This is a genomic window from Brevundimonas sp. UBA7838, assembly GCF_002500885.1.
Taxonomy (GTDB): Bacteria; Pseudomonadota; Alphaproteobacteria; order Caulobacterales; family Caulobacteraceae; genus Brevundimonas; species Brevundimonas vesicularis_C.
The window spans coordinates 1-46,958 of the sequence record NZ_DLTK01000108.1 but is presented as its reverse complement, the minus strand read 5'-3'; the positions used below and the strand labels follow the sequence as shown (position 1 = coordinate 46,958).

At 67.9% G+C, this 46,958-nt stretch carries 43 protein-coding genes, 2 tRNA genes, 2 pseudogenes and 1 riboswitch; of the genes and pseudogenes, 20 read left to right on the top strand and 27 right to left on the bottom strand.

Annotated features, from left to right (window positions below; genetic code table 11):
• Positions 1-810 (bottom strand): annotated as a pseudogene (locus B3T77_RS09990) (homoserine dehydrogenase); the annotation flags it as partial.
• A 430-nt stretch (positions 811-1,240) separates the two neighbouring features.
• A riboswitch (SAM riboswitch) is annotated at positions 1,241-1,357 on the top strand.
• A 75-nt stretch (positions 1,358-1,432) separates the two neighbouring features.
• On the opposite strand from B3T77_RS09990, the gene metX reads away from it, so the two are divergent.
• The 5 genes and pseudogenes from metX to galE form a co-directional block, all read left to right on the top strand.
• Complete coding sequence (gene metX, locus B3T77_RS09985; RefSeq protein WP_292079251.1) at positions 1,433-2,485, top strand: homoserine O-succinyltransferase MetX; 1,053 nt, start codon at positions 1,433-1,435, stop codon at positions 2,483-2,485.
• On the top strand, positions 2,482-3,663 hold the full coding sequence (gene metB, locus B3T77_RS09980) for a cystathionine gamma-synthase (RefSeq protein WP_292079249.1): 1,182 nt from the start codon (positions 2,482-2,484) through the stop codon (positions 3,661-3,663). Before metX ends, metB begins: the two co-directional genes overlap by 4 nt.
• 52 nt (positions 3,664-3,715) lie before the next feature.
• A tRNA-Glu gene (locus tag B3T77_RS09975) sits at positions 3,716-3,790 on the top strand.
• 217 nt (positions 3,791-4,007) lie between these two features.
• On the top strand, positions 4,008-4,274 hold the full coding sequence (locus B3T77_RS09970) for a hypothetical protein (protein WP_039244738.1): 267 nt from the start codon (positions 4,008-4,010) through the stop codon (positions 4,272-4,274).
• A 78-nt stretch (positions 4,275-4,352) separates the two neighbouring features.
• Positions 4,353-5,342 (top strand): annotated as a pseudogene (galE, locus tag B3T77_RS09965) (UDP-glucose 4-epimerase GalE); the annotation flags it as partial.
• A gap of 10 nt (positions 5,343-5,352) precedes the next feature.
• Here galE and B3T77_RS09960 read toward each other — a convergent pair.
• From B3T77_RS09960 to B3T77_RS09945, 4 genes are all read right to left on the bottom strand, one after another.
• Positions 5,353-6,297: a hypothetical protein gene (locus tag B3T77_RS09960; protein ID WP_292079244.1), complete on the bottom strand. Its 945-nt coding sequence runs from the start codon at positions 6,295-6,297 to the stop codon at positions 5,353-5,355.
• A gap of 4 nt (positions 6,298-6,301) precedes the next feature.
• Positions 6,302-7,462, bottom strand: a complete 1,161-nt coding sequence (gene carA, locus B3T77_RS09955; protein ID WP_066626847.1) for a glutamine-hydrolyzing carbamoyl-phosphate synthase small subunit — start codon at positions 7,460-7,462, stop codon at positions 6,302-6,304.
• 97 nt (positions 7,463-7,559) lie between these two features.
• A complete protein-coding gene (locus B3T77_RS09950; RefSeq protein ID WP_292079240.1) occupies positions 7,560-9,797 on the bottom strand; it encodes a glycoside hydrolase family 3 N-terminal domain-containing protein in 2,238 nt (745 codons plus the stop codon).
• A gap of 230 nt (positions 9,798-10,027) precedes the next feature.
• The gene (locus tag B3T77_RS09945) at positions 10,028-10,807 is read right to left on the bottom strand and encodes a ZIP family metal transporter (RefSeq protein ID WP_292079238.1); all 780 of its coding nucleotides are present in this window, start codon (positions 10,805-10,807) and stop codon (positions 10,028-10,030) included.
• A 67-nt stretch (positions 10,808-10,874) separates the two neighbouring features.
• Between B3T77_RS09945 and proB the strand changes: the two genes are divergently transcribed.
• Positions 10,875-12,032, top strand: a complete 1,158-nt coding sequence (proB, locus tag B3T77_RS09940; protein WP_292079236.1) for a glutamate 5-kinase — start codon at positions 10,875-10,877, stop codon at positions 12,030-12,032.
• Positions 12,029-13,291 carry a glutamate-5-semialdehyde dehydrogenase gene (locus B3T77_RS09935; protein ID WP_292079235.1) on the top strand — a complete coding sequence of 421 codons (1,263 nt, stop codon included), beginning with the start codon at positions 12,029-12,031 and terminating at the stop codon, positions 13,289-13,291. The genes proB and B3T77_RS09935 overlap by 4 nt, the downstream gene beginning before the upstream one ends.
• 88 nt (positions 13,292-13,379) lie before the next feature.
• On the opposite strand, the gene B3T77_RS09930 is transcribed toward B3T77_RS09935, so the two are convergent.
• Positions 13,380-15,791 carry a membrane-bound PQQ-dependent dehydrogenase, glucose/quinate/shikimate family gene (locus tag B3T77_RS09930; RefSeq protein WP_292079233.1) on the bottom strand — a complete coding sequence of 804 codons (2,412 nt, stop codon included), beginning with the start codon at positions 15,789-15,791 and terminating at the stop codon, positions 13,380-13,382.
• A 232-nt stretch (positions 15,792-16,023) separates the two neighbouring features.
• Between B3T77_RS09930 and B3T77_RS09925 the strand changes: the two genes are divergently transcribed.
• The 5 genes from B3T77_RS09925 to B3T77_RS09905 all read left to right on the top strand — a co-directional run bounded on the left by B3T77_RS09925 (position 16,024) and on the right by B3T77_RS09905 (position 24,170).
• Entirely contained in the window at positions 16,024-17,451 is a 1,428-nt protein-coding gene (locus B3T77_RS09925; RefSeq protein WP_292079231.1) for an NAD(P)-dependent oxidoreductase, read from the top strand.
• Entirely contained in the window at positions 17,448-21,959 is a 4,512-nt protein-coding gene (gene gltB, locus B3T77_RS09920; protein ID WP_292079229.1) for a glutamate synthase large subunit, read from the top strand. Before B3T77_RS09925 ends, gltB begins: the two co-directional genes overlap by 4 nt.
• A 28-nt stretch (positions 21,960-21,987) precedes the next feature.
• Complete coding sequence (locus B3T77_RS09915; RefSeq protein ID WP_292079227.1) at positions 21,988-23,316, top strand: ammonium transporter; 1,329 nt, start codon at positions 21,988-21,990, stop codon at positions 23,314-23,316.
• Between the two features lie 115 nt (positions 23,317-23,431).
• On the top strand, positions 23,432-23,854 hold the full coding sequence (locus B3T77_RS09910) for an Hsp20 family protein (RefSeq protein WP_292079226.1): 423 nt from the start codon (positions 23,432-23,434) through the stop codon (positions 23,852-23,854).
• 64 nt (positions 23,855-23,918) lie between these two features.
• Positions 23,919-24,170, top strand: coding sequence for a DUF1150 family protein (locus B3T77_RS09905; protein ID WP_017506777.1), 252 nt, complete (start codon positions 23,919-23,921; stop codon positions 24,168-24,170).
• A 32-nt stretch (positions 24,171-24,202) separates the two neighbouring features.
• On the opposite strand, the gene B3T77_RS09900 is transcribed toward B3T77_RS09905, so the two are convergent.
• The 8 genes from B3T77_RS09900 to B3T77_RS09865 form a co-directional block, all read right to left on the bottom strand.
• Positions 24,203-24,670 (bottom strand): PTS sugar transporter subunit IIA, encoded by a 468-nt coding sequence (locus B3T77_RS09900; protein WP_292079205.1) that lies wholly within the window; start codon positions 24,668-24,670, stop codon positions 24,203-24,205.
• Positions 24,671-24,748: 78 nt separating this feature from the next.
• Entirely contained in the window at positions 24,749-25,393 is a 645-nt protein-coding gene (gene hpf, locus B3T77_RS09895) for a ribosome hibernation-promoting factor, HPF/YfiA family (RefSeq protein ID WP_055754032.1), read from the bottom strand.
• 74 nt (positions 25,394-25,467) lie between these two features.
• The gene (rpoN, locus tag B3T77_RS09890) at positions 25,468-26,967 is read right to left on the bottom strand and encodes an RNA polymerase factor sigma-54 (protein WP_292079202.1); all 1,500 of its coding nucleotides are present in this window, start codon (positions 26,965-26,967) and stop codon (positions 25,468-25,470) included.
• Positions 26,968-27,181: 214 nt separating this feature from the next.
• Positions 27,182-27,973: an LPS export ABC transporter ATP-binding protein gene (gene lptB / locus B3T77_RS09885; RefSeq protein ID WP_292079201.1), complete on the bottom strand. Its 792-nt coding sequence runs from the start codon at positions 27,971-27,973 to the stop codon at positions 27,182-27,184.
• 29 nt (positions 27,974-28,002) lie between these two features.
• Positions 28,003-28,497 (bottom strand): LptA/OstA family protein, encoded by a 495-nt coding sequence (locus B3T77_RS09880; protein WP_055754030.1) that lies wholly within the window; start codon positions 28,495-28,497, stop codon positions 28,003-28,005.
• Positions 28,494-29,153 carry an LPS export ABC transporter periplasmic protein LptC gene (gene lptC, locus B3T77_RS09875; RefSeq protein ID WP_292079198.1) on the bottom strand — a complete coding sequence of 220 codons (660 nt, stop codon included), beginning with the start codon at positions 29,151-29,153 and terminating at the stop codon, positions 28,494-28,496. The genes B3T77_RS09880 and lptC overlap by 4 nt, the downstream gene beginning before the upstream one ends.
• 7 nt (positions 29,154-29,160) lie before the next feature.
• Positions 29,161-29,775 (bottom strand): ribonuclease D, encoded by a 615-nt coding sequence (locus tag B3T77_RS09870; protein WP_153923049.1) that lies wholly within the window; start codon positions 29,773-29,775, stop codon positions 29,161-29,163.
• A 145-nt stretch (positions 29,776-29,920) separates the two neighbouring features.
• Positions 29,921-30,007 (bottom strand) — tRNA-Leu (locus B3T77_RS09865).
• A 224-nt stretch (positions 30,008-30,231) separates the two neighbouring features.
• On the opposite strand from B3T77_RS09865, the gene B3T77_RS09860 reads away from it, so the two are divergent.
• From B3T77_RS09860 to B3T77_RS09850, 3 genes are all read left to right on the top strand, one after another.
• The gene (locus B3T77_RS09860; RefSeq protein WP_292079194.1) at positions 30,232-31,092 is read left to right on the top strand and encodes a WecB/TagA/CpsF family glycosyltransferase; all 861 of its coding nucleotides are present in this window, start codon (positions 30,232-30,234) and stop codon (positions 31,090-31,092) included.
• A gap of 98 nt (positions 31,093-31,190) precedes the next feature.
• A complete protein-coding gene (locus tag B3T77_RS09855; protein ID WP_292079191.1) occupies positions 31,191-32,522 on the top strand; it encodes an FAD/NAD(P)-binding protein in 1,332 nt (443 codons plus the stop codon).
• Positions 32,523-32,572: 50 nt separating this feature from the next.
• Positions 32,573-33,115, top strand: a complete 543-nt coding sequence (locus tag B3T77_RS09850) for a polysaccharide biosynthesis/export family protein (RefSeq protein ID WP_292079189.1) — start codon at positions 32,573-32,575, stop codon at positions 33,113-33,115.
• A 7-nt stretch (positions 33,116-33,122) separates the two neighbouring features.
• Here the strand turns inward: B3T77_RS09850 and B3T77_RS09845 are convergent, their stop codons facing one another.
• Genes B3T77_RS09845 through flgB form a run of 3 tightly spaced genes read right to left on the bottom strand, consistent with a single transcriptional unit; the run spans position 33,123 to position 34,286 of the window.
• Entirely contained in the window at positions 33,123-33,425 is a 303-nt protein-coding gene (locus B3T77_RS09845) for a flagellar hook-basal body complex protein FliE (protein ID WP_045809720.1), read from the bottom strand.
• A 10-nt stretch (positions 33,426-33,435) separates the two neighbouring features.
• The gene (flgC, locus tag B3T77_RS09840; RefSeq protein WP_409514546.1) at positions 33,436-33,855 is read right to left on the bottom strand and encodes a flagellar basal body rod protein FlgC; all 420 of its coding nucleotides are present in this window, start codon (positions 33,853-33,855) and stop codon (positions 33,436-33,438) included.
• 26 nt (positions 33,856-33,881) lie between these two features.
• Positions 33,882-34,286, bottom strand: coding sequence for a flagellar basal body rod protein FlgB (gene flgB / locus B3T77_RS09835; protein ID WP_017506835.1), 405 nt, complete (start codon positions 34,284-34,286; stop codon positions 33,882-33,884).
• Between the two features lie 145 nt (positions 34,287-34,431).
• Here flgB and B3T77_RS09830 point away from each other — a divergent pair, with 145 nt between their 5' ends.
• The 3 genes from B3T77_RS09830 (at position 34,432) to B3T77_RS09820 (ending at position 35,924) form a co-directional block, all read left to right on the top strand.
• Positions 34,432-34,722 (top strand): FliO/MopB family protein, encoded by a 291-nt coding sequence (locus tag B3T77_RS09830; protein ID WP_292079183.1) that lies wholly within the window; start codon positions 34,432-34,434, stop codon positions 34,720-34,722.
• Positions 34,719-35,531: a flagellar type III secretion system pore protein FliP gene (gene fliP / locus B3T77_RS09825; protein WP_039244769.1), complete on the top strand. Its 813-nt coding sequence runs from the start codon at positions 34,719-34,721 to the stop codon at positions 35,529-35,531. The genes B3T77_RS09830 and fliP overlap by 4 nt, the downstream gene beginning before the upstream one ends.
• Before the next feature lie 114 nt (positions 35,532-35,645).
• Complete coding sequence (locus B3T77_RS09820; RefSeq protein ID WP_017506838.1) at positions 35,646-35,924, top strand: HU family DNA-binding protein; 279 nt, start codon at positions 35,646-35,648, stop codon at positions 35,922-35,924.
• Positions 35,925-36,002: 78 nt separating this feature from the next.
• Here the strand turns inward: B3T77_RS09820 and B3T77_RS09815 are convergent, their stop codons facing one another.
• On the bottom strand, positions 36,003-38,852 hold the full coding sequence (locus tag B3T77_RS09815) for a tetratricopeptide repeat protein (RefSeq protein WP_292079179.1): 2,850 nt from the start codon (positions 38,850-38,852) through the stop codon (positions 36,003-36,005).
• 123 nt (positions 38,853-38,975) lie between these two features.
• On the opposite strand from B3T77_RS09815, the gene B3T77_RS09810 reads away from it, so the two are divergent.
• Positions 38,976-39,365 (top strand): DUF983 domain-containing protein, encoded by a 390-nt coding sequence (locus B3T77_RS09810; protein ID WP_017506769.1) that lies wholly within the window; start codon positions 38,976-38,978, stop codon positions 39,363-39,365.
• Here the strand turns inward: B3T77_RS09810 and B3T77_RS09805 are convergent.
• The 5 genes from B3T77_RS09805 to folP all read right to left on the bottom strand — a co-directional run bounded on the left by B3T77_RS09805 (position 39,362) and on the right by folP (position 42,375).
• Positions 39,362-39,937: a nucleotidyltransferase family protein gene (locus B3T77_RS09805; RefSeq protein ID WP_292079178.1), complete on the bottom strand. Its 576-nt coding sequence runs from the start codon at positions 39,935-39,937 to the stop codon at positions 39,362-39,364. The genes B3T77_RS09810 and B3T77_RS09805 overlap by 4 nt on opposite strands.
• The gene (gene thiD, locus B3T77_RS09800) at positions 39,934-40,734 is read right to left on the bottom strand and encodes a bifunctional hydroxymethylpyrimidine kinase/phosphomethylpyrimidine kinase (RefSeq protein ID WP_292079177.1); all 801 of its coding nucleotides are present in this window, start codon (positions 40,732-40,734) and stop codon (positions 39,934-39,936) included. Before thiD ends, B3T77_RS09805 begins: the two co-directional genes overlap by 4 nt.
• Positions 40,731-41,075 carry a DMT family transporter gene (locus tag B3T77_RS09795; protein WP_017506766.1) on the bottom strand — a complete coding sequence of 115 codons (345 nt, stop codon included), beginning with the start codon at positions 41,073-41,075 and terminating at the stop codon, positions 40,731-40,733. Before B3T77_RS09795 ends, thiD begins: the two co-directional genes overlap by 4 nt.
• Before the next feature lie 42 nt (positions 41,076-41,117).
• On the bottom strand, positions 41,118-41,474 hold the full coding sequence (locus B3T77_RS09790) for a DMT family protein (protein WP_017506765.1): 357 nt from the start codon (positions 41,472-41,474) through the stop codon (positions 41,118-41,120).
• A gap of 64 nt (positions 41,475-41,538) precedes the next feature.
• A complete protein-coding gene (folP, locus tag B3T77_RS09785) occupies positions 41,539-42,375 on the bottom strand; it encodes a dihydropteroate synthase (protein ID WP_292079175.1) in 837 nt (278 codons plus the stop codon).
• A gap of 201 nt (positions 42,376-42,576) precedes the next feature.
• Here folP and B3T77_RS09780 point away from each other — a divergent pair, with 201 nt between their 5' ends.
• Positions 42,577-42,990, top strand: coding sequence for a GreA/GreB family elongation factor (locus B3T77_RS09780; protein ID WP_292079173.1), 414 nt, complete (start codon positions 42,577-42,579; stop codon positions 42,988-42,990).
• Here B3T77_RS09780 and B3T77_RS09775 read toward each other — a convergent pair.
• From B3T77_RS09775 to ftsH, 4 genes are all read right to left on the bottom strand, one after another.
• Positions 42,987-43,283: a winged helix-turn-helix domain-containing protein gene (locus tag B3T77_RS09775; RefSeq protein WP_292079171.1), complete on the bottom strand. Its 297-nt coding sequence runs from the start codon at positions 43,281-43,283 to the stop codon at positions 42,987-42,989. The genes B3T77_RS09780 and B3T77_RS09775 overlap by 4 nt on opposite strands.
• Before the next feature lie 3 nt (positions 43,284-43,286).
• A complete protein-coding gene (locus B3T77_RS09770; RefSeq protein WP_292079170.1) occupies positions 43,287-43,940 on the bottom strand; it encodes a hypothetical protein in 654 nt (217 codons plus the stop codon).
• A 64-nt stretch (positions 43,941-44,004) separates the two neighbouring features.
• The gene (locus tag B3T77_RS09765) at positions 44,005-45,222 is read right to left on the bottom strand and encodes an acyltransferase family protein (protein WP_292079168.1); all 1,218 of its coding nucleotides are present in this window, start codon (positions 45,220-45,222) and stop codon (positions 44,005-44,007) included.
• A gap of 166 nt (positions 45,223-45,388) precedes the next feature.
• On the bottom strand, positions 45,389-46,958 hold a 1,570-nt coding region (gene ftsH / locus B3T77_RS09760; RefSeq protein WP_292079165.1), incomplete at its 5' end, for an ATP-dependent zinc metalloprotease FtsH.

Below are 46,958 nucleotides of genomic sequence, written 5' to 3'. Positions count from 1 at the left end.
CCGATCTGCGGGGCCGGGCGGCGCCGACTTGTCGCCGATAACCGTGCCGTCGGCGCGGTCCAGGGCCGCCACCTCAATCTCGACTCCGCGGCTTTCGCCCAGGTCGATGGCGTCGTGCTGGACCAGCGCGCCGCCCAGCTTGCGCGCCACGTCCCACGACGCGCGGCGATAGCGCAGGGCCGGGGCCGTCTTGTCGTTGGGGTCGTGGTCGTAGAGGCCGTCCACATCCTTGACCAGCCGCACCTTCTTCAGCCCCAGCTCAGCGGCCAGGAAAACCGCCGTCAGGTCCGATCCGCCCCGTCCCAGCAGGGCCACCTTGCCGTCCGGCCGCACCGCGCCGAACCCGGGCACAACCACCACCTCGTGCCGGTCCAGCGCCTGTTTCAGATGGTCGGGTCGCAGACCGCAGGGGCGCGAATGCTCCGGCTCACCCTCCGCCACGATGCCCAGTTCGCGGACCGACAGGGCGCAGGCGTCCAGGCCGATCCGGTCGCAGGCGATGGCCACCAGGGCCGCCGACTTTTCCTCGCCCAGGGCCACATAGCCCGGCAGCAGGTCGTTGGAATGGGCCAGGCCCAGCGCCCGCGCCTCGCCCAGCAACCGGTCCGTCGCCCCGCCGAAGGCCGAGACCACCGCCACCACCTTTCGGCCAGCCCGCACATGGCCATAGACGGCCGAGGCGACCAGCGGCGCCTCCGCCGGGCTGCGCAGGATGGACGAGCCGAACTTCAGCACCACGACCTCTGGTGCAGGCTGACTGCTGGGGTCGAGGCTTTCGGATTTTTCTACGACGGCGAGTTGGGCGGACATCGGGTTCTCGGGAAAGGTCGGGATGGGGTGGGGTGAAAAGAAAAACCCCGCCTGGCGGACCGGGCGGGGTTCGGGTTCTGCGGTTGCCGGGGTTCGGCGCGCTAAACTCGTCCCGCCCGTTCGGGCATGGTGGTGGTGCCGGTGGTACCGCCGATAATCGTGCCGCCGAGGATCATGCCGAAACGCGTCGCGGCGAGGCCGGAGACGGTCGAAACTTCGGCGATGAGCGAGCGCTGTGGCACAGGGCAAGGTCCGGTTGAAATCTGAGCCTAGGGTGATCGAGCGACCCCCGCCCTGTCAAGTTGGATTGGATGATTTTTTCACGGCACGTCGGTTATCGTGTGTTTTCACCCCCATCGAGTCGGCCCAAGCCGTCAATGAGGTTGAATTTTTCGCTTGACCGGCGCCGCCTCGATCATCAACGTAAAGTCACTCATCAAGACCAGCCGAGGGATTAGGCCCTTTGACGCTGGGGCAACCATCGGGTCTCACAGCTCGAAACGGTGCCAACTCCTGCGGGGTCCTTCGGGGTCGCGAGAGATGAGTGGAGCATCGACGAGACGACGCTCCACGCTCTGTCACCGCATCGAGACTTGCTGAGCGAGAACGATGCGGAACGACGATGACACTGGCCGAAACCACCCTGCTCGAAGACCCCGACTGTCGCCGCGCGACAGCCCTTACCCCTGTCCGCGAACCGACGCGTGAGCGCGGCGGCGCCCGCGACGTCATCGTTCCCATTCCCGCCGACTTCCGCCTCGCCTCGGGCGAAAAGCTGAACCAGCCCAATATCGTCGGACGTCTGCATGGCCGGATCGGCGCCCCCGTCGTGGTGGTCGCCGGCGGCATCTCGGCCGGACGCTTCGTCCACCGAACAGAAACCAACGGCCTGGGCTGGTGGTCGGGCGCCGTGTCGGTGCGCGGGCCCATCGATCTGAGCCGGCTTCAGGTCTTGGCCGTCGATTTCGCCCCCGGCGCCGAGTTCCTGGACAAGCCCGTCACCATCACCACCCAGGATCAGGCCCGCCTGCTGGCCCTGGTGCTGAACCATCTGAAGATCGAGCGCGCCGCCGCCTTCGTCGGCTGCTCCTACGGCGGCATGGTCGGCCTGGCCTTCGCTGAACTTTTCCCCGACTGGGCCGAGCAGCTGATCATCGTTTCTGCCGCCCACCGCGCCCATCCCCAGGCGACCGCCTGGCGCGGCATCCAGCGCCGCATCCTGCAGTTCGCCGTCGCCGCCGGCCGTCCGGAAGAAGGCGTCGCCCTGGCCCGCGAACTGGCCATGACCACCTATCGCACGGCCGAGGAGTTCGACGACCGGTTCGACACCACGGCGCCCAGCGCGGTCGGCGGCGCCTATCCCGTCTGCGACTATCTAACGGCGCGGGGTCAGGCCTACCGGACCCACACCACCCCGGCGCGCTGGCTGTCGATGTCCGATTCCCTGGACCGCCACAGCGTGACGCCCGAGGCCATCACGACCCCCGTCACCCTGATCGGCTTCACCTCCGACCGGCTGGTGCCGATCGACGACATCCGCGAACTGGCCGCGCGGTTGCCGACCCTGTGGCGCTTCGTCGAGGCGCCTTCGCTCTATGGCCACGACGCCTTTCTGAAGGAGGACGCCTTCGTCGGCGACATCCTCCGCGCCGCCCTGAAGGATATCAAAGCATGACTTCCCGCCCCGCCAATCCGCACACCATCGCCGCCCGCACGGGCGTGGATACGGACACGGCCCACGGCGCGGTCATGCCGCCGCTCTTTCTGTCGTCCAACTATTCCTTCGCCGGCTTCGATCAGAAGCGGAAGTACGACTACAGCCGTTCGGGCAATCCGACCCGCGACGTGTTGGCCGAGACCCTGACCGAGCTGGAAGGCGGCGCAGGCTGCGTCGTCACCGCCACCGGCATGGCGGCGGTCGACCTGCCCCTGACCCTGCTGGAGCCGGGCGACCTGCTGATCGCGCCGCACGACTGCTACGGCGGCACCTGTCGCCTGCTGAACGCTCGCGCCCGAAAGGGGCATTTCGAACTGCTGCTGGTCGATCAGGGCGATCCCGTCGCTTTCGAGGCCGCCCTGGCGCTGAAACCCAAGCTGGTGCTGGTCGAAACTCCGTCCAACCCGCTGCTGCGTCTGGTCGATGTCGCCGACATCTGCACCCGCGCCCATGCGGCGGGCGCCAAGGTCGTCTGCGACAACACCTTCCTGTCGCCCGCGCTGCAGAACCCGATCAAGCTGGGCGCCGACTTCGTGGTCCACTCCACCACCAAGTTCATCAACGGCCATTCCGACGTGGTCGGCGGCGCCGTCATCTCGGCCGATGCCGAGGATCACCAGACCCTGGCCTGGTGGGCCAACTGCACCGGCGTGACCGGCTCGCCCTTCGACGCCTATCTGACCCTTCGCGGCGTGCGCACCCTGTTCGCGCGCATCGAGCGGCAGCAGGCCACGGCGGGCAATATCGCCGAAAAACTGGCCGCCCACCCGGCGGTTAAGGCCGTCCACTATCCGGGCCTGACGTCGCACCCCAACCACGCCCTGGTCGCGGCCCAGCAGGCCGGCCCCGGCGCCATGCTCAGCTTCGAACTGCAAGGCGGCACGGACGCCGTGCGCGATCTGGTCGAGACGCTGGAGATCTTCACCCTGGCGGAGTCGCTGGGTGGCGTCGAAAGCCTGATCGCCCACCCCGCCACCATGACCCACGCCGCCATGACGCCGGAACAGCGCGCCACGGCCGGCATCGGCGATGGTTTGGTGCGCCTGTCGGTGGGTCTGGAGCATGTCGAGGACCTGATCGCCGACCTGTTCCCGGCGCTGGACGCCCTCGTGCCCGCAACCGCCGCGGCCGCGTAACTTTTTGCTTGCAGGAGGGGCCGAACCGGGGCACATGCGCCGCCCCGGCCGCGGTCCCTTCGTCTATCGGTTAGGACGTCAGGTTTTCAACCTGAAAAGAGGGGTTCGACTCCCCTAGGGACTGCCACCGGCGGCGCTTTTTAAAGCGCCTTTTCCCGGCATCGTTGAGCGAACGCTCCGGCCCCGGATTAAGATTTTGGTAACCATTTTGTCCGGAAACAGGCAGTAAGTCTTTCGATTCACGGACTTTTTTCGGACGCAGTCAGGAACTATCCACAGGGACTGTGGTTAACCCCTCGTTAGCTCGGCGCAGAAGCGCCTCTCCCTCCTGCACCGAGATCCTCATGTTTATCGCCATCGCCCGCCCGGCGGTGGAGCCCAAAGGCCCCGACGCCGTCGCCGTCCCCGGCTCTCCCGCCATCGCCGAACTGTCGCCTCGCGCCCTGCATGCGCGCCTTCTCCAGAACGCCGCCCTGCGCCGCCTGCGCGGACTGGAGCGCCGCAGAGAGCAGCGTCTCGAAGACGCCGACTACTGGCTGCACGCCGCACCGATCGCCGTCCGGAAAGCCAGCGCCCTGCGCGAAGAACGCAGTTTCTCGCCGATCCCCTGACAGTCGCCGCACACCCCTGAATACATACGAGGGTGATTTGGGGTTGATTTATCGACCTTTGGTATCCGACAAGGGCGGATGGGCGAAGTTGGATCGGCGCTGACATCTGCGAAGGCGATCCTGGTCACGGGCGGCGCGGGCTATATCGGCGCCCATGTGTGCGAGGCCCTGGCGACCGCCGGCTATCGACCCGTCACCTACGACAACCTGTCGACCGGCCGGCGCAGGTTCGTGCGCTGGGGGCCGCTGGTCGAGGGCGATGTCTGGGACGCGGACAAGGTGCGCCACACCCTGATCGCCCATGACATCAGCGCCGTCATGCATTTCGCCGGCTCGTCCGTGGTCCCTGAATCGGTGCGCGCGCCGCTGGACTACTACCGCAACAATGTCGGTGGTCTGTTGGGGCTGCTGGGCGGGATGCGGGAAGCGGGCGTGAACCGGCTGGTCTTTTCCAGCACCTGCGCCGTCTATGGCGATCCCGGCGAAAATCCGATCACCGAGGCGACGCCGCTGGCCCCCGTCACCCCCTATGGCCGTTCCAAACTGGGCTGCGAACAGATCCTGTCGGACGCCAGCGCCGCGCATGGGCTGAACATCATCGCGCTGCGTTATTTCAACGCCAGCGGCGCCTCGACGTCAGGCCTGATCGGCGAAGATCGGCCGGTCGAGACCCATCTGATCCCGCGCGCCATGATGGCCCTACGCGGCCAGATCGACGATTTCGCCGTTCATGGGACCGACTATCCGACGCCCGACGGCACGGCGGTGCGCGACTATGTCCACGTGTGCGACCTGGCTCAGGGCCACCTTGCCGCCCTGACCCAGTTGCTCGGCGACAGACGCGGCTTCTTCGCCTGTAATCTGGGCGCCGGCCACGGCCATTCGGTGCGGCAGGTTCTTGAGGCAATCATGGCACACAGCGGCCTTCGACTGCCCGACGCAGCCGAAGCGCGCCGCGCGGGCGACCCGTCGCATCTTGTGTCGGACATCACCTTGGCCCGTCTGGCCCTGGCCTTTGCGCCAAGCCAGTCGGACCTGGCCTCCATCGTCGCCAGCGCCTGGGCCTGGCACAGCCGGCTCAGCGCAGTTCGGGCATTCGGCGGCGCAGCGAGGCTTTCAGCTTTTCGAACTTCTGCCCCGCCGACTTGGGCCTTACCCGCCGACGCAGCTCCAACCCTCCACCCCACAGCGCATGGACCGGCGCTTCAAGATGCGGATGGCGATCATGCTGATGGACGATGGGGCTGACGCTGGCGTCGGGATTGACGACCTTGCCCCCTTCGAACCTCAGCGTTTCGCCGGGCGTCAGGCCCAAGGTCGCCACGCGTTCATAGTTGGGGCGCACGCTCATCGCCGTCAGACCCTGATGGATCGCCATGTTGAAGGCCGCCTGATCGGCGCCGAACGCCCCGCCGATCTCGGATCGCGGCGTCGCCGCCAGCGATAGAATCAGTCGCGACAGGCGCGAGACCTCGGCGCGCGGCCCGACGATGGTGCCGACGCACAGACAGGCCTTGTCGGCCAGCTGCCGCGCCTGGGCGTCGCCGAACAGGGCGCGCAGATACTTCATATTGAAGGCATGATCGGCCAGCGGCGTCTCCGCCTCGACATAGGCCTCAAGCCCCTCGGGCGCCGGATCGAAGGGCGGCGCCTGGAAGATCACGTCGCGCACGTCGCAGGCCAGAGCGACGCCTGACCGATCACCCAGCAGACCGGCGAAGGCCACGAACCGCTGCATCACCGGATGCGGCGCCCATCCGCGCCAGACCGGCGCATCGACGGCGGTCACCCGATGTTGGGCCAGAAAGGCGCGCAAATCCGGTTCGGCGTCGACCACTAGGGCTGCCGGACCGTCAAACACAGCCCGCAACGACAGGACGAAAGGCGCGATGTCGGCCGCATCGTATCCGGTGGCGTAGCCGACGACGACATTGCCGTCCGGCAGGGGCGTAAACCGGCCAGCGACCTCAAACGCCTCGGCCAGCCAGTCCAGATAGTCCGACCGAACCGCCCCCTGTTTCATGGCGTCAGCGATCGCCCATCAGATCGGCGAACCGGTCGAACAGATACAGGCTGTCGGTCGGCCCGGGCGAGGCCTCGGGGTGATGCTGGACGCTGAAGATCGGCTTGTCCTTGACCGCGATGCCACAGTTGGTGCCGTCGAACAGGCTGACGTGGGTCTCGGTCACGGCGTCGGGCAGACTGTCGCGATCGACGGTGAAGCCGTGGTTCATCGACACGATCTCGACCTTGCCGGTGGTCAGATCCTTGACCGGATGGTTGGCGCCGTGGTGGCCCTGATCCATCTTCACCGTCTTGGCGCCGAGCGCTAGGGCCAGCATCTGGTGGCCCAGGCAGATGCCCATCAACGGTTTGCCGCTGGCCACCAGCTTCTGGATTTCAGGCACGGCGTATTCGCCCGTCGCGGCCGGATCGCCCGGACCGTTGGACAGGACCACGCCGTCGGGATTGCGGGCCAGAACCTCTTCCGCCGTCGTCGTGGCCGGGACCACGGTGATGCGCGCGCCGGTTGAGGCCAGAGCGCGCAGGATGTTGCGCTTCACGCCGTAGTCGATGACGACCACGTCCTTGCGGCCTTCGGTCTTGGGGTGACCTTCCGGCCAGTCCCACAGACCCTCGTTCCATTCGAACGCCTGCAGAGTCGAGGCGGGCTTGGCCAGGTCCAGACCGACCAGCCCGGTCCAGCCCTTGGCCTGAGCCACCAGGGCCTCCAGGTCGAAGTTTCCGTCCGGGTCGTGCGCGATGACGGCGTGAGGCGCGCCCTTGTCGCGGATGATCTTGGTCAGGGCGCGGGTGTCGACCCCGGCCAGACCCACGACGCCGCGCCGCTTCATCCAGTCGTCGAAACTGGCGTCCGAGCGATAGTTGGCCGGATCGGTCGGCACGTCGCGGAAGATGGCGCCCCGCGCCGAGGTGTCGGACCCGCCGCCCATCTGCTCGATGTCTTCGACATTGGTCCCCACATTGCCGACGTGCGGGAAGGTGAAGGCCAGGATCTGGCTCATGTAGGACGGGTCGGTCAGGATTTCCTGATAGCCAGTCATGGCGGTGTTGAAGACCACCTCGCCCAGGGCCGAGCCGACGGCGCCCACGCCGATGCCCTGCAGGATGGTGCCGTCTGCGAGCGCGAGAACGCCGGTGGCGCCCGGAAGAATCTTCGTCGTCATGGGCGCGCTCCTAAAATCGAATCCGGCCGATACGAAGGCCGAAGGCAAACGGCGGCGTCGTTAAGCCCTGCCGCCTGCCCCGTCAACGTGGCGCGCGTCACCGACCGTCGGTGATCGACGCCGGACCGATCAGCTGGAACGTCGCCTTCGCCCCGCCCTGGGCGTGCGGCGCCAGCCAGACGTCGAACAGGCCGGGCTCGATGCGCCAGGTCTCGTCCGCGCCGATGAAGCCCAGTTGGCGGGCGTTCAGGGTGAAGCTCACCTTCGTGCTCTGGCCCGGCTTCAGCGACACGCGCTTGAAGTCCTTCAGCAATCGGCCAGGCTGGGTCAGGCTGGCGACCCGGTCGTGGATATAGAGCTGTACCAGTTCCTCGGCCGGATGCGATCCGGTGTTGGTCACGGTCACGCCCAGATCCAGCGTGCCGGACCAGGCCAGCTTGTCGCTCTCCATCTCGACCGGCCCATAGCTGATCGCGCCATATGTCAGGCCGTAGCCGAAGGGATAAAGCGCCGTATTGGTCGTCTCGCGATAGCGGGCCTTGTATTCCTCGCTCGCCAGATCGGGATCGGCCGGGCGGCCGGTGGTCTTGCGGTCGTAGGAATAGGGCTGCTGGCCCGACTTGTGCGGGAAGCTGACCGGCAGGCGCGCCGACGGGCCGTGATCGCCGAACAGGACGTCGGCGACGGCATGGCCCATCTGTTCGCCCAGGAACCAGGTCACGACGATGGCCTGGGCGTTCTTCACATTGCCTTCCAGCGCAAGCGCCCGGCCGTTCCTCAGCAGGATGACCATGGGCTTGCCCAGCGCCGCCATGGCGTCGACCAGGGCGACCTGCGGCGCGGGCACCACGATCTCGGTGCGCGACTGGGCCTCGCCCGACATGTTGGTCGCCTCGCCGATGGCCAGGACGATGACCTCGGCGTCGCGGGCGGCGGCGACGGCCTGCTCGATCCCGCCGTCCAGCGGCGTCTCGACGCCCGAGCCGCGTGCGAGGGTCAGGTTCTGCGGATCGCTAATGGCCGCGCGGAAGCCCGCCTCCAGCGAAACGCGTCGCTCGGGCGCGCCCCAGATGGTCCACGGCCCCCAGACATTGTCCACGTCGTCGGCGAACGGGCCGACCAGGGCGATCTTCTGGCTCTTCTTCAGCGGCAGCAGGCCGTTGTCATTCTTCAGCAGCACGACCGACTTGCGGCCCGCCTCGCGCGACAGCTGGACGTGCTCGCGCGACCCGACCACCGCCTTTTCACGCACCGGATCGGTGCCGCGGTAGGGGTCGTCGAGCAGGCCCAGCGCCGCCTTGGTGTTCAGGACGCGGCGCACCGCCTCGTCCAGACGCGCCATTGACACCTCGCCCGACGCGACCAGGCTGGGCAGATGTTCCAGATACAGGCCCGACACCATCGACACATCGACCCCGGCGTTGAAGGCCAGGCGGGCGGCGTCGCGGCCGTCCTCGGCGAAGCCGTGGGCCACCAGCTCCTGCTCGGAGGTGTAGTCGGAAACGACGAAGCCCTCGAAGCCCCATTCGCCGCGCAGGATGTCGGTCAGCAGCTTGCGGCTGCCCGACGCCGGCACGCCATTGACGTCGTTGAAGGCGCTCATGATCGACAGGGCGCCGGCGTCCACCGACGCCTTGAACGGCGGCAGGAAGACCCCGCGCAGCGTCTGCTCGCTCATGTCGGTGGTGTTGTATTCGACCCCGCCGACGGCGGCGGAATAGGCGGCCATGTGCTTGGCGGTGGCCAGGACCGCGTCACGGTCGTCCAAACCCTTTTCGCCCTGGAAGCCGCGCACGCGGGCGGCGGCCAGCAGGTTGTTCAGCAGAACATCCTCGCCCGCGCCCTCGACGTTGCGGCCCCAACGCTGGTCGCGCGCCACGTCCACCATGGGGGCGTAGGTCTGGTGAACCGCCGACGCCGCCGTCTCGACCGCCGCGGCCCGCGCCGTGCGCCGGGCCAGTTCGGTGTCGAAGGCCGCCGCCTCGGCCAGGGGCACCGGGAAGATGGTCGATAGGCCGTGGATCACGTCCGCCGCGAACAGCAGCGGGATCTTCAGCCGGCTCTCTTCCATCGCCACGCGCTGGATGCGACGGCCCGCCTCGGCGCCGATGCCGTTGAACAGGCTGCCGACCTTGCCTTCGCGGATCAGGGCCGTGACGCGCGCCGGATCGCCCGTGCCGTCCAGCGGGTTCACCGCTGTCGGCATCCAGCGGAACGGATCGGCCAGCAGGTTCAGCTGGCCCGCCTTCTCCTCGACCGTCATGGCCGCGATCAGATCCTCGATCTTCTGGCGGTGACGGGCGACGGTGCGGGACGCTTGGGCGGAAACAGGCATGGGGAACACTCCGGCGCCCATCAGGGCCAAAAGCCCCAGGCCAGACAAGAAATTTCTACGGGAAGCCGCAGGCTTGAGAGGTCGCGTCATTTAGGCTGGCGCTCCTTTCGGGGGACAATCGAGCAGCGAAGCGAGAGGCCTAGCCTCTCGGCCCCGACGGCTTCAACCCCCGCCTGCCATGTAAATCGATGTAACGCCCCGCTGCGCGGTCACGCCGCGTTTCGCCGCCATCATCCCAGGGCGATGTCCAGGAACATCATACCGACCAGGCCGATCATCAGGCCGATCATGGACCCCTCGCCCTTGGACTTCTCGCGGGTCTCGGGAATGATCTCGGCGGTGACGACATAGATCATCGCCCCCGCCGCCAGCCCCAGCCCCCACGGCAGGGCGCCGGGTAGCAGATCGACCACGCTGGCGCCGATCAGCCCGCCGACCGGCTCGACCAGGCCCGAAGCCAGCGCCGCCGCGAAGGCCGGCCAGCGGCCGTATCCCAGGGTCGCCATCGCCGCCGACACCGCCAGCCCCTCGGGCATGTTCTGGATGCCGATGCCGAGCGCCGTGGACAGCCCTTGATGCATGTCGCCGCCGCCGAAGCTGACGCCCACCGCCGCCCCCTCGGGGAAATTGTGCAGGGTGATGGCGATGATGAACAGCCAGATGCGCCGCGACAGGTCGCGCGATCCCGCCGGTCCGATGGCCAGCATGTCCACCGGCGCGAACCGGTTCATCAGGCCGATCACCGTCGCCCCGATCAACACCGCCGCCCCCAGGACGCCGGCCGCCGCCGCCTGGCTGGCCCCGCCCGCCTGCAGCACGTCCACGCCCGGAATGATCAGCGAGAAGAAGGAGGCCGCCAGCATGACCCCGGCGGCGAAACCCAGCAGGGCGCTCTGGGTCTGCACCCCCGCCTTGCGGAAGAACAGCAGAGGCACGGCGCCCACCGCCGTCATCATGCCCGCCGCCAGACTGCCCAGACCGCCTGCGGCGATGGGGGAAATGGATTCCATCATCCGTCTGCATTGCGGCGAGACACGGCAAGAGACAAGCCCGAACCGTGGCGTTAGAGAAAGCTTCATGTCCCAGCGCGCCGCCCTCCCCGTCGGCCCGAACGCTGCGTCGGCGCTGGGCGCCGCCCGGCGGGTCGTGGTCAAGATCGGATCCTCCCTGCTGATCGACGCGGCCACGCGCCAGCCGACGCGCGACTGGCTGGCGGCCGTCGCCTCGGATCTCGCGGCGCTGAAGGCAGAAGGGCGCGAGGTCATCGTCGTCTCGTCCGGCTCGATCGCCCTGGGCCGGGGCCGGTTGCCCGCGCTTGGCGCACGGCTGGAGGACAAGCAGGCGGCGGCCTCGGTCGGACAGTCCCTGCTGATGGCCGCCTGGTCCGGTGCGTTGGACCCGCACGGCCTGATCGCGGGCCAGGTTCTGCTGACACGCGACGACACAGAACGCCGTCGGCGGTGGCTGAACGCCCGCGCGACCGTCGAGGCCCTGTTGACCCACGGCGTCATCCCCATCGTCAACGAGAACGACACGGTGGCGACGGAGGAAATCCGTTACGGCGACAACGACCGGCTGGCGGCGCGCACAGCCCAGCTGGCGCGAGCGGACCTGCTGATCCTGCTGTCGGACGTGGACGGCCTCTATACCGCCGATCCGCGCCGTGATCCCAACGCCGCCCATTTGCCCCTGATCGAGACTCTGAGCCCCGACATCCTGGCCATGGGCAAGGGCGCCAACGCCGATGCGGGCGTCGGAACCGGCGGCATGGCGACCAAGCTGGCGGCGGCCCAGATCGCCCGCTCGGCCGGATGCGCCACGATCATCGCCTCGGGCCAGACCCTGTCGCCGTTTAGCGCCATTCGCGACGGCGCGCGCGCCACCCTGATCGCCGCCTCCGACGGGCCGATGGCCGCCTATAAACAGTGGATCGCCGGCAGCCTGTCGCCAATGGGGGTCCTGACGCTGGACGCCGGGGCGGTCGCGGCGCTGAAGGCGGGCAAGAGCTTGCTGCCGGCCGGGGTGACGGGCGTGTCCGGCGGCTTCGAGAAGGGCGACTGCGTGCGTCTTATCGACCCGAACGGTCGCGCCGTCGGCGTGGGTCTGGCCGCCTACGCCGCCGACGAAGCCGCGCGTCTTCGCGGCCGCCGCTCGGACGAGATCGAGACCCTACTAGGCTATCGCGGGGCCTCGGTCCTGATCCACCGCGACGACATGGTGCTGGACGACCGATGACCGACCTCTCGACCCGAATGCTCGATCTGGGTCAGCGCGCCCGCACCGCAGCCGCAGCTCTGCGCGAAGCCCCCGCCGCCGCCCGCACCCGCGCCTTGGAAATCCTGTCCGCAAGGCTGACGGCCGCCGAACCCGCGCTCCTCGCCGCCAACGCCCGCGATGTGAAGGTCGCGCGCGCCCACGGCATGACCGAGGCCCTGATCGACCGGCTGTCGCTGAGCCCCGCCCGCATCGCCGGCATGGCCGAGGCGGTGGCGACCATCGCCGCCGTGCCCGATCCTCTGGGCGTCGAGACCGAACGCTGGACCCCCGCCAACGGCCTGGACATCGCCCGCGTCCGCACCCCGATCGGCGTGCTGGGCGTGATTTACGAGAGCCGCCCCAACGTCACCGCCGACGCCGCCGCCCTGTGCATCCGCTCGGGCAATGCGGCCATCCTGCGCTGCGGCTCGGACTGCCTCCAGTCCTCCCTGGCCATCGCCGCCCTGATCGCGGAAGCCCTCGCCGAGGCTGGCCTGCCCGCCGATGCGGTGCAGTTGGTCGACACCCCCGACCGTGAGGCCGTCGGCCTGATGCTGACCGGGCTGAACGGCGCCATCGACGTCATCGTCCCGCGCGGCGGCAAGAGCCTGGTCGCCCGCGTCCAGGCCGAGGCGCGAACGGCCGTGCTCAGCCACCTGGAAGGCCTGAACCACACCTATCTGCACGAGGCCGCCGATCTTGAGACCGCCCGCGCCATCGTCCTGAACGCCAAGATGCGCCGCGTCTCGGTCTGCGGCGCCACCGAGACCCTGCTGGTGGACCGGGCGGCGGCCCAGCGCCTGCTCCCCCCCGTCGCCGCCGACCTGATCGCCGCCGGCTGCGAACTGCGCGGCGACGCCGACGCCCGCGCCTTAGTTCCCGCCATGACGCCCGCGACCGAGGCCGACTGGACCACCGAATATCTGGCCCCGATCCTAGCGGTCCACATCGTCGAGGGTCTGAACGCCGCGACCGACCACATCGCACGCTACGGTTCGGGCCACACCGAGGCCATCGTCACCACCGACGCCGAGGCCGCCGAAAGGTTCGCGTCGAAGGTCGACAGCGCGATCGTCCTGATCAACGCCTCGACCCAGTTCGCCGACGGCGGTGAGTTCGGCTTCGGCGGCGAAATCGGCATCTCTACCAACCGCCTCCACGCACGGGGCCCGGTCGGGGCCGAGCAACTGACCACCTACAAATATGTGGTGCGCGGCCAGGGCCAGATCAGGCCCTGACGATGAGCGAAAGGCGGCTCGTTTCCGAGCCGCCTCCACACGCTTGTCGGCACGCCTCTCCCGCAAAGAGGAAGATTAGTGCGTTACCTCAACCGCGCTGCGGCAGCGCATAAGCGATTACGTAATCGCCCTCCGGCGTTTCCATGAAGTGATGGCCGGCGGCGACGATCACCAGATACTGGCGGCCGTTCTGTTCGTAGATCATCGGGTTCGCCTGGCCGCCCGCAGGTAGAACATCAGACCAGACGGTCTTGCCCGTCTCGATATCGATGGCGCGGATCAGGTCGTCGGTCGCTGCGGCGATGAAGATCAGACCTCCCGCCGTGACCACCGAACCGCCGTTATTCGGCGTGCCAATTTCCAGCGGCAGCATCGAGGGGATGCCGAACGGGCCGTTCTTGCGCGCCGTGCCGAACGGGCGGTCCCACAGGGTCTTGCCGCTCTGCACGTCGATGGCGCGGATCCCGCCATAGGGCGGCTCCTTGCACAGCAGGCCGGTGAAGGGCATCCGCCAGCCGGCGTTGACGTCGATCGCATAGGGCACGCCCATCTGCGGATCGCCCGCGCCCTCGGCCTTGGCGCCCTCGCCGTTCGTCTCGGCCTGATAGCGAGGGTCGTCACGGGGGAACCAGCCCAGCTTGTTCGCCTCGGCTCGCGGCACCAGACGATTGTAGTTGGGCATGTCGTTATAGTTGGCGATGATCACGCCGCGACGCGGATCCAGCGCCACGCTGCCCCAGTCGGAACCGCCGTTGTAGCCCGGATATTCGATGAAGCGACGGTCGGCGGTCGGGGGTGTGAACTGGCCCTGATACGACGCCTTCTTGAACTGGATGCGGCAGATCATCTGATCGATCGGCGACATGCCCCACATGTCGACTTCGCGCAGGTCAGGCTTGGCCAGGGTGTTGAACAGCGAATAGGGCTGGGTCGCCGCGCGCTGGGCCGGTTCGACGCCGCCGCGCGGGGCCGGACGATCCTGAACGCCGTGCAGGGGCTGGCCCGTGCGGCGATCCAGCACGAAGATTTCGCCGCGCTTGGATGGCAGGATCACCGCAGGCGTCACGCCCCCTGCGGTCGGCATGTCGACCAGCGTAACCTGCGAACCCAGGTCATAGTCCCAAACGTCGCGGCGGACGGTCTGATAGCTCCAGCGCGGCTTGCCCGTCGTAACGTCCAGCGCGACCAGGGCGCTGGAATACTGGTTTTCCTGGGGCCGGCGCAGCGACGAATAGTAGTCGGCGGCCGAGTTGCCCATCGGCAGATAGACCAGGCCCAGGGCTTCGTCGCCCGTCGCCGTCGTCCACATGTTCGGCGTGCCCGGCGTATAGGTCTGACCGGCCGGCGGAGCGGTGGTGATGTCGGGACGCATCATGTCCCAGGCGAAGCGAAGCTGACCCGTGACGACGTCATAGCCCTGGATCACGCCCGATGCGTTCCAGCGTTTCTGGCCGTCCAGAACCTGATGGCCCGTGACGATGACGCCGCGGACGACGACGGGCGGCGAGGTGATCGAAACCATGCCGGGATAGGGATTGCCCATCCCTTCCTTGATGCTGACGGCGCCGTTGGTTCCGAAGGCGGGGCAAGGCACGCCGGTGCGCGCATCGACTGCGATGATCCGGCCGTCCAGCGTGCCTTCGATGATGCGCGTCGCGCAGGGCTGGGCCTGGTCGACGTTCGGCGCGGCGTAGTAGGTCACGCCCCGGCAGGCGGCGGTGTAGGGGATTTGTTCGTCCGCCACCTTGGGATCATAGGCCCATTTCTGCCGACCGGTGTTGGCGTCCAGGGCGAACATCTTGTTGCGACCTGAGCAGAGATAAACGGTGTCTGCGATCTTCAGCGGCGTGGTCTCGGCGCCGAACCGCTCGCCGGGCAGATCGCCGGTGCGGAAGGTCCAGGCGCGCTCCAACTGGCCGACGTTGGTCTTGTTGATCTGGTTCAGCGGCGAATAGCGCTGGGCCGCGTCCGATCCGCCATAGGCGGGCCAGTCCAGGCCGGCCTTGATCAGGGCGGGATCGCCGAACGGTCCCCGCGCGCCGGGCACCGGGCTGTCGATGCCGGGCGCGTTGATCTGACCGACCACGAGGCCGAACACGACCGTCAGGACCGCCAGACCAAGCGCGCCGAAGCCCGCCGTCTTGCCGCCGCCGCGCGAGCGCAGCACAGGCAGCGTCGCCAGCACCAGGAACATCAGCACTAAGGGCCCGACCAGGCGCGGGATCATGGCCCAGCCGTTCAGGCCCTTCTCCCACAGCGCCCAGATCACCGTGGCGACGAAAACCGCGCCATAGAGCCAAGCCCCGCGCACGTCGCGATAGACAAGCAGAAGGCCCGATACGATCAGCGCCAGGCCCGCAATCAGATAATACCAGGAGCCGCCCAGCATCGCGAGCTGAACGCCACCGACCGACAGAACCAGACCGATCACGGCCAGCAGGACCCCAAGCAGCAGCGTCAGCCATCCCCCAAGGCCGGTCGGGGTTGTCCATCGGGGCATGGGCGCACTCTCTGTGGTCTGCTGAAATCAGTCCTTCGAACGCCTCGAAGCTGCGCCGGTTCCTATTGTCGCACCCCTGGAACAAAATCCTGTTGCGGCGCAAACGGCCACCATCAGCAATTTTTGACGACGAAACGCGTCCGATTGGATGATTTATTCTTTTTGTTTCGCTGAGAACGCCTCGCGGCAATAATATTTGCCTCTAACGCGTCGTTTGCGGCATATGCGAGATATGCATAAGACCCTGAAGCAAGGCGGGACATTCGTCGTCGAACCCCGCCGTCTGTCCAAGGCCTCGGCCGAACTGCGCGCACGCGGTTTCGGCGAGATCACGATTCCGCCCTCCACCGAGACGGCCGAGAAACAGGCGTCGCGCTGCACCGACTGCGGCGTGCCCTTCTGCCAGAACGCCTGCCCGCTTCAGAACAACATCCCCGACTGGCTGCGCCTGTCGGCCGAGAACGAGCCGCGCGAGGCTTGGCGCGTCGCTTCCCTGACCTCGACCATGCCCGAAATCTGCGGCCGCATCTGCCCGCAGGACCGACTGTGCGAGGGGTCGTGCACATTGAACCAGTCCGGCTGGGACGCCGTGACCATCGGCTCGGTCGAGGCCTGGCTGGGCGACCAGGCCTTCGCCAACGGCTGGGTCGAGCCGATCCGCCCGGCGGCCGAACGCGGCGAAACCGTCGGCATCGTCGGCGCCGGCCCGGCCGGTCTGGCCGCCGCCGACCGACTGCGCTGCGAGGGCTATCAGGTGACGGTCTATGACCGCCACGACCGCGCCGGCGGCCTGCTGATCTACGGCATCCCCGGCTTCAAGCTGGAGAAGCATGTCGTCCAGCGTCGCGTGGACCGGCTGATCGACGGCGGCGTCCAGTTCGTGCTGGGCTGCGAGGTCGGCAAGGACGTGACCCTGACGGAGCTGCGCGACCGCCACGACGTTGTCCTTCTGGCCATGGGCGTCTATCAGCCGCGCATCCTTTCGGCGCCCGGTCGCGGGCCAGATTCGACCGTCGCCGCCCTGTCCTATCTGACCCATCAGAACCGCCGCGATCTGGGCGACGCCGAACAGGACGGCTGGCACGAGGCGCGCGGCAAGCGAGTCGTCGTCATCGGCGGCGGCGACACGGCCATGGATTGCGTCCGGACCGCCGTCCGTCAGGGCGCAGCCAGCGTCACCTGCCTGTATCGTCGTGATCGCGAGAACATGCCGGGCTCGGCCCGCGAAGTCGTCAACGCCGAGGAAGAAGGCGTCGTCTTCGAATGGCTGGCCGCACCCAAGGCCCTGCTGTCGCAAGGCGACCAGGTCACGGGCGTGCGCGCCGCCCGCATGCAGCTGACCGAGGCCGCTCCGGGCCAGCGTCGCGACATCGTGCCGGTTCCCGGCGCCGACTTCGACGTGCCGGCCGACATCGTCATAGAGGCCCTGGGCTTCTCGCCCGAGCCGTTCGCGGCGCATGAGGCCAATTTGCGCCTACGCGACGACGGCACCATCAAGGTGGGTTCGGTCAGCTTCGCCACCAGCCTGCCCGGCGTCTTCGCCGCCGGCGACGCCGTGCGCGGCGCCTCGCTCGTCGTCTGGGCCGTCCGCGAAGGCCAGGACGCCGCCGCCGAGATCGACCGCTACTTCAAGACCCGCACCGAGGAGGTCGCGGCATGACCTGGCTGAACAAATACGAACAAACCCGTGACCGGCTGGAAGCCGGCAACGCCTATGACCGCGCCTCGGAGCGCGACGCCTGCGGCGTCGGCCTGGTCTGCTCCATCGACGGCACGCCGCGCCGCGACGTGGTCGAATATGCGATCCGCAGCCTGAAGGCCGTGGCCCACCGCGGCGCGGTCGATCCTGACGGCCTATCGGGCGACGGGGCCGGCATCATGGCCGAACTGCCCCAGGGCTTCTTCGCCGAACAGGTAGCCTCGATCGGTCAGTCCCTGCGTCCTGGGCCCATCTGCGTCGGTCAGGTCTTCCTGCCGCGCACCGACCTGGGCGCCCAGGACCGCGCCCGCGCCATCGTCGAGACCGAGGCCCTGCGCGCCGGCTTCTGGATCTATGGCTGGCGCCAGACGCCGATCGACCTGTCGGTCGTCGGAACCAAGGCCGGCGCGACCCGGCCCGAGATCGAGCAGATCATGCTGGCCCCGCCGCTGGACGACGCGGGCCAACCGCTGGACGGCGAGGCGCTGGAGCGCGAACTGTATCTGTGCCGCCGCCGCATCGAAAAGACGGTCAAGACCGAGAACCTGGCCGGCGTCTATATCTGCACCCTGTCCGCGCGCTCCATCGCCTACAAGGGGATGGTGCGGGCCGAGTTGCTGGGCGACCTGTATCCCGACCTGGAAGACCCGCGCTTCGTCTCGGCCTACGCGGTCTTCCACCAGCGTTATTCGACCAATACCTTCCCCGAATGGAAGCTGGCCCAGCCCTTCCGCATGATGGCCCACAACGGCGAGATCAACACGCTGAAGGGCAACCTCAACTGGATGAAGTCGCACGAAATCCGCATGGCCGCACAGGCCTTCGGCGACCGCGACCGCGAGGTGAAGCCGGTGGTTCAGCCGGGCGGGTCGGACTCGGCGGCCCTGGACAATGTCATGGAGGTGCTGGTCCACGCCGGTCGCCCTGCGCCGATGGCCAAGGCCCTGCTGATCCCCGAGGCCTGGGCCAAGGACGACGTGGTCATGCCCGCCGAACACCGGGCCTTCTACGCCTATTGCAACGCGGTGATGGAGCCGTGGGACGGCCCGGCCGCCATCTGCGCCGCCGACGGCCGATGGATCGTGGCGGGCAAGGACCGCAACGGCCTGCGTCCCCTGCGCGCCGTCGAGACGGTCGATGGTCTGCTAATGGCGGGCTCCGAAGCGGGCCTGGTGCCCATCCCCGAAAGCCGGGTGAAGCGCCGCCTGCACATCGGCCCCGGCAAGCTGATCGCCGTCGATATGAAGCACGGCCGCGTCTATGACGAGCATGAGGCCATCGACGCCCTGTCCGCCGCCCACCCCTATACCGAGTGGCTGGACAATATGGTGGATCTGGAGCCGATCATCGGCCCCGGACCCGAGCCGCGCTCGGCCTCGGGCGAGGCCCTGACCCGTCGTCAGATCGCCGCCGGATACAGCCGCGAGGACCTGGACCTGCTGCTGGACGCCCTGGTGCGTGACGGCAAGGAGGCTGTCGGCTCCATGGGCGACGACGCCCCGCCTGCCGTGCTGTCGGCCCTGCCCCGCCCGCTGTCGCATTACTTCCGCCAGAACTTCAGCCAGGTCACCAATCCGCCCATCGACCCCCTGCGTGAAGCGGGCGCCATGAGCCTGAAGACCCGGTTCAAGAACCTGGGCAACATCCTGGCCGAGGAAGAGGCCCAGACCGATGTCTTCGTGCTGGACAGTCCCGTCCTGACCAACGGCATGTACGAGCGGATGATCGACACGGTCGGCGCCGGCTCCACCGTGGTCATCGACTGCAGCTATGACGTTCCCTCGGACGAGGCCCGTCCGGGCGCCGGCCTGCGCGCCGCGCTGGACCGCATCATGGACGAGGCCGAGGCCGCCGCCCGCGACGGCGCCGCCTTGATCGTGCTGACCGACCAGGCCGGCTCGGCGGATCGTCTGGCCGCGCCGATGATCCTGGCCACGGCCGGGGTCCACGGCCGCCTGACCAAGGCCGGCCTGCGCTCCTACTGCTCGATCGTGGTCCGCACCGCCGAGACGCTGGACCCGCACGGTTTCGCCGTCCTGGTCGGGGTCGGCGCCACCACCGTCAACGCCTGGCTGGCCCAGGACCTGTTCCAGGAGCGTCTGGACCGGGGCCTGTATCCCGGCCTGACGCTGCGCGACGCCTGCCTGAACTACAAGGCCGGCATCGAGGCGGGCCTGCTGAAGACCCTGGCCCGCAAGGGGATCAGCGTCATCTCCGCCTATCGCGGCGGCTGCGAGTTCGAGGTGCTGGGCCTGTCGCGCGCCCTGACCGCCGAGTTCTTCCCCGGCGCCCCGTCGCGCATCTCCGGCATCGGCCTGGCCGGTCTGGAGCAGGCGGCGATGAAGCGGCACCGCATCGCCTGGGGCGAGGCCGTGCCCTCGCCCGCCATCGGCGGCTTCTTCAAGATCCGTTCGGGCGGCGAGGCCCACGCCCACGAGGCCAGGACCATCCACTTGCTGCAGGACGCCTGCAACCGGGGCGACTATCGCCGCTTCAAGCAGTTCTCCGAGGTCGTCCGCGCCCAGGCCGACCTGTCCCTGCGCGACCTGCTGGACTTCCGCGAAGGCGCGCCCATTCCGCTGGACCAGGTCGAGAGCGTGTCGGACATCCGCCGGCGCTTCCTGACCCAGGCCATGTCGCTGGGCGCACTTGGCCCCGAGGCGCATGAGACGCTGAACATCGCCATGAACCGCATCGGCGCCCGCTCGGTCTCGGGCGAGGGCGGTGAGGATCCCGAACGCTATCACCCGCGTCCTAATGGCGACGACGCCAACTCGGCGGTGAAACAGGTGGCCTCTGGCCGGTTCGGCGTCACGGCCGAATATCTGAACCAGTGCCGCGAGATCGAGATCAAAGTCGCCCAGGGCGCCAAGCCCGGCGAGGGCGGGCAACTGCCCGGCTTCAAGGTCACCGAGTTCATCGCCCGGATGCGCCACGCCGTGCCCGGAACGACCCTGATCAGTCCGCCCCCGCACCACGACATCTATTCGATCGAGGACCTGGCCCAGCTCATCTATGACCTGAAGGCCATCAACCCCGATGCGCGGGTGACGGTGAAACTGGTGTCCGCCTCGGGCATCGGCGCCATCGCCTCGGGCGTGGCCAAGGCCAACGCCGACGCCATCCTGATCGCCGGCCACAACGGCGGCACCGGCGCCTCGCCCCAGACCTCGATCAAACACGCCGGCCTGCCGTGGGAGATCGGCCTGGCCGAGGCTCATCAGGTGCTGACGCTGAACAATCTGCGCGGCTCGGTCACGCTGAGGACCGACGGGGGCGTCCGCACCGGCCGCGACGTGGTCATCGCCGCCATGCTGGGTGCCGAGGAATACGGTGTCGGCACCGCCGCCCTGATCGCCATGGGCTGTCTGATGGTGCGGCAATGCCATTCCAACACCTGTCCCGTCGGCGTCTGCTCTCAGGACGAGCGGCTGCGCGAGAAGTTCACCGGCACGCCCGACAAGGTCGTGAACCTGTTCACCTTCATCGCCGAGGAGACGCGCGAGATCCTGGCCTCCATCGGCGCGCGCACGATGGACGAGATCATCGGCCGCACCGACCTGCTGCGTCAGGTCCGTCGCGGCGGCTCGCACTTGGACGACCTGGACCTGAACCCCCTGCTGGTTCAGGTGGACGAGGGCGCGGCCGGCAAATGGGCCGACAAGACGACGCGCAAGCCCATCGCCGACAGCCTGGACGCCGCCGTGCTGAAGGACGCCGTCCGCTTCCTGGATCGTGGCCAGACGCTGGAGCTGTCCTATCCGCTGAACAACACCCAGCGCACGGTCGGCGCGGCCCTGTCCTCGGCCATCGTGCGCCGCTTCGGCGCGCAAGGCCCGGCGGGCCGGCTGAAGCTGCGGCTGGAAGGCATCGCAGGTCAGAGCTTCGGCGCCTTTGCGGCCAAGGGTCTGGAACTGCACCTGACGGGCGAGGCCAACGACTATGTCGGCAAGGGGCTGTCGGGGGCCGAAATCTCGATCCGCACGCCGGAATGGCGCGAGGATCAGCTGATCTGCGGCAACACCACCCTGTATGGGGCGACCTCGGGCCGTCTGTTCATCGCCGGCGCGGCGGGCGAGCGGTTCGCGGTCAGGAACTCCGGCGCCGAGGCCGTGGTCGAGGGGCTGGGCGCGCACGGCTGCGAATATATGACCGGCGGGCGCGTGGTCGTCCTGGGTTCGGTCGGCTGGAACCTGGCGGCGGGCATGAGCGGCGGCGAGCTGTTCGTGCTGGACCAGCCGGGCCATGCCGAGCGCGCCCTGAACGGCGACCTGGCCGGCGTGACCGACATTGACGCACAGGCGGCCGATCGACTGAAGGGCCTGATCGAGGCCCATCTGGCCGCGACGGCCTCGCCCCTGGCGCGGCGTCTGCTGGCGGATTGGGACAACAGTCTGAACCGCTTCGTCCGCATCGTGCCCCTGACCGACATCGTCGCCCGCACGGAACGCCTGAAGACGTCCGCCTGATCTCCGCCGCCTGTCTTAGAAAGCCGCCATGACCCGATCCGCCGCCCTCGCCGTCACGCTCGTCGCCGGGGCGGCGGCCTTCACCTCACCGGCCCTGGCGGCCCCAACCCTGGCGGACCCGGCCCTGCTGGCGCATCAGGCGCCGCTGGCCATCGACATGGCGGCGACGGCCTGGATCCTGACTTCGACGGCGTTGGTCCTGCTGATGACCCTGCCGGGTCTGGCCCTGTTCTACGGCGGCATGGTCAGGAAGAAGAACATCATCAGCGTCGTCGCCCAGTCGGCGACCGCCTTCGCCATCGTCTCGGTCCTGTGGTTTCTGGTCGGCTACAGCCTGTCGTTCGGCAAGGGACCGGAGGCGATCAACGGCTTCATCGGCGGGGTGCAGGCCGCCTTCCTGAACGGCGTCACCGCCCGGACGGCCCATAGTCTGCTGCCCGGCCTGCCCGAACTGCTGTTCGTCAGCTTCCAGATGACCTTCGCCATCATCACCCCGGCCCTGATCGCCGGCGCCTTCGCCGAGCGGATGAAGTTCTCGGCCAGCCTGCTGTTCTTCGGCTTGTGGCACCTGATCGTCTATGCGCCGATCTGTCACCAGGTGTGGGGCGGCGGCTGGCTGGGCGGACTGGGCGTGCTCGACTTCGCCGGCGGTGCGGTCGTCCACGTCAACGCCGGGATCGCCGGCCTGGTCTGCGCCCTGGTGCTGGGGCCGCGTCACGGCTTCGGGCGCGACAACATGGCCCCCGCCAACCTGGTCTATAGCGCCATCGGCACCGGCCTGCTGCTGGTCGGCTGGCTGGGCTTCAACGCCGGATCGGCGGGCGCGGCGGATGCGCTGGCCGCCACCGCCGCCTTCAACACCATTCTGTCCGCCGGGAGCGCCGCCCTGGGCTGGATGACCCTCGAATGGTTCGACCGCAAACGCCCGACCTTGCTGGGCCTGCTGTCGGGCGTCGTCGGCGGTCTGGTCGCCATCACCCCCGCCGCCGGCTTCGTCGATCCCAAGGGGGCCTTCTTCATCGGCCTGATCGGCGGCCCGGCCTGCTATGCGGGCGCGGTCTGGCTGAAGCACGCGCTGAAATACGATGACAGCCTGGACGCCTTCGGGGTTCATGGCGTGGGCGGCATCGTCGGCGCCCTGCTGACCGGCGTCTTCGGCACCACGACCGTCAACGCCCTGTCGGAGGGGGCGACCGTGTGGAAACAGGCCGTCGGCCTGGTCGGCGTCATCGCATGGAGCGCGGCGGGCACCTTCGTCGTCCTGATGATCTGCAAGTTCACCACGGGCCTGCGCGTCACCAAGGACGAAGAGGTCGAGGGGCTGGACTATACCCAGCACGGCGAGGCCATCCACTGACCCCACAGGCGCTGCCGGTTGATCCCGCCCTCGCCAGCCCCCATCTTCATCTGTGACGGACGGTCTTGCCGATTGCGGGAGACCGGCTGCTCGGTCGCTGACGCAAGGACCCCAGATGACGACGACGCGCACCCTCTTGTTCGACAGCCCCTTTCTGCTGGGCTTCGACCACACCCGCGCCCTGATCGACCGCGCCGCCAAGGCCGCGGCCGAAAGCTATCCGCCCTACAATGTCGAACAGATCGGCGATGCGGGCGTCCGCATTAGCCTGGCCGTCGCCGGGTTTGCGCCGGACGAACTGGCCATAACCCTGGAAGCCCGGCAGCTGACCATCGCCGGCAAGCGCGACGATGCGGGCAAAAGCGAACAGGCCTTTCTGCACCGCGGCATCGCGGCGCGTGGCTTCGTTCGCAACTTCGTCCTGGCCGACGGGCTGGAGGTCGAGGGCGCCCGACTGGAGCACGGCCTGCTGCACGTCGACCTGATCCGGCCCGAGGCCGAACGCCAGGTGCGGCGGATTCCCATCACGGCCGGCTGAAAACCACAGCCATTCGAACCGCCCGGCGATCCGGGCGTTGTCAAATATGAAGGAGGCGGTCCTAATGACGCCGATGACGATGACCAAGGAAGACTTTGCCGGACTGGGCGCCCCCGACCTCGTCTATGTGCGCGAGATCAAGGCCTCGGACCTGCTTGAAGAGGCGGTCGAGATCAAGGACGTGGATCTGAACCCCGGCCAAATGCTCTATGCCGTACACAGCGCCGACGGCGAGCGTTTGGCGGTCATGATCGACCGCGACACCGCCTTCGCCGCCGCCGTGGCGCATGAGCTGGAGCCGGTTTCCGTTCATTGATCTGATAGATGGCGGCGCGCAGGCGCCGCCGTTCAGGCCGCCGTCGCGGCCGTGCCGTCCTTGACGAACAGGGCGCGGATCGCATCGGTCGTGCGCGCCTGTCTGAGCTGCTCTCGCAGTTCGGGCGACCGCAGCGCGCGCGATACCGCCGCCAATGCGCGCAGATGCTCGGCGCCGGCCTTGGGCGGCGCGAAAAGGCCGACGATCAGATCCACCGGCCGGTCGTCCACCGCATCATAGGCCACAGGCGTATCCAGTCGCACGAACACCGCCGTCACCTTCTCGACCTCGGTGAGGCGCGCGTGCGGCACCGCGACCCCAGATCCCAGCCCGGTCGATCCCAGCGTCTCGCGTTCCATCAAGGCGTCGAAGATGCGGGCTTCGTCGAGGCCCAGCGCATACGACGCCGCCTCGGCCAGGGCATGAAGCGCCTGTCGCTTGGACGACGCGCCGCTGCGCAGCACCACGCCCTTGCGCGCGAGCAGATCACCGATGTCCATTACACAACCTCGATACACGCAGCAGACAACGGCGCGGCCGCCCGTTTAGAGACAACCGCGCCGAAGTCAAACTGAGGCTTAGTTCACCGAACCGTTGGACTTGGCCGTCCGTTCGGGATCGATCCATCCCACATTGCCGTCCGGACGACGATAGACGACCGCTAGACCACCGTGGGCCGCATTGCGGAACAGCACGACCGGATAGCCCGTCATGTCCAGCTCCAGCACAGCCCGTCCGACTGTGATGGTGCGGATTTCGTGCTCGGTCTCGGCGATGACCATGCCCACCGGCGGCGGGCCGTCGTTCTCGCCGGTGTCGCCGAAGACGTCGTCCTCCACGCTGTCGGGATCACGCAGCACGATGCTGCGTGCGACTTCGCGGGCGGCGTTTTCGGTCTTCTCGGGCGACAGACCCTTGGGTCCGATGTGGTGGTCCTTGAGCCGGCGCTTGTAGCGGCGAACCCGCTTTTCCAGCCGATCCAGCGCCTCGGTGAAGGCCGAGTGGGCGTCACCGCCCATTCCGGTCGTCACCAGGGTCTGGCCCGACGCGAGGCGGACCCAACAGTCCACCTTGAAGTTGTGGCCGTCCTTGGACACCACGACCTCGGCGTCTTCACCGCCTCGGGCGAAGTATTTTCCGACCCCGTCTTCGAGTTCCTGGGAGATGCGCGAGCCTAACGCTTCGCCGACATCCACTTGCTTGCCGCTGACTTGGACTTGCATGCCGATAGAACGCGCCCGACCCGATTTGGTGTCAATCCAGATCACCGATTTGTGGTCACGCTTGGCTATGGATGTCAGCGGGTCTTCATCATCCGGCGGCGCTCGACCGAGGACGGAATCCTCAAGGCTTCCCGATATTTGGCCACGGTGCGGCGGGCGATGTCGATGCCCGTTTCCTTCAGGATTTCGACGATCCGGTCGTCGGACAAAACGTCACCCTCAACCCCTTCGCTGTCGATCATGGATTTGATCTTGTGACGGACGGCTTCGGCCGAATGGGTCGATGCCCCGTCCACCGACTGGATGGCGGCGGTGAAGAAGAATTTCAGCTCGAACACGCCCCGCGGCGTGGCGATGTATTTGTTCGAGGTGACGCGGCTGACGGTCGATTCGTGCATGCCGATGGCGTCGGCGACGGTCTTCAGATTGAGCGGCCTCAGGAACTCGACGCCGAAGGCCAGGAAGGCGTCCTGCTGGCGCACGATCTCGGATGAGACCTTCAGAATGGTCTTGGCCCGCTGATCCAGCGACTTGACCAGCCAGTTGGCCTGGGCGGCGCAGTCGGCGACGAAGGTCTTTTCGGTATCCGATCGCGCGCCGGCCTGAACCAGGCCGTGATAGCGTTTGTCGACCAACAGGCGCGGCAGGGTGTCGGCGTTCAGCTCGACCCGCCAGCCGCCGGCGGGATCGGGCCGCACATGCACGTCGGGCACGACCGTCTGGGCCGGCTCGCCGCCGAAGCCTGCCCCCGGACGCGGCGTCAGCGCCCGCAGTTCGGCGATCATGTCGGTCAAATCCTCGCCATCGACCTCGCAGGCGCGGCGCAGGCCCGCCAGATCGCGCTTGGCCAGCAGGTCCAGGTTGTCCAGCAGCGCCGCCATCGCCGGATCGAACCGGTTGCGCTCGATCAGTTGCAGCTTCAGGCATTCCGGCACCGACCGCGCCATGATCCCGGTCGGCTCGAAGCCGTGACAAACGCTCAGCACCGCCTCGATCCGCTCCAGCGGCACGCCCAGCCGGTCGGCGAATTCGGTCAGTTCCCCCCGCAGATAGCCGCCCTCGTCGGTCGCATCGATCAGGGTCAGGGCGATGCCGTGGTCGGCCGGCGACAGGCCCGCGCTCGACGCCTGGGCCTGAAGATGTTCCCACAGGGTCAGCTCGTGCGCGTCGGGCCGCTCGCCCTCGCCTTCGAACATCTGGCCGCCCTTGCCGGCGCTGGACCAGTCCGACAGGCCCGGCTGGGCTTCGTCAGTCATCCGGTCGCTGGTGCGCTCGCCCGGCGCGGCGTCGCCATAGACATCGTCCGAACCCGCATCCATGCCGGACACAGCCTCATGGCCGACCCCGTCGCCGAACGACATTTCACCGTCCGCCGTCGCCTCGACGCGCTCGACCGGCTCGGGCGCGTCGCCCTCCGGCTCCTCGCGTTGTAGCAGCGGATTGCGTTCCAGCTCGGCCTCGACGAAATCCTCCAGCTCGAGGTTCGACAGTTGCAGCAGCTTGATCGCCTGCTGCAGCTGGGGCGTGATGACCAGCCCCTGCCCCTGCCTGACCTCTAACCGTTGCCCGATCACGTTCGAAATCTTCCCGCCCGGCCGCCGAGTGGCCCGGAACTTGCTGGGACAGGATGTCGCCGAACCGGTTAACGCGAGACGAACGCGCTTTTTGTCTCCTCCTGTTCGCGCAACGATGGGGAGGTGACGCGGCGCTTTTCGCGCCGTGACGGAGCGGCTCTTCACCGTCTTGAAAGCGCCGGTGGGACTCACTGAGCCCCTCCACCGCTAATCGTCAGATGTAGTTTTCGCCCAGATACACCCGGCGCACTTCGGCGTCGTGGATCGCCTCGTCGGACGTGCCTTCGAACAGCACCGCGCCGTTCGAGATGATCGATACCCGGTCGGTGATGTCCAGGGTCTCGCGCACATTGTGGTCGGTGATCAGCACGCCAATGCCCTGGCTGGCCAGATAGCGGATCACGGTGCGGATGTCGGCGATGGCGAGGGGGTCGATGCCGGCGAAGGGTTCGTCCAGCAGCATGAAGGACGGACGGCCGGCCAGCGCCCGCGCGATCTCCACTCGCCGACGCTCGCCGCCCGAGAGCGCCGTGGCTCGCGCATGGCGTAGATGGTCGATGTGCAGTTCGTTCAGCAGCCGGTCGGTCTCGGTGCGGATCTGGTCGCGCGGATAGTTCAGCTCGACCACCGCCTTGACGTTCTGCTCGACCGTCATGCCGCGAAAGATCGAGGCTTCCTGCGCCAGATAGCCCAGGCCCATGCGGCTGCGCTGATACATCGGCTGGCCGGTGATGTTCTCGCCGTCCAGCCAGATCGCGCCCGAATCCGGCGGGATCAGGCCGGTGATCATGTAAAAGCAGGTCGTCTTGCCGGCCCCGTTGGGACCCAGCAGGCCCGCGACCTCGCCGCGCTGCACCGTCAGGGACACGTCGCGCACCACCTGACGCTGGCCGAACGACCGGGCCAGGTTCATCACCCGCAGGCCCTTTTCCGCAGGCGCGGGCGCCACGGCGACCGGTTGCGGCCGCTCATCCAGGTTCAGGGCTGACAGTTCCTTGCGCGCCAAATGCTCAGGTCCGTGACGGCCAGACGGCCTCAGTTCGAGTTGGGATAGAAGACGCCCTGCACGCGGCTTCCGGCGGCGCCGCGCGGCGCGCCGTCCATGCGGGCAGTTTCGGTGTTGATGTTGTAGACCAGGCGCGAGCCGGTCAGGACGTTCTTGCCCTGGGTCAGGATGACGTTGCCCGTTACCACGATCTCGCCGTTGCCCAGATTATAGACGGCGCGGTCGCCGCGCATCGACTGGTCGGGCGTCACGAAATAGACGGTGCCGCTGGCCTCGGCGCGTTGCAGATCGCCGCCCTCTCCGCTGACCAGGGTCAGGGTGTCGGCGCGGAAACGGTTGCCGCCCTGCGTCGCCTCGGCCCGGCCGCGCAGGATGATGCGATTGGGGGCGTATTCGACCGAGTCTGCGCCATAGGCGACGGGCTGATTGGTCGCCTGGGCCTGCGCGTCAACCAAGGCCGGCATGCCCACGACGGCGGCCGCCGCGACGACAGCCAGCGCCTTCGAAATCTTCGTCACGATCATCCGCCTGACCCCTTGGGCGTCAGAACGCCCTTCACCTTGTTGTCGCCTGCGCCGTCGAACACGACGCGCTGTCCCTGATCGTAGATCGCATAGGACGATGCGTTGATGGTTCCAATAGGGCCGGAACCCTGAACGCCCTTTGAACCGGTGACGTTTCCGGTCGAGGTGTCGACCACCGCCTCGGGCGTGGTCAGGACGAAGCCCGTGCCGCCGTCCGAAATGCGCACGTTCGGGCCGATCGTCACCGTCTTGGCCTGCTCGTCATAGATGCCGCCGTCGGCGGTCAGTTCGGTGACCTTGCGCCCGCCCAGGTTCAACTTCAGCGCCGGGCCGATCAGTTTGAACTTGCCGGTATTGGGGTCGCGCACGGCGCCCTGGGCGCCGACGGTGAAAGCGCGGCCTTGCGCGTCCTGACCGTGGAACAGGGGGGCGTCCAGGCGAACTTCCTGGCTCTGGCTGGCCTTGCGCTCCACCCCCGATATGACGGTGCGGAACACAGTCCAGGTCAGGGCGCCGCCCGCCAGCACCAGGATGATGATCGGCAGAACGCGGCGATACAACTTCACCCGCCGCGAGCGCGCACGCCAGCGCGCGCCGGCCAGGGCGACCCTGGCCTCGTCGGCCTCGATGCGGGACTGTTCGCCGTGTTCGGTCAAGCGCGCCTCAGCTGTGGGCGAAGATGTCGGTCTCGTCCCAGCCGGCCAGGTCGAGCGCCGACCGCGTCGGCAGGAAGTCGAAACATTCAGCGGCCAGTTCGGTTCGCCCTTCGCGCGCCAGCATCATATCCAGCTTGGCCTTGGCCGCGTGCAGATAAAGGACATCCGACGCCGCATAGTCCAGCTGCGCCTGGCTCAACGTCTCGGCGCCCCAGTCCGAGGACTGCTGCGCCTTGGACAGGTCCACGCCCACCGTCTCGCGCACCACGTCCTTCAGCCCGTGCCGGTCAGTGTAGGTGCGCGCCAGCTTGGAGGCGATCTTGGTGCAATAGACCGGCCGCGTCTCGACGCCGAGGTGCAGCAGGAACATGCCGATGTCGAACCGGCCGAAATGGAAGATCTTGGTCACCGCCGGATCGGTCAGCACCCGCTTCAGGTTCGGACAGTCATAGGCGGGCCGGTTCAGCCGCACGACATGGGCGTTTCCGTCGCCCGACGACAGCTGCACCACGCACAGCGGATCGCGGCGGAAGCGCAGGCCCATCGTCTCGGAATCGATGGCGACCTCGGACCCCAGGTCCAGATCGTCGGGCAGGTCGCCCTCATGCAGGTAAACGGTCATGCTCAGGCTCTTACACGGCGAACGCGGCGCGCGAAACGGGCAAGCTCAACCACGAACGGGCCTCAAGCAGCGGGGCGGCGCGCGCGAGGCGATAGGCCAAAACAAAGAAAGCGCCGCACCGTTCGGTGCGACGCTTTCTGAAAGATGGTGCCCAGAAGAGGACTCGAACCTCCACGGCCGTTAAGCCACTGGCACCTGAAGCCAGCGCGTCTACCAATTCCGCCATCTGGGCCCCGTCGGCAGCGCCTTGCGGCGTTTCCATCGGGAAGGCGCGGACCTCTAAGGGAGGCTCCGGGCGGGGTCAACAAGGATTTTTCGCCTTTGCGAGATTTCTTGCGCGCGCGGCGCGGCAAGCCTGGCCGCGCATCATTTTCGATCCGCGTTCGGCGGTGACTTAATGAGCGCTAAGCCTGTTTTCTAACCCCGTCTTGAGTCCAGGTCGCCTAGAAGCGCCTGATGGCGAACCCGTTTCTCAGCCCCTCTGCGCCAGAGCGCTTCGTCCCGGAGCGCCGCGCCCGGCCGCGCGCGCCGTTCCGCCAGAACCGCCGCGCCCACGAGCGGGTGACGATCCTTGGTCAATCGATGGATCTGGTGAAGCCGGAAGAGGTGCTGCACCACATTCAGCAGGCGGTGCGGCAGGGGGCAAAGAGCCTGATCGCCAATCACAATCTGCACAGCCTGTATCTGATGCAGAAGCGACCTGAACTCGGCGCCTTTTACGACAAGGCCGATCTGATCGAGGTCGATTCGACGCCGCTTTTGGCATTCTCGCGCGCCCTGGGTCTGCACAGCCGGGGCTTTCATCGCTGCACCTATCTGGACTGGCGCGACCATTTCTGGAGCGTGGCGAACCGTCAGGGCTGGCGGGTCCTGTCCGTCGGCGGCGCGCCCGGCGTCGGCGACGAGGCGGCGCGCCGGCTGAAGCTCCGCTATCCGGACGCCGACATCGCCATCCACCACGGCTTCTTCGACGCCCGGCCCGGTTCGTCCGAGAACGCCGCCGTCCTGGATCGGATCACGGCCTTCCAGCCCCATATCCTGTTCGTCGGCATGGGCATGCCGCGCCAGGAACTGTGGATCGACGACAACTTCGAGCGCCTGCCCGATTGCGTCATCCTGTCGGTCGGCGCCGCCTTCGACTATGAGGCGGGAGTTCAAAGCGCGGCCCCGCGCTGGATGGGACGCGCCGGCATCGAATGGGCCTATCGCCTGCTGCACGACCCGAAACGGCTGTTCGTCCGCTACTGCGTCGAGCCCTGGACGCTGCTCCCTCTGGCCCTGCGCGACATCGGCCAGGCCAGGGGTCGCAGCCGCTGATCACGTTATTCCTACTGGCCAGATAGATATTTATCGCCATGATCCCTCGGACCGCCGCGTGTTATCGACAGCGACGGAAACGGAAAACGGGGGTGCGCGTGCCGCAGCAGAATGGACCGCATGTCGCCATCGTCGGCGCGGGTTTCAGCGGCCTGCTGACCGCCGTCAATCTGCTGAAGGCCTCGCGCGATGTGCGCGTCACCCTGATCGAACGGCGCGGCGTTTTCGGTCCCGGCACCGCCTATGACACCGGAAATCCCGGCCATCTGCTGAACGTCCGCCTGGACAATATGAGCGCCTTTCCCGACCAGCCCAGTCACCTCGCCGACTGGCTGGCCGAACAGCCGTCGTGGCGCGCCCAGGACGGCTTCATCACCCGCGGCGTCTATGGCGACTATCTTCAAGCCCTGCTGGACGAGGCGCTGGACGACGCCCCCGACCGACTGAACCTGATCGGCGCCGAGGCTCAGTCCATCGATCGCCAGGACGACGGCTGGCGTATCCTGACCAGCGACGGACAGATCGCGGCCGATCAGGTCGTGCTGGCGCTGGGCAATCTGGAGCCCGCCTCGCCCCCCGGCGTCGAGGACGCGTTGCGCGCCTCCCCTGCCTATGTCGAAAACCCCTGGCGGTTCGATCCTCAGACGGCGCGAGACGCCCGCAACGTCCTGCTGATCGGTTCGGGCCTGACGATGGTGGATGCGGCCATCACCCTGCGCCGGCCCGGACGCCGCCTGACCGCCCTGTCGCGTCACGGCCTCCTGCCCCGCTCCCACGCGACCGTTCCGCCCACGCCCTATGTCGGCGCGTTTTCGGGCAGCCCGGCCGAAATCCTGCGCCAGATCCGCGCCGCGACAGCCGAGGCCAATTGGCGCGCCGTGTTCGACCGCCTGCGCCATTCCGCGCGCGACATTTGGCGCGGCTGGTCGCGGGTGGAGCGCAGCCGCTTCCTGGGCCATCTGCGCCCCCTGTGGGATGTGCATCGCCACCGCCTGTCGCCCGGTCCGGCCCGCGACATTCATTCCATGCTGGCCGGCGGCGAACTGACGATCCTGGCCGGCAAGCTGACCGAGTTGAAGGCGACCGACGTCATCGAGGTCTCGTGGCGTCCACGCGGAAAAAAGCGCGCCATCAAGGAGCGGTTCGACCTGGTCGTGAACTGCACCGGGCCCCTGGGCGTGATCTCAAAGAGCACCGAACCGATGATCCGCGACATCCTCGACAAGGGTTATGGTCGCCCCGACCCCTTGGGCCTGGGCCTGCAAGTCGATGACGAGGGCGGTCTGCTGGACGGGGCGGGCGCCTCCGCGCGGGGCCTTCACGCCATCGGCCCCCTGACGCGCGGCGCCTTCTGGGAGATGACGGCCGTGCCCGACCTGCGCGGCCAGGCCCGCGATCTCGCCGCCCGTATCCTGTCGGACCGCCCCTAGACCGGAACAACCGACGCGTTTAGCCTTCACACCCGAAACGATCAGGGGCGATGACATTGGAGGCAAGAAGAGGCATCGGCCTACTGGTGGCGGTCCTGTCGCTGGGCCTGACGGCCTTTACGCCTCAGAGCGTGTCGGACTATCGGCTTGTCTCTGCCGACAAGGTGCGCATCGACGTCTTCGGCGAGGCAGCGCTGGGCGGCGAGTTCGTGATCGACGCCAACGGCCGGATCGCCCTGCCCCTGATCGGCGAGGTCCAGGCTGCTGGTCTGACAGGCGCCCAGCTTCAGGACGCCGTCGCTCACGCCTTGAGCCAGGGCTATCTGAACCAGCCGCGCGTCACCGCCCAGGTCCTGACCTATCGGCCGATCTACATCCTGGGCGAGGTCAATCGGCCAGGTGAATACCCCTATCTGCCGGACCTGACGGTGTTGAACGCCGTGGCGACGGCACAAGGCTTCACCTATCGCGCCAATACGCGCCGTGTCTTCGTGCGTCGCGCCGGATCACAGGTCGAAGAAGCCCAGCCGCTGACCGCCGATGCGCGTGTTTCGCCCGGCGACACCCTGCGAATCGGCGAACGCTACTTCTGACCTGCCGTCAGATCGGCATCGCCATGATTTCCTTATAGGCGGAAATCACCTGATCGCGGACCGAGATCACGGTCTCCAGGGACGCCTCGGCCGAGCTCAGCGCCGTGACCACGTCGATCAAATTGCCCTGGCCCTGAACCGAGCGGGTCATCTGGGTTTCGGCCGCGCGCGACTGCTGGGTCATGTCGGTCATGGCGTTCTTGACCAGGTCGGCGAAGCCGCCGTCCCCAACGCCGGGCGCCTGGGCTGCTGTCGGCATGGCGCCGCCCTGAACGGCGGCATAGGCCTTGGCGGCCATCATCGGATTCATGGCCTAGTCCTCAGCGTTTGATGATGTCGAGGGTGCGGCTGTCCATCGACCGCGCCGCCTCGATGACGTTCAGATTGGCCTCATAGGCGCGCTGCGCCTCGCGCATGTCCATCGCCTCGACCAGGGTGTCGACATTGGGCCGCATCACATAGCCCTGCGCGTTCGCGGCCGGGTGCGACGGGTCATAGTCCATCTTGAAGTCGCCCTGGTCAGGCCGCACCTCGGCCAGGGTGACGCCGGTCGCCCCATCGACCTCGCGCGCCTGGAAGACCGGGATCTGGCGGCGATAGGGCTCGCCGCCCGGCGTGCGCGCCGTCGACTGGGCGTTGGCGATGTTTTCGGCGATCACGCGCATGCGCGACTGCTGCGCCTTCAGGGCCGAGGCCGCCACCGCCATGGCGCTGTTCGAAGGGGGGATGGGATCAGGCATGGGTCAGTCCTTCTCGGCCATCGGCCTCAGGCGCCCGGCCGCTTGGCGGCCATGCGGATCATGGACATGGATTTCTGGTAGAAGCCGATGGCGGCGTCATAGGCCATGCGGCTCTCGGCCATCTTCAGCATCTGCTCTTCGACCACCACCGAATTGCCGTCCAGCGTGGTCTCCGAATCGGGCGCCTTGGTCGGGGCGAACCGCACCGGCGAACCGGCCGGCGCGATATGGGCCGCATTGGTGCGCACCATCTGCAGCCCCCCGCCCGAGCGCATGGCGGCGGCGAAGTCGGTCGGCTGTTTCAGGTCGCGCCCGACGAAGCCCGGCGTATCGGCGTTGGCGACGTTCTCGGCGATGACCCGCTGGCGGGCGTCCAGCCAGCCCAGTCGGCCCTTGATCTGCCCCAGCAGCGGTATGTCGGCGACGCCCATGGCGGTCTCCCGTGCGACGCAAATGCGCGCGATGGGCAGAAAATGCCGCCTGGATGGTTAATAGGGGGTTATCTCAACGGGTCGTTAACCGTGCTAGTTAACATTCAGGGTCTAAGCGCGGACTGCGCGGGGCCTTTGCAGCGTCATGAATTTCCTCGATCTCGCCCGGGCGGTCTTCGGCCTGGCCTTCACCCTCGGCCTGATCGGGATCGCGGCCTGGGCTGCGCGCCGCTATGCGCCGCAAATCCTGGCGCGGCTGAATGCGGAGCGCGGCGAGCGCCGGCTTCAGGTCGTCGAGACCCTGGTGCTGGACCCCGCCCGTCGCCTCGTTCTGGTCCGCGTCGACGAAGAGGAACGGCTGATCCTGCTGGGCGAAGGCCGCGAACTGATCGAACCGCGTCAGCCCCCTATCGGTAAAATGGGAGGCGGCCAGTGAAGCCCGCCGTCTTCGTCAAGCCGACCGGCGCCGAGCTGAAACGCGCGGCCCTGCTGTCGCTGTTCACCACTCTGGTCTGCCTGGCCTGGCCCGTCGCGGCCCTGGCTCAGCAGGCGGCGCAAAGCGGCTCGGCCCTCAACATCGATCTGGGCACCGGCGCCGGCCTGACCCAAAGGGTGGTCCAGCTGGTCGGTCTGATGACCGTCCTGTCCTTGGCGCCGTCGATCGTCATCATGACCACCAGCTTCGTGCGGATCATCGTGGTCCTGTCGCTGCTGCGCACGGCGCTGGGCCTGCAACAGTCGCCGCCGAACGCCGTCCTGGTGTCTCTTTCACTGTTCCTCAGCGCCATCGTCATGGCCCCGACCTGGCAGGACGCCTATGATTCGGGCATCCGTCCGCTGATGGATCAGCAGATCGAACTGCCTCAGGCCTTCGATCAGGCGTCCGAACCCGTAAAAACCTTCATGCTGGCCCAGGTGGACCGCGGGGACCTCGCCCTGTTCACCCGTCTCTCGAAGATCGACCCGCCCCAGAACGTCCAGGACCTGCCCCTGCGCGTGGTCACCCCGGCCTTCATGATCAGCGAGCTGAAGAAGGCGTTCGAAATCGGATTTCTCCTTTTCGTTCCGTTCCTTGTGATCGATCTGGTGGTGGCCAGCGTGCTGATGTCCATGGGCATGATGATGCTCCCTCCGGTGGTGGTTTCCCTCCCCTTCAAGTTGATCTTTTTTGTGCTGGTGGACGGCTGGCGATTGGTCGCCGGAAGCCTGGTCGAGAGCTTCCAGCGGGCGTCCGGTACCGGATAATCCCCCGCCCCATATGGCTTTAAGCGTCATCGGCGCTTGCAAAGCGTATGGAAATCCGTGTTGATCCCCCGGTCCTCGCTCGGAATCGGGCGACTAACACTGGAAACGCTTCTTATGACCACTCAAGCCGAACTGATCGCCGCCGTCGCCAAGGACGCTGGTGTTTCGCAGGCCGACGCCGGCAAGGTGCTGACCGCGATCGTCGAAAACATCCACTCGACCCTGAAGTCGGGCGGCGACATCCGCATCTCGAACCTGGGCGTCTTCGACACCGCCGACCGCGCTGAGCGCGAAGGCCGCAACCCGGCTACCGGCGCAACCATCAAGATCGCCGCCTCCAAGGCCGTGCGCTTCCGCGTCTCCAAGCCGCTGAAGGACGCCGTCAACGGCTAAGCCTTTTCGGTCCTGCGATGCAGGACCGGCACTGCTCGACGGGCGGGGGTCGCGATGCGATCTCCGCCCGCTTCAATTTCAGGCGGCGCTCTTCGCGTCAGCGTCTTTTCTGAACGCCTGTTTGGCGCTGTTGACCCAGCCGACGAAGGTGTCGGCCTGGCTGGACAGATTGGCGAAGTCGCCCGTCCCCGCCACGCCCGACAGATTGTCGTCCAGCGCGACCCGCAGCGCCGCCGCCGACCGCGCGCCGGGAACCATCGGCCCAAAGCGCCCGCTCAGCCGCTGCAGCGCGGCCCGATCGCCCGCCAGCGAATAGCCGACGCCCGCCCGGATCAGCCAGCTTTCCTCGGCCGGCGTCAGCGGCGTGGTCCCGGTCTTGTAGCGATCGCCCAGCCGCGCCTCATAGATCGGCGCCGCTTCGCCCCACTTCTGCTGCTTCCAGAAGATGTCGGCCCGCACCTCGCGCGCTGAGTTCGACTGATCCCGGTCCAGCACCTCCAGCGCATGGTCGAACCGGCCCAAATCCATCAGGGCGCGCGCCTCCAGCGCCCGGCGCTCGCTGTTCATCGCATTGGGCAGCAGGGTGGTGCGCGAGCCCCAGATGGCCTGCAACGCCTTCTCCGGCTGGCGGTCCATCAGATAGACGGTGGCCAGATTGGTCGCGACCTGGGCCTTGGCCACCCCGTCCAGACGCTCGTCCACTTGGTGCTTCAGCAGTTCGGCGGCCTGATCCAGCAGGTCCACGTCGATCAGCCGGCGCGACAGACGCCGCACCATCTCGTCGCCGTCCGCCCCGATCGGGGTCAGTTCGCGGAAGTCATAGAACAGCGCCAGCGCCTGCACCGGCTGCAAACCGTCCGCCGCCCCGTCCAGGAACAGGGCGCGGAAGGCGTTTGCCTGATCCGCCTGCACCTCGGCTGCACCCGGCACGCCCGCCATCCGCTTGCCCGCGCCGCGCAGGGCGTCCAGCGCCTCGCGGTATCGCCCCTGCTGCAGATAGATGCCCGACAGTTTGCGCACGACCGCCATCTCGGTCGCATCCCCGCGCCAGCGCCATTTCAGCTGTTCCAGCTGGGCCGTCGCCTGATCCGGCGTGATCGCGCCCTTGTCCAGCTCCAGACTGATGGCGCCCAGTTTCGCCGGCGTCGCGATCCCGTCCAGCGGCGCGCGCGCCACGGCCTTGTAGACCGCCAGCGCCCGGCTCTTGTCGCCGTTCAGCTCGAACATCCGCGCCTGCACCAGACGTGCGGTCAGTTGATCGACCGCCGGCGCGTCCTGGCTGAACACATATGCCAACAGTTGCTGGGCGGCGGCGAGATCGTTCAACTGGATCGCGGCCATGGCGTGGGCCGCGCCGAATCGCGCGCGCCATTCCTTGGGGAAGCTGTCGATGGCCGGGGCGCCGGCGGCGAAGTTGCGACGCGCCCCCTCCCAGTCGCCCATTTCCGAGGCGATATAGCCCAGCCAGACCTTGGTCGCCGGATCGTTGGCCAGAGCCGCGCCCGCGAAATCGACCTGGGCCTCCTCCAGCCGCCCGACGCCGACGCGCGCCACGCCGCGCAAGCCGCGCACTTCGGGCTCGCCTTGCAGATTGGGCGCCTTGGCGATCAGGACGTTCAGCACCCCGATGGCCTCATAGTTCAGGCCCGACCCGACCAGGAACCGCGCCAGCGCCATCCGCGCCTCGATCGGCGCGCGCGGATTGTCCGCCGCCGCGATCGTCTCCAGCCCCGCTGCGTCTTGCAGCCGGCGATAGCGGTCCGAGAATCCCGCCTCGCCCGTCGCGGCCCAGGCCTCGTCGATCAGCGCCGGATAGGCCGCCCGCTTGGGCGCATCCGCATTGTGGTCGCCCGTCTCCAGCCCGGCCGCCGGCGACGACAGCGCCAGCCCCTTGGGCCGGCTCAGCGTCACCAGATCGCCCGCCGCCTCGATCTTCAGGTCGTCGGCCGCCGTCTCCACAGCCAGACCCTGCGCCGTCGGGATCAGGCTCAGATCGACCGTGCGCCGTCCGCCGGCGTAACCCTTGCCGGGCGCCAGGGCCGTCACCGCCGCGAACCGGTCCCCGACCAGCGGGTCGGTCAGCCAGACCGCCTTGGTCGCCTCGGCCATCTGCGCCACCAGCACCGGCGCGCCGTCGTCGGACCGGCCGACCTCGACCCCGCCCGCCGCACCGTCTGGGCCGCCCAGGGTCACGGTCCAGGTCCCGCCCTGCCCCTGCGCCGAGACGCCCAGCCCTTCGGGTTCGGCGATCCTCAGGGCCGTATAGCCCTGCCCGGCCGCCCACTGGGCGTTCTTGGCCGATCCCAGCGCCTTGGCGCCGCTCATATCCATGCGGGCGGCGGTGTCGAACACGACCCATACCGCATCGCCACGGCGGAAGACGGCCGCCCCCACCGGCGCGCCCCAGTCGAAGGTCAGGACAGTCTTGCCGCCGGCCGTCTCGGCCCGCACCGGCACCACGGCCTTGGTCGTCTGCGGCGCGGCGGCGTCCCCGCCCTCCGGCGCCTTGCCGGGCGCATAGAGGTTCAGCCACACCGCCCCGTCCGCCACGCCCGAGCGCGCATCCGCGCCCTGTTCCAGCGTCAGGATCAGGTCCGTGCCGCCCGCGCCCCGGCTCGGCCGCGTCTCGACCGACTTCACCCCGGCCGGCGGATCGACCTTCAATCGCGAGACGTCGGGCGCAGCGGTGGTCCCCAGCCGGACGACGACCTTGTCGCCCTCGCGGCTGATGCGCGAGCGCACCCCGATCACGCCGCCGAACTCGACCCGCGTGAACTCGGCGTTTGCGCCGATATTAATGGACAGCGGATCGCGCGACCGCCCGACTTCCTGGGCCAGCGGCGCCATCGGCGCGAACACGACGGCGCCGGCCGTGGCGGCGGCCACGGTCGTCTTCAGGATGCGCTTTGTCGGCGAGGCCCCGGACATATCTCCCGACCCATGCCGCACAAGGCCTTTAATCGCGGTTAACCGCCGTTCACCGTGATGATGGATGGCGTTAGGACAACCGGTCCACGCGACAGCGCCGTATTAAGCGCCCATAGTCGTCCCATGACCGATTATCCTCGCCTCAGCACCCTGAAGACCGGCCTGGCCTGTCGCTGCCCCCGCTGCGGCAAGGGTGCGCTATTCAAAGGCTACCTGACGCTACAGACGGAATGTCCGGAGTGCGGGCTCAGCTACGCCTTCGCCGATCCGGCGGACGGCCCGGCCTTCTTCGTCATGACGGCCGTCGGGGTGGTGGGGATGATCCTGCTGATGGTGTTCGACTTCACCGTCCACCCGCCGATCTGGGTGCATCTGGTCGTGACCCTGCCGATCCTGGTCGCCCTGTGCCTGGGCTGCCTGCGCCCCTTCAAGGCCTGGCTGGTCGCCGAGCAATATGTCCATAAGGCCGCGCCGCCCGAGTTCTCCTCGAACGGCAAGCACGGACCCTTCTAGGGTTCGATCACCGTCAGCTCGGCCCAGCGCGCCCGCGCGCTGTCGACGGCCTTGGCCCAGCCCCTGGCCACCGGCCGGTTCGGGTTGGGCCGGATCGTCAGGGCGAACACATCCTCCAGCCCGAACGGCGCGGCGACGCTGAGGCTGTCGTCCGCCTCCAGCCGCACCCCGACCGCAAAGGTCGGCGCCACGAACCGCCCCAGCGCCTCGTCGGTCGAAGGCAACGGCGCATAAGGTTCGCCGAACCGGTTCTGGAACCACAGGTGCACCCGCGCCTGGTTGCGGACCTCGACCTGGCTGCGGAACGGTTCGTCGAAGGCGGCGGCGACGCGTTTGATGACGACGTCCTCGGCCTCGTAGGACAGGTCCGAACCGTCGAAATAGGCCAGGTCGTAGTCCTTGACCCCATAGCCCGCCGGCCGCCCCGTCCTGGCGTTCCACACGGCCTGATAGACCGCTCCCGACACCAGCCGCCAGTCGGGCAGGTCCAGCGCCCGGACGGTCGTCAGGACGTGCATCAAACCAGCATCGGCGCGCACGATGGCGGTCAGTTCCGCCTCCAGCTCGCTCATCCCCGCACCGGCCAGCCGTGGTCCAGCGGCCCGTGTCCGCCGCCCAGGCCCGGCGCCCGGCGGATCGCCTCGCCGACATAGGCCCAGGCCTCGGCCACCGCGACCTCCAGCGGCCGCCCCATCGCCAGCCCGGCTGCACAGGCGCTGGCCAGGGTGCAGCCGGTGCCGTGGGTGTGGCGGGTGTCGACCCGTTCAGCCTCCAGCACCGTCTCGCCGTCTGCGGTCATCAGCAGGTCGATCACCGTCGGCCCCGACACATGCCCGCCCTTCATCAGCACCGCCCGCGCCCCCATGGCCAGCAGGGCCTCGCCCGCCCGCCTCTGGCCGTCCAGGTCGTGGACCGCAAAGCCTGTCAGGGCCTCGGCCTCGGGCGCATTGGGCGTCAGCAGGGCCGCGCGCGGGATCATCAACCGCTTCACCGCCTCGACCGCCGCATCCGGCAACAGCGGGTGCCCGCCCTTGGCCACCATGACCGGATCGACCACCGCAGCGGCGTCCGCCTCGTCCAGCAGGGCCGCGACCGTCTCGACCACCTCGACCGAGCCCAGCATGCCGGTCTTGACCGCATCGGTCCCGATGTCGTCCAGCACCGCCCGCGCCTGGGCCGCGATCAGATCCAGCGGCAGCGGATGAACGCCGTGGACGCCCAGGGTGTTCTGCACCGTGATGGCCGTGATGGCGGTGGCGGCGAACCCGCCCATCATCGTCACGGCCTTGATGTCGGCCTGGATGCCCGCACCGCCGCCGCTGTCGGACCCCGCCAGGATCAAGACGCGTCCTTGATGAAGCGCGCTCATGCCGCCGCCCCCGAAAACAGTTTCAGCCCGACGATGCCCGCCACGATCAGCAGGATGCACACGGCCCTGACCGCCGTCGCCGGCTCGCCATAGACCAGGATGCCGACCACCGCCGCGCCCACCGCCCCGATGCCGGTCCACACTGCATAGGCCGTGCCGATCGGCAGCTTCTGCGTGGCGACCCACAACAGGATCATGCTGCCCGCCAGCGCGATCAGAACCCCCAGCGAGGTCCACGGCCGGCTGACGCCCACATTCTTGAGGCCCGAGGCCCACAGGACCTCCAGCAGACCGGCGACAACCAGCGTCGCCCACGGATTGATCGACATCACCCAGGACATGGCGACCAGATGGAACAGGCCGCGGTCCGGAGCAAGCCGCGATCAGCCGCCCAGCGGCCCCTTGAAGATGAAGAAGGCCCCAAGCGCGATGAAGGCGAAGCCGACCAGGTGGTTCACCGTCAGCTTCTCGCCCAGATACAGGACCGAGAAGCCGGCGAAGACCAGCAGGGTGATCACCTCCTGCATCGTCTTCAGCTCGGCCGGCGAATAGACCTGAATGCCGATCCGATTGGCCGGCACCGCCAGCCAGTATTCGAAGAAGGCGATGCCCCAGCTGGCGATGACCAGGATCCACAGCGGCTTGTGGTCGAACTTCAGATGACCGTACCAGGCGAAGGTCATGAAGACGTTCGACAGGCACAGCATGACGATGGGGGCGATGTAGGCGGTCAGGGGCATGTGGCGCATCAGGGCTGTTGCAGACCTGCCCTCTACACCGGCTGCGACCGTCCGTCGCGGGGCTTCAATCCGCCGCTGTCACCGCCACCTGGACCTTCAGCGCTTGCACCGTTTCGCGCACATCGTGGACCCGCACCATCCGCGCCCCGCGCCGCGCACCTTCCAGCGCCAGCGCCAGCGACCCGCCCAGCCGGTCGGTCGCCAAGCTCGCCGTTGGATCGATGGCCTGGATCGTGCGCTTGCGACTGGCGGCGTACAGCACCGGAAAGCCCAGATCGACCAGCGCGTCCAACCGCGCCGTCAGCGCCATGTTATGCGCCAGCGTCTTGCCGAACCCGATGCCGGGATCCAGCCAGATCCGCTCGCGCGCCACGCCCGCCGCCATCGCCGCCTCGGCCCGCCCGCGCAAATAATCCCGCACTTCGCCCACCACGTCGTCATAGCGCGGGTCCGCTTGCATCGTGCGGGGTTCGCCCTTCATGTGCATCAGCACGACGTCGCACCCCAGTTCGGCTGCGACCGCCTCACTGTCGAGCGCATGGCTCAGCGCCGTCACGTCGTTCCACATCGTCGCCCCGGCCGCGACGGCGGCGCGGGCGACGGCGGGCTTCATCGTATCGACGCTGATCGCCCCGCCCCAGCGCGCGCGGACGCCGGCGATGACCGGCGTGACCCGCTCGATCTCCTCGGCCTCGCCCACCGGCTCGGCCCCCGGCCGGGTGCTCTCCCCGCCGATATCGAGCACATCGGCCCCGTCCGCGACCAGCCGCATGGCCTGATCAATCGCGCCTTCGGTCGAGGCCCACCGCCCCCCGTCCGAGAAGCTGTCGGGCGTCACATTGACGATGCCCATCACCTGCGACAAGGCGGCCGTCCGAGCGGTTTGACTTTCATGGGCCATGGGACCAGCCTGTAACCGTGATCGCGCATTTCGTCAGCCAGGCTCGACGCCTTTCCCACGCGGGACGCCTCGTCGCAGGCGACTGACCCGGAACGGCCGCGCGCCCTTCGCCCCGTTCCGGGCATCGATCTGAACCCAATCCTTCTCGTCGCCGCATGACGCCACGCGCATGCGGCGTCCCATGCCGTCTGCGAGCCCGCCATGACCAAATCCACTCTGCCCGTCCGCCCCGACATCTTTCTCAGCGCCCAAGACCACGACACCTTGTCGCGCCTGGTCGGCGACATGCCCGGCGGAGGCGTGGCGGGGATGCTTCAGGAGGAACTGGAGCGCGCCGTCATCTGCGAACCGGGCGACCTTCCCAAGGGCGCCGTCCCCCTGAACCGTTGGCTGCACTATATCGACGGCCGCGCGTCCGATCCGCGCCGCATCCAGATCGTCCTGCCCGCAGACGCCGACATCGATGCGGGCAAGGTTTCGGTCCTGTCCCACGTCGGAGCGGGCCTGATCGGTTTGGTCGAGGGCCACACCATCGCCTGGACCGACCCCTCCGGCGCCGCGCGCAGCCTGACACCGGTCATGGTCGAGGATCCGGAAATCCTTGGCGGCGACTAGCGCCCGATCAGACCGCCCAGCGCCTCCAGATAGACGGCGAAAGCCTTGCGGCCGGCGGGGGTGATGGACACGCGGGTCAGGGGCTTGTTGTTCACGAAGCTCTTGGCCACGGCGACGTATCCCGCTTCCTCCAGCTTCTTGATATGGACCGACAGATTGCCCTGCGTAGCCTCCAGCACCGTCTTCAGCTCGGTGAAGTCGGCGGCCTCGGCGTCAGCCAGATAGACCATGATCCCCAGCCGCATCCGGCCGTGGATGACCTCGTCGATCTTGCCGAGCGCGTCCAGCCTCATGGATCAGCCGAGGTCCGCGTCGACGGCGCGGGCCTTCAGCGCCGCACGCGTCATGACCCAGCCCGGTCCTGCGAACAGCAAGAACAGGGCGAGGGTGCAGACGTAGAGATAGATCACCGCGTCGCGCACCAGCACGCCGAGCGCGACCGCCGTGATCCAGCCGCCCAACGATGTCGCCAGCATCCATGGCTTCTTCTTCAGACTGTAGGCCACGAACCAGGCCGCCGACTGAAGCGCGAAGATCATCGCCGGATAATAGAGCCAGACAGCGAAGTCCTGATCGCGGCGCGCGCCCACGCCGAACACGATGATGATCGCCAGATTGGCCATACCTGCGCCGCTGAAGGCCGCGTTCAGGGTGCGGGTGACGATGGGGCCGGCCGTTCCCGTCTTGCGGTCCTCACGCACGGCCCAGGTCAGAACGACAAGGAAGGCGACCGTGATGGCGACCACGAAGCCAAGATTTCCCAGCGGCGGCCAGCGCACGATCCCCCAAACCTGACCAATATGGAACAGGCATTGCAGACCATAGAGCAGACCGCCCGCCAGATAGGCGACGCCCAGCGTCAGGGTCGCTCTGGGATTATTGCCGCCCTGAACAATGGCCTTCATGAAGGCCAGGTCGGCCTCGGGGCCGGTGCGGGACTTGTCGGACATCGCTGTGTGATTCCTGTGCGACGGGCGCGTCCCTCGGATGGACGCCGCCGGAAGGGTTTGCAAATTATTCGGCGGGGACCAGGGCAGGCGCAGGCCGGTTGCGCCACGGCACGCGCCGGCCATTCAGCCACCGTCCCATAAAGCTATGACGGATCAGCAGTTCGTAGGACGCCAGGCACACGGCGAAGACGCCCGCCGACACGCCGATCAGCTTCACCCACCACGGCCCGGCCCAATCCTGCACCGAGACCTGGGCCAGCATGACCAGCGGCAGGTGCACGATATAGATCCAGTAGGAGGCGTCGGACAGGTAGCGTCGGACCGGACTGTGGCCCGAGGCAAACCGCAGGCATAGCCCCGTGGCCGCCAATGCCGAGGCAAAGACGGCGACCGCCGTGACGGCGGCGGCCAGGGCCTTGCCGGCCGTCGGCTTGCCCATCGGCGCGATGCTGGGTCCGCCCGCCAGCACATAGGCCGCGACGCCCGAAACCAGCGCCATGCTGAGGAACAGCGGCGCCCCCTTTGCGATGCGGCCCAGCAGATCACGCCGCCGATCCAGCGCAAAGCCCAGGCCGAAGGCGAGGCCGAACCCGACCAGGGCGGAGGTGTTCGGGATCACGCCCGCGTCCGGCGTCGGCACGGCAAAGAAGGCGATCCACTTCGGATCCAGCCACAAGGCCACAGCCAGCGGGGCGGCCAGCGCGGCAGGCGTCCAGGGGCCGATCAGCGCGCCGGTGATCCCGTCCATGACCGGACCCGCTCGCCCCGCGCGATCCAAGACGCCGAACACGGCCCGCACGATCAGGACGACGGCGTAGAAGAGCGTCAGAACCCACAGAAACCACAGGTGGGTCAGCGGAAAGTTGGTCCAGTCATACGTCGGTGGCGGTGGCGGCGGCGCGCCGGGCGTCACCAGACCATTGGCATGAGCGTTCCAGACCAGGGCCGTAACGATCCCCGCCATGACCGGAAACCAGAAGGCCGCCAGCGGCCCGGCGATCCGCACCACCCGATCCTTGGCGAAGGCGACCCAGCCCCGCCGCGTCAGCATCCTATGGGCGAACAAGCCCGCGATGAGGAAGAAGGCCGTCATGCGAAACAGATGGATGGCGAAGAACAGCCAGGCGGCGCCGATCGACCGGCTGTCGTCCGCCACGATCCAGATCTGCTGCGGAAAGAAGGACAGGCTGGTGTGAAGCAACACCCCCAGCAGCAGCGCCCCGGCGCGCAACGCATCCAGTCCGTGCAGCCGCTCCACCTGCTCTGCTTGCGATATCACCATGACGTCCCTCCAAAAATCGAGACAGCCATATCTCACAGACAGGTTTGCAATGCAAACTTGTTCGTCACAATGCTTTGTGTGGGCAGTGGGTCAGCCAGACGCCCAAAGAAAAAACCCGCCGGGAGATCGCTCTCCCGGCGGGTTCGTCTTCAGATCAGGCCTGGGTTTAGTGGACCGTCGGCACGCTGGTCGCGGCAGGGGCGGCGACCGGGACCTCGATGTCCGTGCCGTCCGACACCGGCGTCACCGGCACCGAGACCGAAGGCCCGGCGTTGGGGAAGTTGTTCTCGTCACGGTTCGGCGCGACGCCCTTCTCCAGCAGATCCTTGATCTCCTCGCCCGAAAGGGTCTCATATTCCAGCAAGGCCTGAGACAGTTTCTCGTGGTCCTCGGCCTTGGTGGTCAGGATCGTGCGCGCTTCATCCCAGCCCGAGGTCACCAGGCGACGGACTTCCTCGTCGATGGTGCGCGCCGTCTCTTCGGAGATGTTCTGGCTGCGGGCGACCGAGTGGCCCAGGAAGACCTCTTCCTGGTTCTCGCCATAGGCCACCGTGCCCAGCTTATCCGAGAAGCCCCAGCGGGTGACCATGGCGCGCGCCAGCTTCGTCGCCTGTTCGATGTCCGAGCTGGCGCCCGAGGTGATGTTTTCCGGCCCGAAGATCAGCTCCTCGGCGACGCGGCCGCCCGCCATAATGGCGATCCGGTCGATCATCTGCTGATATTTCATCGAATAGCGGTCGCCTTCCGGCAACTGCATCACCATGCCCAGCGCCCGGCCGCGCGGGACGATGGTCGCCTTGTGCACCGGGTCGGCCATCTTGACATTCATGGCGACGATGGCGTGACCGGCCTCGTGATAGGCGGTCAGGCGCTTTTCTTCCTCGTTCATCGCCATGGAGCGACGTTCCGAGCCCATCAGCACCTTGTCCTTGGCGTCTTCGAAGTCGCGGTGGGTGACCATGCGACGGTCCTTGCGCGCCGCCGTCAGGGCCGCCTCATTGACCAAGTTGGCCAGATCGGCGCCCGAGAAGCCGGGCGTGCCGCGCGCGATCGTCTTGACGTTGACGTCGGCGGCCAAGGGCACATCCTTCATGTGGACGCGCAGGATGCGTTCGCGGCCGGAGACGTCGGGGTTCGGCACCACCACCTGGCGGTCGAAACGGCCGGGACGCAGCAGGGCCGGGTCCAGCACGTCGGGACGGTTGGTCGCGGCGATCAGGATGATGTTTTCGGACGCCTCGAAGCCGTCCATCTCGACCAGCAGCTGGTTCAGCGTCTGTTCGCGCTCGTCATTGCCGCCGCCGAGACCCGCGCCGCGGTGGCGACCGACAGCGTCGATTTCGTCGATGAAGATGATGCAGGGCGCATTCTTCTTGGCCTGTTCGAACATGTCGCGCACGCGGCTGGCGCCGACGCCGACGAACATCTCGACAAAGTCCGAACCCGAGATCGAGAAGAAGGGCACGCCCGCCTCGCCCGCGACCGCGCGCGCCAGCAGCGTCTTGCCGGTGCCGGGAGGGCCGACCAGCAGGGCCCCCTTGGGAATCTTGCCGCCCAGACGCTGGAACTTGCCCGGATCCTTCAGGAAGTCGACGACCTCCTGCAGCTCGTCCTTGGCCTCGTCCACGCCGGCGACGTCGTCGAAGGTCTTGCGTCCCTTGTGCTCGGTCAGCAGCTTGGCCTTGGACTTGCCGAAGCCCATGGCGCCCTTCGCCCCGCCCTGCATCTGGCGCATG

Bases quoted from the DNA above. Each gene is read 5' to 3' on its own strand.
- B3T77_RS09850 (WP_292079189.1), top strand. From the start codon at position 32,573: ATGACATTGGAGGCAAGAAGAGGCATCGGCCTACTGGTGGCGGTCCTG.
- flgB (WP_017506835.1), bottom strand. From the start codon at position 34,286: ATGGGCGTCGCCGACATACCGCTGCTGGGGCAGATCAAGGGCCGACTG.
- carA (WP_066626847.1), bottom strand. From the start codon at position 7,462: ATGACGACGAAGATTCTTCCGGGCGCCACCGGCGTTCTCGCGCTCGCA.
- B3T77_RS09845 (WP_045809720.1), bottom strand. From the start codon at position 33,425: ATGAATCCGATGATGGCCGCCAAGGCCTATGCCGCCGTTCAGGGCGGC.
- B3T77_RS09770 (WP_292079170.1), bottom strand. From the start codon at position 43,940: ATGTCCGACAAGTCCCGCACCGGCCCCGAGGCCGACCTGGCCTTCATG.
- thiD (WP_292079177.1), bottom strand. From the start codon at position 40,734: ATGAGCGCGCTTCATCAAGGACGCGTCTTGATCCTGGCGGGGTCCGAC.
- B3T77_RS09765 (WP_292079168.1), bottom strand. From the start codon at position 45,222: ATGGTGATATCGCAAGCAGAGCAGGTGGAGCGGCTGCACGGACTGGAT.
- B3T77_RS09870 (WP_153923049.1), bottom strand. From the start codon at position 29,775: ATGACCGTTTACCTGCATGAGGGCGACCTGCCCGACGATCTGGACCTG.
- B3T77_RS09775 (WP_292079171.1), bottom strand. From the start codon at position 43,283: ATGAGGCTGGACGCGCTCGGCAAGATCGACGAGGTCATCCACGGCCGG.
- hpf (WP_055754032.1), bottom strand. From the start codon at position 25,393: ATGCAAGTCCAAGTCAGCGGCAAGCAAGTGGATGTCGGCGAAGCGTTA.
- B3T77_RS09795 (WP_017506766.1), bottom strand. From the start codon at position 41,075: ATGTCCTGGGTGATGTCGATCAATCCGTGGGCGACGCTGGTTGTCGCC.
- B3T77_RS09910 (WP_292079226.1), top strand. From the start codon at position 23,432: ATGACGACGACGCGCACCCTCTTGTTCGACAGCCCCTTTCTGCTGGGC.
- B3T77_RS09805 (WP_292079178.1), bottom strand. From the start codon at position 39,937: ATGAGCGAGCTGGAGGCGGAACTGACCGCCATCGTGCGCGCCGATGCT.
- B3T77_RS09950 (WP_292079240.1), bottom strand. From the start codon at position 9,797: ATGCCTGTTTCCGCCCAAGCGTCCCGCACCGTCGCCCGTCACCGCCAG.
- metX (WP_292079251.1), top strand. From the start codon at position 1,433: ATGACACTGGCCGAAACCACCCTGCTCGAAGACCCCGACTGTCGCCGC.
- B3T77_RS09905 (WP_017506777.1), top strand. From the start codon at position 23,919: ATGACGCCGATGACGATGACCAAGGAAGACTTTGCCGGACTGGGCGCC.
- B3T77_RS09880 (WP_055754030.1), bottom strand. From the start codon at position 28,497: ATGATCGTGACGAAGATTTCGAAGGCGCTGGCTGTCGTCGCGGCGGCC.
- B3T77_RS09860 (WP_292079194.1), top strand. From the start codon at position 30,232: ATGGCGAACCCGTTTCTCAGCCCCTCTGCGCCAGAGCGCTTCGTCCCG.
- B3T77_RS09930 (WP_292079233.1), bottom strand. From the start codon at position 15,791: ATGCCCCGATGGACAACCCCGACCGGCCTTGGGGGATGGCTGACGCTG.
- gltB (WP_292079229.1), top strand. From the start codon at position 17,448: ATGACCTGGCTGAACAAATACGAACAAACCCGTGACCGGCTGGAAGCC.
- proB (WP_292079236.1), top strand. From the start codon at position 10,875: ATGTCCCAGCGCGCCGCCCTCCCCGTCGGCCCGAACGCTGCGTCGGCG.
- B3T77_RS09935 (WP_292079235.1), top strand. From the start codon at position 12,029: ATGACCGACCTCTCGACCCGAATGCTCGATCTGGGTCAGCGCGCCCGC.
- B3T77_RS09790 (WP_017506765.1), bottom strand. From the start codon at position 41,474: ATGCCCCTGACCGCCTACATCGCCCCCATCGTCATGCTGTGCCTGTCG.
- B3T77_RS09915 (WP_292079227.1), top strand. From the start codon at position 21,988: ATGACCCGATCCGCCGCCCTCGCCGTCACGCTCGTCGCCGGGGCGGCG.
- flgC (WP_409514546.1), bottom strand. From the start codon at position 33,855: ATGCCTGATCCCATCCCCCCTTCGAACAGCGCCATGGCGGTGGCGGCC.
- B3T77_RS09820 (WP_017506838.1), top strand. From the start codon at position 35,646: ATGACCACTCAAGCCGAACTGATCGCCGCCGTCGCCAAGGACGCTGGT.
- metB (WP_292079249.1), top strand. From the start codon at position 2,482: ATGACTTCCCGCCCCGCCAATCCGCACACCATCGCCGCCCGCACGGGC.
- B3T77_RS09945 (WP_292079238.1), bottom strand. From the start codon at position 10,807: ATGGAATCCATTTCCCCCATCGCCGCAGGCGGTCTGGGCAGTCTGGCG.
- B3T77_RS09830 (WP_292079183.1), top strand. From the start codon at position 34,432: ATGAATTTCCTCGATCTCGCCCGGGCGGTCTTCGGCCTGGCCTTCACC.
- B3T77_RS09780 (WP_292079173.1), top strand. From the start codon at position 42,577: ATGACCAAATCCACTCTGCCCGTCCGCCCCGACATCTTTCTCAGCGCC.
- B3T77_RS09960 (WP_292079244.1), bottom strand. From the start codon at position 6,297: ATGAAACAGGGGGCGGTTCGGTCGGACTATCTGGACTGGCTGGCCGAG.
- B3T77_RS09900 (WP_292079205.1), bottom strand. From the start codon at position 24,670: ATGGACATCGGTGATCTGCTCGCGCGCAAGGGCGTGGTGCTGCGCAGC.
- B3T77_RS09810 (WP_017506769.1), top strand. From the start codon at position 38,976: ATGACCGATTATCCTCGCCTCAGCACCCTGAAGACCGGCCTGGCCTGT.
- B3T77_RS09925 (WP_292079231.1), top strand. From the start codon at position 16,024: ATGCATAAGACCCTGAAGCAAGGCGGGACATTCGTCGTCGAACCCCGC.
- folP (WP_292079175.1), bottom strand. From the start codon at position 42,375: ATGGCCCATGAAAGTCAAACCGCTCGGACGGCCGCCTTGTCGCAGGTG.
- B3T77_RS09970 (WP_039244738.1), top strand. From the start codon at position 4,008: ATGTTTATCGCCATCGCCCGCCCGGCGGTGGAGCCCAAAGGCCCCGAC.
- B3T77_RS09815 (WP_292079179.1), bottom strand. From the start codon at position 38,852: ATGTCCGGGGCCTCGCCGACAAAGCGCATCCTGAAGACGACCGTGGCC.